The sequence below is a fragment of the Streptomyces sp. NEAU-YJ-81 genome (assembly GCF_017592595.1).
Lineage (GTDB): Bacteria > Actinomycetota > Actinomycetes > Streptomycetales > Streptomycetaceae > Streptomyces > Streptomyces hygroscopicus_B.
On record NZ_JAGFNO010000001.1, the window covers coordinates 1 to 57,671 of the forward strand.

At 70.3% G+C, this 57,671-nt stretch carries 41 protein-coding genes, 4 tRNA genes and 1 riboswitch (1 of these 46 running past the window's edge); of the genes, 26 read left to right on the forward strand and 19 right to left on the reverse strand.

Annotated features, from left to right (window positions below; all coding sequences use genetic code 11):
* The coding region (locus J5X86_RS00005; protein WP_208514809.1) for a hypothetical protein at positions 1-220 on the forward strand (220 nt) is incomplete at its 5' end.
* Positions 221-434: 214 nt separating this feature from the next.
* Here J5X86_RS00005 and J5X86_RS00010 read toward each other — a convergent pair.
* Entirely contained in the window at positions 435-986 is a 552-nt protein-coding gene (locus tag J5X86_RS00010; protein ID WP_208514810.1) for a MarR family winged helix-turn-helix transcriptional regulator, read from the reverse strand.
* Positions 987-1,146: 160 nt separating this feature from the next.
* Between J5X86_RS00010 and J5X86_RS00015 the strand changes: the two genes are divergently transcribed.
* A complete protein-coding gene (locus tag J5X86_RS00015; RefSeq protein WP_208515605.1) occupies positions 1,147-2,460 on the forward strand; it encodes an MFS transporter in 1,314 nt (437 codons plus the stop codon).
* A gap of 130 nt (positions 2,461-2,590) precedes the next feature.
* On the opposite strand, the gene J5X86_RS00020 is transcribed toward J5X86_RS00015, so the two are convergent.
* Both J5X86_RS00020 and J5X86_RS00025 read right to left on the reverse strand, forming a co-directional pair.
* Positions 2,591-4,540, reverse strand: coding sequence for an ATP-binding SpoIIE family protein phosphatase (locus J5X86_RS00020; RefSeq protein WP_208514811.1), 1,950 nt, complete (start codon positions 4,538-4,540; stop codon positions 2,591-2,593).
* Positions 4,541-4,775: 235 nt separating this feature from the next.
* The gene (locus J5X86_RS00025; protein WP_208514812.1) at positions 4,776-6,131 is read right to left on the reverse strand and encodes an NAD(P)/FAD-dependent oxidoreductase; all 1,356 of its coding nucleotides are present in this window, start codon (positions 6,129-6,131) and stop codon (positions 4,776-4,778) included.
* Between the two features lie 320 nt (positions 6,132-6,451).
* Between J5X86_RS00025 and J5X86_RS00030 the strand changes: the two genes are divergently transcribed.
* The gene (locus J5X86_RS00030) at positions 6,452-7,177 is read left to right on the forward strand and encodes a TetR/AcrR family transcriptional regulator (RefSeq protein ID WP_208514813.1); all 726 of its coding nucleotides are present in this window, start codon (positions 6,452-6,454) and stop codon (positions 7,175-7,177) included.
* Positions 7,178-7,556: 379 nt separating this feature from the next.
* On the opposite strand, the gene J5X86_RS00035 is transcribed toward J5X86_RS00030, so the two are convergent.
* Positions 7,557-11,516: a BTAD domain-containing putative transcriptional regulator gene (locus J5X86_RS00035; RefSeq protein WP_208515606.1), complete on the reverse strand. Its 3,960-nt coding sequence runs from the start codon at positions 11,514-11,516 to the stop codon at positions 7,557-7,559.
* 259 nt (positions 11,517-11,775) lie between these two features.
* The gene (locus J5X86_RS00040; RefSeq protein WP_208514814.1) at positions 11,776-13,863 is read right to left on the reverse strand and encodes an asparagine synthase-related protein; all 2,088 of its coding nucleotides are present in this window, start codon (positions 13,861-13,863) and stop codon (positions 11,776-11,778) included.
* 948 nt (positions 13,864-14,811) lie between these two features.
* Here J5X86_RS00040 and J5X86_RS00045 point away from each other — a divergent pair.
* The 7 genes from J5X86_RS00045 to J5X86_RS00075 all read left to right on the forward strand — a co-directional run bounded on the left by J5X86_RS00045 (position 14,812) and on the right by J5X86_RS00075 (position 23,592).
* Positions 14,812-16,275, forward strand: a complete 1,464-nt coding sequence (locus J5X86_RS00045) for an MFS transporter (RefSeq protein WP_208514815.1) — start codon at positions 14,812-14,814, stop codon at positions 16,273-16,275.
* 273 nt (positions 16,276-16,548) lie between these two features.
* The gene (gene lhgO, locus J5X86_RS00050) at positions 16,549-17,763 is read left to right on the forward strand and encodes an L-2-hydroxyglutarate oxidase (protein ID WP_208514816.1); all 1,215 of its coding nucleotides are present in this window, start codon (positions 16,549-16,551) and stop codon (positions 17,761-17,763) included.
* 334 nt (positions 17,764-18,097) lie between these two features.
* Positions 18,098-18,913, forward strand: coding sequence for a tRNA (guanosine(46)-N7)-methyltransferase TrmB (gene trmB / locus J5X86_RS00055; protein ID WP_208514817.1), 816 nt, complete (start codon positions 18,098-18,100; stop codon positions 18,911-18,913).
* Positions 18,914-19,291: 378 nt separating this feature from the next.
* On the forward strand, positions 19,292-20,857 hold the full coding sequence (locus J5X86_RS00060) for a PrsW family intramembrane metalloprotease (RefSeq protein WP_208515607.1): 1,566 nt from the start codon (positions 19,292-19,294) through the stop codon (positions 20,855-20,857).
* Positions 20,858-20,922: 65 nt separating this feature from the next.
* On the forward strand, positions 20,923-21,504 hold the full coding sequence (locus tag J5X86_RS00065) for a SigE family RNA polymerase sigma factor (RefSeq protein WP_208514818.1): 582 nt from the start codon (positions 20,923-20,925) through the stop codon (positions 21,502-21,504).
* Positions 21,497-22,339 carry a hypothetical protein gene (locus tag J5X86_RS00070; RefSeq protein ID WP_208514819.1) on the forward strand — a complete coding sequence of 281 codons (843 nt, stop codon included), beginning with the start codon at positions 21,497-21,499 and terminating at the stop codon, positions 22,337-22,339. Before J5X86_RS00065 ends, J5X86_RS00070 begins: the two co-directional genes overlap by 8 nt.
* 50 nt (positions 22,340-22,389) lie before the next feature.
* On the forward strand, positions 22,390-23,592 hold the full coding sequence (locus tag J5X86_RS00075) for an Ig-like domain-containing protein (RefSeq protein ID WP_208514820.1): 1,203 nt from the start codon (positions 22,390-22,392) through the stop codon (positions 23,590-23,592).
* Between the two features lie 71 nt (positions 23,593-23,663).
* Here J5X86_RS00075 and J5X86_RS00080 read toward each other — a convergent pair whose 3' ends face one another.
* Entirely contained in the window at positions 23,664-24,764 is a 1,101-nt protein-coding gene (locus J5X86_RS00080; protein ID WP_208514821.1) for an MrcB family domain-containing protein, read from the reverse strand.
* A 161-nt stretch (positions 24,765-24,925) separates the two neighbouring features.
* On the opposite strand from J5X86_RS00080, the gene J5X86_RS00085 reads away from it, so the two are divergent.
* On the forward strand, positions 24,926-28,066 hold the full coding sequence (locus tag J5X86_RS00085) for a DUF3427 domain-containing protein (protein WP_208514822.1): 3,141 nt from the start codon (positions 24,926-24,928) through the stop codon (positions 28,064-28,066).
* A gap of 10 nt (positions 28,067-28,076) precedes the next feature.
* Here the strand turns inward: J5X86_RS00085 and J5X86_RS00090 are convergent, their stop codons facing one another.
* Together J5X86_RS00090 and J5X86_RS00095 are read right to left on the reverse strand one after the other, a co-directional pair.
* On the reverse strand, positions 28,077-28,547 hold the full coding sequence (locus tag J5X86_RS00090; RefSeq protein ID WP_208514823.1) for an NUDIX domain-containing protein: 471 nt from the start codon (positions 28,545-28,547) through the stop codon (positions 28,077-28,079).
* A 4-nt stretch (positions 28,548-28,551) separates the two neighbouring features.
* Positions 28,552-29,295: a helix-turn-helix transcriptional regulator gene (locus J5X86_RS00095; RefSeq protein ID WP_308124405.1), complete on the reverse strand. Its 744-nt coding sequence runs from the start codon at positions 29,293-29,295 to the stop codon at positions 28,552-28,554.
* A 353-nt stretch (positions 29,296-29,648) separates the two neighbouring features.
* Here J5X86_RS00095 and J5X86_RS00100 point away from each other — a divergent pair, with 353 nt between their 5' ends.
* Both J5X86_RS00100 and J5X86_RS50275 read left to right on the forward strand, forming a co-directional pair.
* The gene (locus J5X86_RS00100) at positions 29,649-29,981 is read left to right on the forward strand and encodes a hypothetical protein (RefSeq protein ID WP_208514824.1); all 333 of its coding nucleotides are present in this window, start codon (positions 29,649-29,651) and stop codon (positions 29,979-29,981) included.
* 449 nt (positions 29,982-30,430) lie between these two features.
* Positions 30,431-30,739 (forward strand): hypothetical protein, encoded by a 309-nt coding sequence (locus tag J5X86_RS50275; protein ID WP_243979151.1) that lies wholly within the window; start codon positions 30,431-30,433, stop codon positions 30,737-30,739.
* 99 nt (positions 30,740-30,838) lie between these two features.
* On the opposite strand, the gene J5X86_RS00105 is transcribed toward J5X86_RS50275, so the two are convergent.
* From J5X86_RS00105 to J5X86_RS00120, 4 genes are all read right to left on the reverse strand, one after another.
* Entirely contained in the window at positions 30,839-31,783 is a 945-nt protein-coding gene (locus J5X86_RS00105; protein ID WP_208514825.1) for an aldo/keto reductase, read from the reverse strand.
* Positions 31,784-31,895: 112 nt separating this feature from the next.
* Entirely contained in the window at positions 31,896-33,086 is a 1,191-nt protein-coding gene (locus tag J5X86_RS00110; protein ID WP_208514826.1) for a M23 family metallopeptidase, read from the reverse strand.
* Between the two features lie 11 nt (positions 33,087-33,097).
* A riboswitch (cyclic di-AMP (ydaO/yuaA leader) is annotated at positions 33,098-33,267 on the reverse strand.
* A 247-nt stretch (positions 33,268-33,514) separates the two neighbouring features.
* Positions 33,515-34,936 carry a PP2C family protein-serine/threonine phosphatase gene (locus tag J5X86_RS00115; RefSeq protein ID WP_208514827.1) on the reverse strand — a complete coding sequence of 474 codons (1,422 nt, stop codon included), beginning with the start codon at positions 34,934-34,936 and terminating at the stop codon, positions 33,515-33,517.
* Positions 34,937-35,424: 488 nt separating this feature from the next.
* The gene (locus tag J5X86_RS00120; RefSeq protein ID WP_208514828.1) at positions 35,425-36,195 is read right to left on the reverse strand and encodes a DUF6227 family protein; all 771 of its coding nucleotides are present in this window, start codon (positions 36,193-36,195) and stop codon (positions 35,425-35,427) included.
* Between the two features lie 489 nt (positions 36,196-36,684).
* On the opposite strand from J5X86_RS00120, the gene J5X86_RS00125 reads away from it, so the two are divergent.
* The 3 genes from J5X86_RS00125 to J5X86_RS00135 all read left to right on the forward strand — a co-directional run bounded on the left by J5X86_RS00125 (position 36,685) and on the right by J5X86_RS00135 (position 38,569).
* The gene (locus J5X86_RS00125) at positions 36,685-37,044 is read left to right on the forward strand and encodes a hypothetical protein (protein ID WP_208514829.1); all 360 of its coding nucleotides are present in this window, start codon (positions 36,685-36,687) and stop codon (positions 37,042-37,044) included.
* Positions 37,045-37,218: 174 nt separating this feature from the next.
* Entirely contained in the window at positions 37,219-37,767 is a 549-nt protein-coding gene (locus tag J5X86_RS00130; RefSeq protein WP_243979153.1) for a hypothetical protein, read from the forward strand.
* A gap of 283 nt (positions 37,768-38,050) precedes the next feature.
* Entirely contained in the window at positions 38,051-38,569 is a 519-nt protein-coding gene (locus J5X86_RS00135; protein ID WP_208514831.1) for a hypothetical protein, read from the forward strand.
* Between the two features lie 92 nt (positions 38,570-38,661).
* Here the strand turns inward: J5X86_RS00135 and J5X86_RS50280 are convergent, their stop codons facing one another.
* From J5X86_RS50280 to J5X86_RS00160, 5 genes are all read right to left on the reverse strand, one after another.
* The gene (locus J5X86_RS50280; protein ID WP_243979155.1) at positions 38,662-39,357 is read right to left on the reverse strand and encodes a right-handed parallel beta-helix repeat-containing protein; all 696 of its coding nucleotides are present in this window, start codon (positions 39,355-39,357) and stop codon (positions 38,662-38,664) included.
* Positions 39,358-39,983: 626 nt separating this feature from the next.
* Positions 39,984-40,056 (reverse strand) — tRNA-Lys (locus J5X86_RS00145).
* A 108-nt stretch (positions 40,057-40,164) separates the two neighbouring features.
* Positions 40,165-42,516 carry a DEAD/DEAH box helicase gene (locus J5X86_RS00150; protein ID WP_208514833.1) on the reverse strand — a complete coding sequence of 784 codons (2,352 nt, stop codon included), beginning with the start codon at positions 42,514-42,516 and terminating at the stop codon, positions 40,165-40,167.
* A 277-nt stretch (positions 42,517-42,793) separates the two neighbouring features.
* Positions 42,794-43,372, reverse strand: a complete 579-nt coding sequence (locus J5X86_RS00155) for a hypothetical protein (protein WP_208514834.1) — start codon at positions 43,370-43,372, stop codon at positions 42,794-42,796.
* Positions 43,373-43,570: 198 nt separating this feature from the next.
* Positions 43,571-43,921: a metallopeptidase family protein gene (locus J5X86_RS00160; protein WP_043235238.1), complete on the reverse strand. Its 351-nt coding sequence runs from the start codon at positions 43,919-43,921 to the stop codon at positions 43,571-43,573.
* 218 nt (positions 43,922-44,139) lie between these two features.
* Here J5X86_RS00160 and J5X86_RS00165 point away from each other — a divergent pair, with 218 nt between their 5' ends.
* From J5X86_RS00165 to J5X86_RS00195, 7 genes are all read left to right on the forward strand, one after another.
* Entirely contained in the window at positions 44,140-45,747 is a 1,608-nt protein-coding gene (locus J5X86_RS00165; RefSeq protein WP_208514835.1) for a metallophosphoesterase, read from the forward strand.
* An 81-nt stretch (positions 45,748-45,828) separates the two neighbouring features.
* Positions 45,829-45,904: transfer RNA gene (locus tag J5X86_RS00170), tRNA-Glu, on the forward strand.
* A 185-nt stretch (positions 45,905-46,089) separates the two neighbouring features.
* Entirely contained in the window at positions 46,090-46,911 is an 822-nt protein-coding gene (locus J5X86_RS00175) for a DUF1684 domain-containing protein (RefSeq protein ID WP_208514836.1), read from the forward strand.
* 202 nt (positions 46,912-47,113) lie between these two features.
* Positions 47,114-47,188: transfer RNA gene (locus J5X86_RS00180), tRNA-Asp, on the forward strand.
* A gap of 4 nt (positions 47,189-47,192) precedes the next feature.
* Positions 47,193-47,266, forward strand: a tRNA-Phe gene (locus J5X86_RS00185).
* 335 nt (positions 47,267-47,601) lie between these two features.
* Positions 47,602-47,982: an SH3 domain-containing protein gene (locus J5X86_RS00190; RefSeq protein ID WP_208514837.1), complete on the forward strand. Its 381-nt coding sequence runs from the start codon at positions 47,602-47,604 to the stop codon at positions 47,980-47,982.
* 238 nt (positions 47,983-48,220) lie between these two features.
* Positions 48,221-48,895, forward strand: a complete 675-nt coding sequence (locus tag J5X86_RS00195) for a DUF4232 domain-containing protein (protein WP_208514838.1) — start codon at positions 48,221-48,223, stop codon at positions 48,893-48,895.
* Positions 48,896-48,998: 103 nt separating this feature from the next.
* Here the strand turns inward: J5X86_RS00195 and J5X86_RS50285 are convergent, their stop codons facing one another.
* Positions 48,999-49,580, reverse strand: coding sequence for a hypothetical protein (locus J5X86_RS50285; RefSeq protein ID WP_243979157.1), 582 nt, complete (start codon positions 49,578-49,580; stop codon positions 48,999-49,001).
* Positions 49,581-49,867: 287 nt separating this feature from the next.
* Here J5X86_RS50285 and J5X86_RS00205 point away from each other — a divergent pair, with 287 nt between their 5' ends.
* Positions 49,868-51,226 (forward strand): MFS transporter, encoded by a 1,359-nt coding sequence (locus J5X86_RS00205; RefSeq protein WP_208514839.1) that lies wholly within the window; start codon positions 49,868-49,870, stop codon positions 51,224-51,226.
* 133 nt (positions 51,227-51,359) lie between these two features.
* The gene (locus J5X86_RS00210; protein WP_208514840.1) at positions 51,360-52,451 is read left to right on the forward strand and encodes a DUF1152 domain-containing protein; all 1,092 of its coding nucleotides are present in this window, start codon (positions 51,360-51,362) and stop codon (positions 52,449-52,451) included.
* A 221-nt stretch (positions 52,452-52,672) separates the two neighbouring features.
* On the opposite strand, the gene J5X86_RS00215 is transcribed toward J5X86_RS00210, so the two are convergent.
* Positions 52,673-53,878 carry an ABC transporter permease gene (locus J5X86_RS00215; protein ID WP_208514841.1) on the reverse strand — a complete coding sequence of 402 codons (1,206 nt, stop codon included), beginning with the start codon at positions 53,876-53,878 and terminating at the stop codon, positions 52,673-52,675.
* 110 nt (positions 53,879-53,988) lie between these two features.
* On the opposite strand from J5X86_RS00215, the gene hrpA reads away from it, so the two are divergent.
* Positions 53,989-57,671, forward strand: partial view of an ATP-dependent RNA helicase HrpA gene (gene hrpA / locus J5X86_RS00220; protein ID WP_208514842.1) — the 5' portion only. It continues 244 nt past the right edge of the window; the window shows 3,683 of its 3,927 coding nt (coding positions 1-3,683); it begins with the start codon at positions 53,989-53,991; its stop codon lies off the right edge, out of view.

A 57,671-nucleotide genomic window follows, 5' to 3' on the forward strand; every position in this document is an offset into this window, starting at 1 on the left:
GTCCGAGATGGACGGGGTATCAACATATCTGGCGTTGACTTTTGGCACGCTGTTGAGTTCTCAAGGAACGGACGCTTCCTTTGAAACCGTTTCACCGGTCTCTCCGGGCGCTTCCCTTCGGTGTTTCCAACCTTACCAGATCCGTTTTCCGTTCCGTTTCCGGTCCGAATTCCGTTTCCGGCCCCTGCTGGAGCGGGGTCTTTCGCGCCTTCCGGCGTGATCACTACTTTAGCGGATTCCCCCGGAAGCTCATAATCGAGCTTCCCGATCCGAATTCCGGCATGCCGAAATCCATCCCGATGAGGGACCGTGCAGAAGTGGTTTGCCGCCGGTGCGGCTCAAGTGCCGACCAGAGAACCATTACGGCTCCGTGGCAGCTCGGAGTACATTACGGATCGCTCGGATCCGTGTCAACACGGCCTAGGCCGAATGCCTCAGTCGAGGTTACTCAGACGCCCCTCGGCGTCGGGCTGTGCCTCCTCCACCCGGCGCAGCACGCGGGTGAGCATCGCGCCGAGGGCTCCACGCTCCTCACTGGAGAGATCCTGGAGAAGGTCCTCCTCGAAGATCGTGGCCTGACGCATCGCCTCCAGCCACTTCTCCCGGCCGTCGGGGGTCAGCTCGACGATGACGCGGACCCGGTTGTCGGCATCACGCTCACGGGTGACCAGACCTTCGTTGACCATGCGGTCGATGCGGTGGGTCATCGCGGCGGGAGTGAGGCCCAGCCGCTTGGCCAGGTCTCCGGGGCCCAGGCGGTAGGGAGCCCCCGACAGGACGAGCGCCTTGAGGACTTCCCACTCGGAGTTACTGATCCCCAGCCTGGCCGACTGGCGGCCGTATGCGACATGCATGCGCCGGGTGAGTCGGCTGAGCGCGCTGACGACCTGCTCCACCTGGGGGTCCAGGTCCTGGAACTCGCGCTGATAGGCCGCGATCTGCGCCTCGAGGCTCAGCAGGTCGTCCGCGTCGGGGGTCTCCGCCATGGTGAACAGCATGACACGAAAGTCATTGGCGCTGAAGTCCTTCACTCTGTACTCTTAACCATTGAAGTTTAGGTTCGAAGTCTTCAGCTCTCGATCCTCCGGGCTGACCCGCAGGTCAGGCCCGTTCTCTCTTGACCCTTCTCGACCTAGGTAGGTGAGTGTGACCACCGCGATGGGCGCAGCGCTGCGCCGTATCCAGCTGGGCAACGCGCTGAGCGCGTTCGGCAACGGCTTCACGGTCCCGTTCCTCTTCGTCTATGTGGCGCAGGTGCGGGATCTCGGTTCGAACACCGCGGGCGTGGTGCTCGCGACGTTCGCCGTGGCCGCGCTTGCCGTGCTGCCCTTCATCGGTCGGGTGATCGACCGGCGAGGGCCGCTGTCCGTTGTCGTCGCGGGCGCGGTCGCCGCCGCTGTCGGATCGATGGGACTCGGGCTGGCGGCGAGCGAGCCGCTGGTCATCGCCGCGGCCGGAGTGCTGGGCGCGGGCATAGCGGCCATACAGCCCGCGCTGGCCACGCTGATCGTCTGGTGCTCGACGCCGATCACCCGGTCGCGGGCCTTCGCCACCCAGTTCTTCCTCGGCAATCTGGGCCTCGGCGTCGGCGGGCTGCTCGGCGGGCTGCTGGTGGACACCTCCGCAGCCTCGAGCTTTGTGCGGCTCTTCGCGATCGACGCGGTGATGTTCCTGGTGCTCGGCGCCGCGGTCGCGACCGTAAGGCTGGCGAAGACACCGGTGTTCGACGACCCGGTGCCGACCGCCGATGAGCACCTCGGCGGCACCGGCGGCGGCTGGCGTTCGCTGCTCGGCGACCGGGCCATGGTGCAGCTCTGTGTGCTGGGCTTCGTGATGTTCTTCGCCTGCTACGGCCAGTTCGAGTCCGGGCTGTCGGCGTTCGCGGTGGATGTCGCCCGGATATCGCCGTCGATGCTGGGCGTCGCTCTGGCCGCGAACACGGCGGCGATCGTGCTGGCGCAGTTCGTCGTGCTCAAGCTGGTCGAGCGGCGGCGGCGCAGCCGGGTGATCGCGCTGGTCGGGCTGGTCTGGACGGTGGCGTGGTGCGTCGCCGGGTCCGCCGGGCTGGTGCCCGGGAGCCAGGCCGTCGGCATCACGGCGATCGTCTCGGCGTACGCGCTGTTCGGGCTCGGTGAGGCGATGCTGTCGCCGACCGTCGCGCCGCTGGTCGCCGATCTGGCGCCGTCGTCGGCACTCGGTCAGTACAACTCGGCGTTTGCGCTGGTCAAGCAGCTGGCCCTGGCGGTGGGTCCGGCGGTCGGCGGGCTGATGGCCGGTGCCGGGCTTTACGGGACGTACATCGTGACGCTGATCGTCTGCTCGCTCGGCATCACCGCGCTCGCGCTGAGGCTCGGCAAGTGGCTCACGGCCGAGCAGGACAATCCGCTGCGGGCGGTCGCCGGTGCCGCGGTGCCCGCGCCGCGGGCGGCCGCCTCGGACGAGGTGACCACCGCGGCCTGACCCACCGGCCATTCCGCCATCGCCCTGGCGCGGCGAAGGAGCCAGTCGGCTCCGCCGTGCCAGGGCGATGTGTTTGTTCGGGGTCAGCCCCGCCCTCGTCGGACCAGTGCCGCCGGGACGCTCCGTGGAGCTAGCCCGTCGGCAGGGCGAATTCGCACCACACCGCTTTGCCGCCGCCCGGTGTGCGGCGTGAGCCCCAGGACGAGGCGATGGTCGCGATGATCGAGATGCCGCGTCCGGCCTCGTCCACCGGTTCGGCCCGGCGGCGGCGCGGCAGATGCTCATCGCCGTCCGTCACCTCGATGATCAGGCGGCGGTCGGTACGGCGCAGCCGCAGCCGCATGGGCGGTGTGCCGTGCTGGAGGGAGTTGGCGACGAGCTCGCTGGCGGCGAGCACGCCCAGATCGCGCAGCTCCATGGGGAAACGCCAGCTGGCGAGGACCCCGGAGGCGAAAGCCCGGGCGCGCGGTGCGGCTTCCACCCCGCCCAGGAGCTCCAGCGCGGCGTTGTGGAAGAGCTCGGCGTCATGCCCCGTACGGGCGGGGTGCTGGAGGACCAGCACCGCCACATCGTCGTCGTGCTCCGCGGTGATGCCCAGCGCCCTGATGAGTCGGTCGCACATCACCTGGGGCGAGCCGGTCGCGCCCGCGAAGACGCGCTCGAGCGCGGCCACACCGTCGTAGATGTCCTTGTCCCGGCGCTCCACCAGGCCGTCGGTGTAGAGGACCGCGCTGGCGCCGGGGCCGAGCGGGACCGAGCCGGTGGTGTGCAGCCAGCCGCCGGTGCCGAGCGGAGGCCCGGTGGGCTCGGAGGCGCGGCGCACGGTGCCGTCCGGGTCGCGGACCAGGATCGGCAGATGGCCCGCGGAGGCGTAGACGAGGCGGTTCTCGTTGGGGTCGTGGACGGCGTAGACGCAGGTGGCGATCTGGTGGGGGTCGATCTCGGCGGCCAGGCCGTCGAGGAGCTGCAGGACCTCGTGCGGCGGGAGGTCGAGCCGGGCGTAGGCGCGGACGGCGGTGCGCAGCTGGCCCATGACGGCGGCGGCCCGCACACCGCGGCCCATGACGTCGCCGATGACGAGGGCGGTGCGGCCGGCGCCCAGGGTGATGACGTCGTACCAGTCGCCGCCCACCGCCGCGTCCGTGCCGCCGGGCTGATAGGTGGCGGCGACCCGCAGATCGTCGGGCTGCTCCAGCTCCTGAGGGAGGAGGCTGCGCTGCAGGGTGACGGCGGCCTCGCGCTGGAGGCGCTCGCCGGCGCGCAGCCGCTCCGCGGATTCGACCTGGTCGGTGACGTCGGCGCCGAAGACGAGCACGCCGCGGACGGGCTCGGTGACCGTGCCGGTGGCGGTCGCGACGGCCTCGGTGGCGACCGCTTCCGGCATGACGTCCTTACGGAGGGCGGCTTCCCGGATCGAGCCGTCCACCGGCGAGCCATCCACCGGGGATCCGTCGACGGCCCCCTCCCCCGCCCGCTCGTCCGCCGGCTGCGCGGGGGCGACGACCCTGGGCGCGGCCATCTCGATCGGGGAGCAGGTGAAGGTGTAGTAGCCGTGGCGCGATCGGCCGGGGCCGGGAGCCGCGCCCTCCTGTCGCGGCCCGGGCGTGGTCGCCGGGCCGCCCGCGGGCACGCGCCGGGACTTGACCGTTCGGGGCTTGCCGCTGCGCAGGACCTGGTCCATGAGCGGCAGCAGCCCCAGCTCCGTCAGCTCGGGCAGTGCCTGGCGGGCGGGCGTGCCGGGGGCCCGGGAGCCGAAGAGCTCGACATAGGTGTCGTTGAGGTAGGCGATGCGGTGCTCGGGGCCGTAGACCACCGCGACCAGCGCCGGCACCTGACCGAGGAGGTCATGGACGGACAGCCCGTCGAGGGTCGGGACGGCGTCGGGCGGCGCGGCGTCGGAAGGGGCGGCAGCGGGAGGCTCGCCGCGCCCCGAGGGGTCGGCCCGCTCGCCCCGGGCCGCCGGGACGGAGCCGCCGCCCGCGGTGGCCGCCGGCTTCGGCCGCCGCGCACCGCGGTCTGCCCGGGCGGCGTTGCGTCGCTGGGTTCGGGGGAGCCGGGCGCTCCAGCGCGTGAAGTTCACTGCGGATTACCTCGTGGGGTGATGGCTGAGCTGCGCGCCGGAGCGGGATCGGGGAGATGGGTGCGGGTGCGGGGGACGGCCCCCAGGGGAATGCAGCAAACTTCCGAATCCTCGCGATTGTCACTCTTTGCAGATACGAGCCCACCCATGGTCACACGACCAGTGTGGCCGACCGGACTGACATCCGTGAGACGCCGATCGTGGGAGGGGAGTTCCCGGCTCCGCCCCGATCGGCTCAACTGGACTCGGGATGGCGACCGGTGTCCGCGGCGAGTTTGAACTCGGCGCGCGGGTTCTCCAGCGAGCCCAGCGAGACGATCTCGCGTTTGAACAGCCCCGACAGGATCCACTCGGCCAGCACGCGCGCCTTACGGTTGAACGTCGGCACCCGGCTGAGGTGGTAGGCACGGTGCATGAACCAGGCAGGGTAGCCCTTCAACTTGCGCCCGTAGATATGGGCGACGCCTCTGTGGAGTCCCAGGGAGGCCACGGAGCCCGCGTACTTGTGCGCGTAGTCGGTGAGCGGCCGGCCGGCGAGCGAGGCGGCCACGTTCTCGGCGAGGACCTTGGACTGGCGGACGGCGTGCTGTGCGTTGGGGGCGCACTCCGCACCGGGCCGGTCGGCCGTCAGATCGGGGACCGACGCGGCGTCCCCGGCCGACCAGGCGTGCTCCACGCCCTCCACCTGGAGCGCCGCGGTGCATTTGAGCCGGCCGCGCTCGTTCAGCGGCAGATCGGTGGCGGCGAGGATCGGGTGCGGTTTGACGCCCGCGGTCCACACGAGCGTGCGGGTGGGGAAGCGCGAGCCGTCACTCAGTGCGGCGATCCGGTCGGCGCAGGAGTCCAGGCGGGTCTCCAGCCGCACGTCGATATTGCGGCCGCGCAACTCCCGGACGGCGTACTTGCCCATCTCCTCGCCGACCTCCGGGAGGATCCGGTTGGTGGCCTCGACGAGGATCCACTTCAGATCCTCGGGGGCGATGTTGTGGTAGTAGCGGACGGCGTACCGGGCCATGTCCTCCAGCTCGCCGAGCGCCTCGACGCCCGCGTAACCGCCGCCGACGAAGACGAAGGTCAGCGCCGCGTCGCGGACCTCGGGGTCCCGGGTCGAGGAGGCGATGTCCAACTGTCCGAGGACATGGTTGCGCAGGCCGATGGCCTCCTCGACGGTCTTGAAGCCGATGCCGAACTCGGCGAGGCCGGGGACCGGGAGGGCGCGGGAGACGGATCCGGGGGCCAGCACCAGCTCGTCGTAGTGGATGTCGACCGTGCCGGTGCGCTCTTCCTCCGTGGCGAGGGTTCTCACGGTCGCGGTGCGTTTGCCGTGGTGGATCGCGGTGGCCTCGCCAATGATGACCGTGCAGTCGGGCAGGACCCGCCGCAACGGCACGACGACATGGCGCGGTGAGATCGATCCGGCCGCCGCCTCGGGCAGGAAAGGCTGATAGGTCATATACGGCTCTGGGTCGACCACGATGACCTGCACGCCGCCGTGTCTCAGCTCTCGCTTCAGCTTTCGCTGGAGGCGCAGCGCGGCGTACATCCCGACGTAGCCACCACCGACAACGAGAATGCGCGCGGGTTCCTTCACCCTCCCATGAGGCACGCGCGACCGCGGTTTGTCCACAGCCCCGACGAATTGTGTGACCGGACGGCTTGGCTCGCCCCGCGGCGCGGAATCGGTTACACGTACAAAATGTCCGCAGGTCAGCCCCTCGATGGTCGGTGACGGTCGGGGGGCGAGTCAGAAAAAGGCGGTTCTCTGCTCTGATCGGGGGCGTTCTGTCCCGAGCTACCCTCTTCTTTCTTGACCTGGGCTCAACTATGTTCGTACTTCGTCGGGGTTGTGACTGCCTCGACAGTCTGGGCGGGGAGTCTCCGGGGGGAGACGTCATTACCGGGGGATCACTTATGCACCTTCAGGGTTCGTCATGGTCCGCAGCCGTCGCATCGTCAGACGGAAACGGCGGACGGAACACACCGTTGCGCGTGGACGCGCAGCGCAATCTGGAGCACGTCCTGCGAGCGGCGCGCGAAGTCTTCGGTGAGCTCGGATACGGGGCTCCGATGGAAGACGTGGCGCGCCGGGCGCGAGTCGGGGTGGGCACCGTCTATCGGCGCTTCCCCAGCAAGGACGTGCTGGTGCGCCGCATAGCCGAGGAGGAGACGGCAAGGCTGACCGATCAGGCGCGGGCGGCGCTGGGTCAGGAGAACGAGCCGTGGTCCGCGCTGGCCCGGTTCCTGCGCACCTCGGTGGCGTCCGGCGCGGGCCGGCTGCTGCCGCCGCAGGTGCTGCGGGTCGGGGTCGACGCGGAGGCCGAGATCCGGCTGCCGCAGCAGCGGCAGGCGGCGTTAGCCGCACCCGGTCAGCCGGAGCTCCGGCTGGTCGAGCGGCCGACCGCACCTGAGGACGAGCCGGACGACGCGGGCGCCGCGGCGCTGCTGGAGGTCGTCGGGCAACTGGTGGAGCGGGCACGGGCAGCGGGCGAGCTGCGCCCGGATGTGGCGGTCGCCGACGTACTGCTGGTGATCGCCACGGCGGCGCCCTCGCTGCCGGACGCGGCGCAGCAGGCGGCGGCGTCGGCCCGGCTGCTGGACATCCTGCTGGACGGGCTGCGGTCGCGCCCCGTGGGGTGACGCCGTCTGCCCTGGAGCGATATCCACGCCCGGCGGGGTGACATCGGCGACGTCCGAGGAGCCGTGCCGGGCGGGGGTGCTTGCCGGCGGGGCCGTCCGCGACGGGGTTCGGCGATACGTCGGCCCGGTGGGCGGGGCCCGCAGGTGCTCGCGTTTCGTGCGCCGGGGCGGTCGGGGGTGCGTTGCGCCTCCTCCGTACGAGTGACGACACACGACTGTGGGGCCGGGGCGCTGCGCATGCGCGTGCGTGCGCCCGCGTCAGCGGGCGGGCGGGCGGCGGTGCGGCTCCCCGGTCGGCCGGCTCGGCTTGGGTGTCGGGCTTGGCTTGGATGCCGGGCTTGGCTTGGTCGTCGGTTTCGGCCCGCTCGACGGCCTCGGCCTAGGCCTCTGCCTGGGCCTCTGTCTGGGCCTCTGTCTGGGCCTCTGTCTGGGCCGCGGTGGCGTCGGTGGCGTTCGCGGCATCCGTAGCGTCGAGAGAGGTCAGCACCTCGTCGAGCAGGCAGATGGCCTGCTCAGGGGTGAGGCTCGTGTTCTCGGTGCGCAGCTTCTCCACCGCGTCCTGCCCCAGCGCCTCGCTCGCGCGGGCCGTGGTCGCGCCGACGTCCCCGGCCACCAGTGGTGAGCGGGGCAGCCGACCGCGCCAGCCGTCGGCGGCGCCCAGCAGCCGCACGGCGAGCCGCTCCTGTCCGCATCGCACCAGGAGCTCCGCCGCCGACTCCGCCTGATGGGCCAGCAGCAGCTCCATGGAGTTCGCCTCGAAGCCCTCGCGCAGAGTGTTCCGCAGCTTGCGCAGTCCACCGACCAGATCGCCCTCCAGGCCGGTGATACGGCCGTCCAGTCCGTTGGCCACGACCCAGAACTGCGGCGGAGGCGTGCCGCGGCCCGCACGATGCCAAGCGGCGTCGCAGTACGTCCTGGCTCGCGCCACATCACCACGAAGCAGCTCGGCCTCGCTGCGCACGATCTGGTTGAAGGCCCGCACGTCCTGGGTACCGCAGCGCTCCGCCTCCTCCTCGGAGCGCGCCACCAGCTTCAGCGCGCCCTCCAGGTCCCTCTCGTGAAGGGCGAGATCGGCGAGGCGGGTGCAGAGGAACGGCACCTCGGTGTGGGCGCCGAGCTCCTGCGCGAGCCGCAGTGCCTTCTCGTAGGCGGCCCTCGCCTCCGCGAACCGGCCGTGGTGGGTGTCGATCTCGCCGCGCGCGCCCTCCACCTGGGCGAGCAGCCAGCGATCGCCGACGCGGGTGGTCAGCTCGCGCAGCTCGGCCAGGTCGTCGTCGACGGTCTCGATGCCGCCCGGCATGTCGATGGCGAGGTGGGTGCGGTACATCAGCGTGATGCCGAGCGCCCAGTCGTCGCCGTACGTCCGGCAGCCGGCCACGGTCTGGTCCATGAGCGGCAGCATCCCACCGGCGAAGCCCTCGATGACGAAGGCCGTGAACGGCCACAGCAGACCGGGGAAGGACGCGCTGCGGGGCCCTGGGTGGCCCGCGTAGGCGTCGCGCATGCGTATGGCCACGTCCCGGATCGCGGGGTCACTCATATCCGGGCCGGTGCCCTGCTCCGCGAGCAGGACGAAGAACATCAGCCGCAGGTCCATCCGCTGCCAGTACCGGGTGGCTTCCTCGTCGACACCGTCCTCGCCGTCCGGAACCCGGGCCGGGATGTGCGGGAACTGGTCAAGGGGATCGTTGCCGCCCGGTATCCGGTCCGCCTCGGCGTCCGTGCCGTGGGAGCGGGCCAGGAGAGCCAGGGCACGGCCGACCCAGGCCGCGCCCTCGTCCCGGTAGTTGCGCAGCCACCAGAACCAGGCCAAGGCGCGGATGAGCGCGATGACGGTGTCCTCGTCCGCGATGGTCAGGGAGCGGTGCAGCGCTGCCCGGATGTTGTCGAGGTCGGTCTCGACGAGGAGGAGCCAGGGCAGTTGTTCGGCGGAGCGCAGGCGGGGCTCGGCGGTGCAGATGAAGTCCCTGAAGTGGGCGGTGTGACGGGCCACGGCGGCCTTATGGTCGGCACGGGCCGCCCGGTCCTCGGTGGCGCGCTTGCCGACGTACTCGTGGATCGTCTCCAGCATCCGGTAGCGGGGCTCCCCGAGCGGCGGCCCGGAGGACTCCGCCGCCGCACCGTGCGATGGATGATCGACGATCAGAAGCGACTTGTCGACCAGCGCCCCGAGCAGCTCCAGCACCTCGGCGGGCGCGATCCTGGCGTGGGGGCGCGTTTGAGAGCGCATGAGGGAGCGCGTCTCGTCGTACGCGACCGTGTCGCCCGGCTCCGGCGTGCTTGCCGCCGCGTCCGTAAAGGCGCCACGGGTGTCGATGGCGTCTTCGAAGACGGCATCCTCGAAGACGCCATCTTTGAAGACGCCATGCTCGTCCGTGTCGACCGTAAGGACGTTCTCACCGGGCGGGGCGTCCGCGCATACCGCCTCGGCCGCGGACAGGGTCCACCCGCCCGCGAAGACCGACGCACGGCGCAGCACGGTGCGCTCGCGCTCGTCGAGGAGGTCCCAGGACCACTCGACGACGGCCCGCAGGGTCTGCTGGCGCGGCAGCGCGGTTCTGCTGCCGCTGGTCAGCAGACGGAAACGGTCGTCCAGCCGGGCCGCGATCTGGCGTGGGGTCAGCAGCCGCAGCCGCGCCGCGGCCAGTTCGATCGCCAGCGGCAGACCGTCCAGGCGGCGGCAGATCTCCGCGACCGCGGCCTCCGTGTCCGGGTCCGCCACCGGGTCGAAGCCGGGCCTTACGGTGGCGGCGCGCTCGGCGAACAGCTGGTGGGCAGGGGCGGGCGCGAGCGGCTCCACCGGTCTGATGGTCTCGCCGGGCACCCCCAGCGGCTCCCTGCTGGTGGCGAGCACGGTCACACCGGGGCAGTGCGCGAGCAGGGTCTCGGTGAGCCGGGCCGCGGTGTCGATGACGTGCTCGCAGTTGTCGAGCAGGAGCAGCAGCCGGCGGTCGGCGCAGTACTCCACGAGCCGGCTGGTCGGATCCCCGCCGTCCGGGCCCGTGGTGCGGCTTTCGAGCCCGGAGGCGAGCAGCATGGTCGCGCGGCGGCCGACCGCGCTCAGGACGGCGCCGGGGACGGCGGAGGGGTGGTCGAGCGGGGCGAGTTCAGCTACCCAGACGCCGTCCGGATAGCCGGCCGTCACGGTCGCCGCGGCCTCCTCGGAGAGCCGGGTCTTGCCGGAGCCGCCGGGGCCGGTGAGGGTGACCAGCCGGGCGCCGTCCAGGTCCCGGAGGATGTCGCCGATCTCGTTCTGCCGGCCGACGAAGCTGTTGAGGCGGGCCCTGAGGTTGCCGTGCGGCAGAGGCGGCACGGCGGTGCGCGAGCCCGCCTCCCGGCCGTCTTCGTCCCGGCTTCGGGCCCCGCCGCCGGTTCCTCCGCCCCCAGCCGGGCTGTCGAACGCGCCCCTGGCCGCGCTGTCGCTCCGGCCGTCGGGCATCCCCCTGGGGGCGCTGTCGCCTCGGCCGTCCAAAGCCCACCCAGTCCCGCTCTCGGCCCGGGCTCCGCCCCCGCCGCTCCCCCCATGGCCGTCGGTCCTCGGCGCGACGGCCTGCGCGGTGGGCGCGCCGCCGCGCGCGGCGTCCGGCTCCCCGAGGGCCGGCTCGGCGTTCGTCGTCAGCAGCCGTCTGTGGAGCTCCTTCAGCTCCGCTCCCGGGTCGGTGCCGAGGCGGTCGGCGAGGATCCGGCGGACGTCCTCGTACGCGGCGAGGGCGTCGGCGGAGTGACCGGCCGCCCGCAGCGCGCGGATCAGCTGGGCATGGAACGTTTCGTCGAGCGGATGGTCCGCGACGAGCTGGCGCAGCTCCGGTATGACGCCCGTGGGGCGGTCGAGCGCGAGGTCGGCGTCGATCCGGCGGTGCAGCGCGGTCAGCCGGAGCGCCTCGGGGCGGGCGGCGGGCGCGTCCCGGTCCGGCAGGTCGGCGAGGGCCGGGCCGCGCCACAGGGCGAGCGCCTTACGGAGGGTGGCGGCGGCCGTCTCGGGGTCGTCGGCGTCCAGGGCGCGTATGCCTTCGTTCGTCAGCCGCTCGAAGCGCAGCAGGTCGACGTCGTCCTGGGGGGTGGTGGTCGCGAGGCGGTAGCCGCCGGGTGAGGAGATGACGGCGTCCCTGCCGATGGTCCGGCGCAGCCGGCCGACGAGCGCCTGGAGCGCGGCGGGCGCGTCATGCGGAGGGTCGTCGGCCCACACCTCGTCGATCAGGACGTCGACGGAGACCGGGGCGGAGCGTGCGGCCCGTACGGCGAGCGCCGCGAGCAGCGCGCGGATCCGGGGGCCGCCGAGGGGGAGCGGGTCGCCGTGGTCGTCGCGCGCTTCGGTGGTGCCGAGGATCAGATACCGCACAGGGGCCATTCTCCTAGCTTGCCGGTTGCCGCTGGGGAGCTCGTGCGGCGCGGCCCCTTCGTCTCGTCCGCCACAAGGACTCGCCCGCCGTAAGGACGACTCGTCGCAGAAGGACTCGCCCGCCGTCGTCCGCCGTAAGGACGCCGGCTTCGTGCGCGGGGGCCCGGCCCCGGCTCCCCGAGCGGCAGGGGCGATGCCCGCGGGGCACCCGGGGCGAGGTGTCACAGGGCGGCCTCGTGTCGCCTCGGTGCGGAAGCTGTCACAGGCTCGGGCGCGGCACCACTCCGCCTGCCACGGCCCGCTGCCGTGGCGCCGCCGTACCGGTCCAGCAGGTGCCCCGGCGGGCCAGCAGGCGCCGCAGCCAGACTTCGGTGGAGACGAGTTCGGCCAGGCCGTCCAGGGGCAGCCGCTCCCCCTGTGCGGCGGCGCGCAGGGCCTTACGGATGACGCGGGCCTCGATCAGGCCCGCGTCCGCCAGCAGCGGGGCGTCGAAGAGGGTCATCAACTCGCTCGTCCAGGTGCGCATGCCGGTCCGTACGGCGGCGGTGTGGGCGGCGTGGGAGGTGGCTCCCCAACCGGGAGGAAGCTCCCGGATGCCCGCTCCGGCGAGGACCGTCCGCAGCACCGCGGCGCGCGCCCCCGGTTGCACCCGAAGCGCTTCGGGGAGCGCGCGGCAGGCCCGTACGACCTGGTTGTCGAGGAAGGGCGCGTGCAGGCGCTGGCTGCGGATCTCGGCGGCCTGCTCGAAGACGCGGTGGTCCGCGGCGTAGCGGGCGAGGGCGGCGTCGGCGCGGCGCTCCCCGGGGCGGCGCACCAGCACGGGGCGCATGGCCGCCTCCTCCAGCCGGACGGACACCTCGGCGAGCGTCTCCCCGGTGAGCCAGCGGGCGGCGGGCCCCGGGCGGCACCACGTCAGGGCGGCGAGGGAGGCGGATACCGCGCCGGGGTCGCGTACCGCCTGGTCGTCGGCGAAGCGGCGCTCCAGGAGGCGCACCGCGGCTTCCTGGACGCCGTCGCGGTAGGAGGTGCGGGCCAGCCGTCGTGCGGCCCGGTAGACCGTGAAGGGCACGAAGAAGGACTGCGCGGAGGGGCCGTCGGCCTTCGCGAGCGCGGTGGCGGGGCGCAGCAGATGGCGTCTGCGCCGGTCGAGCAGCAGGTCGGCGAGGCGCGCGGGGTGGGCGTCGAGCACCTGGCGGGCGCCGTGCCCGATGAAGTGGTCCGCGCTGCCCGCGGCGAGCCGGCGCCGGTGGCGTTCGGCGATGACGAGGGAGGGGCCGGGCTCATCGGTAAGGGCGCCGGTGTCGAGGCCCGCGTACGGCAGGGCTTCCTCGCCCGCGGCGACGACCACATGGTGCAGCCGCGGATTGGCGGCGATGGCGCCGGCCCGTTCGAGTTCGGCCTCGCGGGTGCGGGCGCCGCCCGCCGTGGCGAGGTCGTTGAAGGTGACGGCCAGGAGCCGCTCGCCCGCCTCGGTGCCGTGCCCGAAGAGAGTGCCGGGCATTCCGGGGAGCCCGGCGGCGAGCAGGGCGAGGGTGGCGGAGGCGCTGCCTCCGGACAGATCGGCGCCGATGCCGGGGGCCGGGGCGCCGCGGGCCGCCCGCCGCTCGGCGGGCCCCATGCCGGGCACCGGGCCGGGGTCGAGGTCGTCGGTCTCGGGGGCGTGGCGCGGGGCGGTGAGCCGGGCCCGTACGGCCTCCACGAGGGCGTCCTGGACCGCGTCCACGGCCGTGCCCTGGTCGAGTGGGGGCGCGGCGACGGCGAGGGACGCGGTGGGCTCGTAGCCGGTGACGTCGCGGGCCCCGTCGCGCAGGATCAGCGCATGGCCCGGGGGCACGCGTCTGACGCCCATATAGGGCGTGCCGTCGCCCATGGCTTCCGGGGAGTCGGGGCAGGCGAGCAGCGCGCCGAGGTGGCCGACGTCGAGCTGCGCCTCGATGAGGTCGGCGAGCGGGAGCGCGGCCGTGGCGTAGGCGGTGCCGCCGGCCCAGTCGGTGTGGAAGACGGGCCGGGCACCCGCGAGGTCGCCGGCGATGGTGATGCGGCGGCCGACCTGGGCGACGGCGGTGTAGCTGCCGGACCAGGCGGTCAGATGGCGCAGGGCGCCGCCGCGGGCGGCGAACAGCCCCACCCGCAGCTCCTCATCGGTGGCGCCGCAGCAGCCGAAGACGGCGAGGCGGGTGAAGGGATCGGTCTGGACGACGCGCACCTCATCGGGCCGCCAGTCGCCGACCGCCCACAGTGGATCCGGGTCGGACCACAGGAGTTGGGCGCCGACCGGCTGGATCGCACGGCCCTCCGGGGGGACCGGGCCGGATGCGGTACTGCTCCACCCCACCAACCACCGCATCGCCGCCTCCACAGGCTGTGGGCATCCAGGGCAACCAAGAAGTAGGTGCCATCATGCACAGCATGTTGACGGTTTCGGCATCGAACCGGACAACAACATGGATCTCCTGGATGTCCTGTGACCACAGATGACCGCAGAAATCGCAGAGTTGATCCCAGTAGGTGATGCCTCCCTGGGAGGCATCCGTAAGGAGCCCACGAGGGAACCATCGCCGGTAGCGACCCACCGTTCCGCCGTGGCCCATGCTGCCACGACTGGGGCGCGCAAGAGCGCAAGGGCATCGACGCGTATGCGGAGCGGCGCACAAGGGGCGCACGAAGGGGGCGCACGGAAAATGCCCCAACCCGCAGACCAGAAGAGGGACTTACCGTCCGCGCCGCGACGTCCGCCGCGCACCGGGGCATCCGCGGCATGTGATACGTGGCGCACCGCTCTGGGCGGAATCCGTGCGCGATCCGAGCGGATGAGGGCTTCCCGCGTCGGGCCTCCCCCTCCCCGGCCCGACGCGGGAGCCCGGCCGTGATGGGCGTTATTCAGCCAAGTTGCCGTGGCGCTCTCGATGGTCTTGCGGACGCCCTGTACGTACTCAACTTCCGCCTCTCGCGCCCCCCGACACGACAGTCCGGGAGGCGGCATTCGCCTCCCGGACCGTTCCGCCACCCGCGGGGAATGAGGCGGCGGCGTCCCCCAGCCCACTGGATCCAGTACAGCGGGCCGACCCACGCAGGACCCATCGAAACGTCCCCGCCGCGACTGAGACAGAGCGCACACACGGGCGCACAGCCACACACACCGGGAGCACACGTCACGCCCCGCACGCCCGTTCGTACAAGAATCTCGCCATCCGGGACACCACCTCTTAACGGTCGGGATGCGGCGAACTACGCTGGGTTTACGAATGCCCCGCGCTTACGCAGGGGCGGCCGTCGGTGCTGTCGAGGGGTGCGCATGTCCAGGGAGCCACGCGGGCCGAACGAAAAGCTCGGCACCGTTCTCGCCCTCGCTGGGATCAGCAATGCCGGGCTCGCGCGCAGAGTCAACGACCTCGGCGCCCAGCGTGGCCTGACACTTCGCTACGACAAGACGTCCGTCGCGCGCTGGGTGTCCAAGGGCATGGTCCCCCAGGGCGCCGCGCCACACCTCATTGCGGCTGCGATCGGCAGCAAACTCGGCCGCCCCGTCCCCCTGCACGAAATCGGCCTGGCCGATGCCGATCCGGCCCCCGAGGTCGGTCTCGCCTTCCCGCGCGACATCGGCCAGGCCGTCCGCTCCGCGACCGAGCTCTACCGGCTGGATCTCGCGGGTCGGCGCGGCGGGGTGGGCATCTGGCAGAGCCTGGCCGGATCTTTCTCAGTAAGCGCGTACGCCACCCCGGCCTCACGCTGGCTCATATCTCCGGCCGACAGCTCGGTGGCCCGTGAACCCAAGGACGCCGAGGACGGGACCACCGCCGCGAGCACCACGGGCGGGGCGGCGGCGGACGCCTTACCGCTGCAGCGCGTCGGCCACAGCGACGTCACCAAGCTGCGCGAGGCCGCTGAGGACGCGCGCCGCTGGGACTCCAAGTACGGCGGCGGCGACTGGCGTTCGTCCATGGTTCCCGAGTGCCTCCGGGTGGACGCGGCACCCCTGCTGCTCGGCTCGTACAGCGACGAGGTCGGCCGCTCCCTCTTCGGCGCCACCGCCGAACTGACCAGGCTCGCCGGGTGGATGGCCTTCGACACCGGCCAACAGGAGGCCGCGCAGCGGTACTACATCCAGGCGCTGCGCCTGGCCCGCGCCGCGGCCGACGTCCCCCTGGGCGGCTATGTGCTGGCGTCGATGAGCCTGCAGGCCACCTACCGGGGCTTCGCCGACGAGGGCGTGGACCTGGCCCAGGCCGCCCTGGAGCGCAACCGCGGCCTGGCCACCGCCCGCACCATGAGCTTCTTCCGGCTCGTGGAGGCGCGCGCCCAGGCCAAGTCCGGGGACGGGCCCGCCTGCGGGGCGGCCCTGAAATCCTCCGAGGGCTGGCTGGAGCGCTCGCGGGCGGGTGACCCCGATCCGTCCTGGCTCGACTTCTACAGCCATGAGCGGTTCGCGGCCGACGCCGCCGAGTGCTATCGCGATCTCCGGCTGCCGCGCCAGGTGCGGCGCTTCACCGAGCAGGCGCTGGCCCGGCCGACGGAGGAGTTCGTACGGTCGCACGGGCTGCGGCTCGTGGTGTCCGCCGTCGCCGAACTGGAGTCCGGCAATCTGGACGCGGCCTGTGCGGCGGGCGCCCGCGCCGTGGAGGTCGCCAACCGGATCTCGTCCGCGCGCACCACGGAGTACGTGCGCGACCTGATGCGCCGCCTCGAGGCATACCGCGACGAGCCGCGCGTCGCCGAGCTGCGCGAGCAGGCCCGGCCGCTGCTGGTGGCCCCGGCATGAGCGGCCCTCGGCGCGGGAGGAGAGTGGCCGGCCCGGGATGAAAGGCGTGACCGGCCCGGGATGAGTGGTGAGGCGAGAGCTGCCCGGAATGCGCGATTCAGACGCGCTTCGCCCGGAATGAGCGACTCGTTATGAATCGATCCATATGGCCGGTGGACCTAGCCCGGACCCTAGTCATGGCATGGGTTTCGGGCCGTTGTCAGTGGTGCAGGTCATGATAGGGATCGACGGTCGGGCGACTGGACGGTGTGGCGCGTGGGGAGGTGACATGGCGTGACGGCGTTGGACTGCGATGTGCTGGTGATCGGGGGCGGGATCGTCGGCATGTCGACGGCGTATGCGATCACGCGCGCCGCGCCCGGCACCCGCGTGACCGTGCTCGAGAAGGAGGCGGGCCCGGCCCGCCACCAGACCGGGCGCAACAGCGGCGTGATCCACAGCGGTATCTACTACCGCCCGGGGTCGCTCAAGGCGCGGTTCGCGGTGCGCGGCGCCGCGGAGATGGTGAAGTTCTGCGCCGAATACGGCATTCCGCACGAGGTCACCGGCAAGCTCATCGTCGCCACGGAGCGCTCCGAGCTGCCGAGGCTCCACGGCCTCGTCCAGCGCGGCAGGGAGAACGGCATTCCCGTGCGCGAGCTGGGCCCCGCCCAGATCGCGGAGTACGAACCATGGGTGCGCGGCCTCGCCGCGATCCATGTCGGCACGACGGGCGTCTGCGACTTCGGCGCGGTGGCGGCCCGGCTGGCCCGGCTCGCCCAGGACGCGGGCGCCTCGGTGCGGTACGGGGCGCAGGTGCGCACCATCGGCCGCCGCCCCTCCGCGGTCGCGGTGCGCACGGCGGACGGCACGGTGCTGCGCGCGCGGGCCCTGGTCAACTGCGCGGGGCTGCACTGCGACCGCGTCGCCCGGCTGGCGGGCGACGACCCGGGCATGCGGATCGTGCCCTTCCGCGGTGAGTACTACGAGCTGGTCCCCTCCCGCGCCTCGCTGGTGAACGGTCTGGTGTACCCGGTGCCCGACCCGGCGTTCCCGTTCCTCGGCGTCCATCTGACCCGCGGCATCGACGGCGGCGTCCACATCGGGCCCAACGCGGTGCCGGCCCTCGCCCGCGAGGGGTACGCCTGGCATACGGTGCGCCCGCAGGAGCTGGCCGGCACGCTGGCGTATCCGGGCTCCTGGCGGATCGCCCGCCGCCACTGGCGGTACGGGGCGGGTGAGCTGCGGCGCTCCCTGTCCAAGCGCGCCTTCACCGACGCCGTGCGCCGTCTGCTGCCCGATGTGACGGCCGACGACCTGATAGCGGCCCCGGCGGGCGTGCGGGCCCAGGCGGTGCTGCCGGACGGCACTCTGGTGGACGACTTCCTGATCTCACAGTCGCCCCGGATCGTCCATGTGCTCAACGCCCCGTCGCCCGCGGCCACGGCCTCACTGCCGATCGGCCGGGAGGTCGCCCGCCGAGTGCTGGAGACCCTGCGGACGGGGTGAGGGGGCGGCTGGGGGCCAAGGTACGAGCCGGGCCCCCGCCGCCGAGATACGGGCGAGCCTCGGCGTGAGGTACGGGCCGATCTCTCGCAGCGAGGCACGGGCCCAGCCCGCAGGCCACCCTCACCGGGGCCGCACGACCGACCTGACCACCCAGGGCCCGGCTGCCCATGGATCCGACTGTCCAGGGCGCGGCTACCCATGGGCCCGGCTGCCCGTCCCGCCACCCCAACCGGCCGGCCGGCGGCCACCGGACCACCCCCCGGCGCCCCCGGCGCCCCACCTGCCGCACCGGCCCCGCCGCCCTCCCCGCCTCCGCCCGTAGAATCGAAGCACTGTGTCCGAGAACCCCACCGCCCCCGATTCCCACGTGGAGCGCGCTCTGCCCGCCCCCCGTGACCGCAGCGAGCCGATGTTCCCCGGCGGTCCCGTGGCCGATCCGGCGGGCTCGCACCACGAGCGCCGCATCCGCTCCTTCCGCCCCCGCCGCGGCCGGGTGACCCCGGGCCAGGGCGAGGCGCTGCGCCGCCTGTGGCCACAGTGGGGCCTGGATATCGACGGGCTGAGCCGTATCGACCTCGGTGAGCTGTTCGCCACAGAGGCAGGCCCGCGTCCCGGCCTCCCCGTCGTCCTGGAGATCGGCTTCGGCATGGGTGAGGCCACCGCGCAGATGGCCGCCGCCGACCCCGGCACGGGCATCCTCGCGGCCGACGTCCACACTCCCGGCCAGGGCAATCTGCTCGCGCTCGCGGAACGGAACGGCCTGGACACCATCCGGGTCGCCAACGGCGACGCGATCATCCTGCTCCGCGAGATGCTGGCCCCCGCCTCGCTCTCCGGGCTGCGGGTCTTCTTCCCCGACCCATGGCCCAAGAAGCGGCACCACAAGCGCCGCCTCATCCAGCCCGAGTTCATCGAGCTCGCCGCCACCCGGATGAAGCCCGGTGCGCTGCTGCACTGCGCGACCGACTGGGAGCCGTACGCGGAGCAGATGCTGGAGGTCCTCTCCGCGAGCCCCGCCTTCGACAACTCCCAGTCCGACGGCGGCTATGCCCCGCGCCCGGACTTCCGGCCGCTCACCAAGTTCGAGAGCCAGGGGCTGGACAAGGGGCACCTCGTCCATGACCTGATCTTCCGCCGCAACGACACATAGCGACCCCGAGGGGATGGGCATAAACCCTGAGTCCCCCTTCCCCCTTTCGTTAGGGTCGGTTGAGTGCATCAGTCCCCGCCCCCGCAAGAGCCGCCCGAACCACCGGTCACGCCGCCGCACGAGGCTCCGTACGGAGCGCCGCACCAGGCTCCGCGTGGCGCACCGCACGAGGCTCCGCACGGAGCGCCGTACGAGGCACCCCAGGGCGGCCCGAACGCGGCACCGCACAGCGGCCCGTACGAGGCGACGCACGGCACACCACAGGGCGCAGCACCGCACGGCGCTGGCACTCCCTACGGCGCTCCTTACGGTGACCAGCACCCGTGGTTCGGCACCGGCGCCGCACCGGCGGGCTGGCCGCATCCGCCCCGCCAGGGCCTGTGGGGGCCGGGGGGCCGTCTCGCCCGCGTCTGGCACAACAAGGCGCTGCGGGCCACCGCGCTCACCGGTCTGCTCTCGCTCTCCGGCCTGATCATCCTGGCGCTGGTGCGCGAACAGACGGGCACCAAGGGCTTCCTGGTGGGGCTCGGCCTCGCCGTGCTCCCCGTGCCGCTGATCATCGCGGTCTTCCGGTGGCTGGACCGCGTCGACCCCAAGCCCTGGCGAAACCTTGTGTTCGCCTTCGCCTGGGGAGCGTGCGCCGCGACGCTGGTCGCGCTGATCGCCAACGGCTTCGCCACCGAGTGGCTCATGACCACCGTGGACTCCTCGTCCCCGACCGGCCAGGCCGACGCCGACGCCTGGGGCGCCACCTTCATCGCGCCGTTCGTGGAGGAGAGCGCCAAGGCTGCCGCCGTCCTGCTGCTCTTCCTCTTCCGCCGCCGCGACTTCAACGGTCTGGTCGACGGGGTCGTCGTCGCCGGAATCACCGCCACCGGTTTCGCCTTCACCGAGAACATCCTCTATCTCGGCTCGGCCTTCGTCAGCGACCAGACGCTCGGCTACTCCGGCATCCGGTCGACCACGGCCGCGACCTTCTTCATCCGCGCCGTCATGTCCCCCTTCGCGCACCCCCTCTTCACCGCGATGACGGGGGTGGGCTTCGGCATAGCCGCCGCGGCGGCGCGGCACCAGCGCGTCCGCCGCGTCCTCATACCGATCGCGATGCTGCTGACCGCGATGGTCCTGCACGGCGTCTGGAACGGTTCGGCGACCCTCGGCGGCTACGGCTTCCTCATCGTCTACGCCCTGTTCATGGTCCCGATGTTCGGGCTGCTGACCTGGCTGACGCTCTGGTCCCGCGGCAAGGAGCTGCGCACCATACGGGAGCAGCTCGCGGCCTACCAGGCCGCCGGCTGGCTCACCCCGCCCGAGCCCCTCGCCCTGTCCTCGATGCGCGCCCGCGGTATCGCCCGCGACCTCGCCCGCCGCACCCATGGTGTGGCGGCCGCCCGTACGGTCGGCGAGTACACCGCCTTCGCGACCTCACTCGCCTTCCTCCGCCGCCGCGCGTACCGCGGCACGGCCGGCCCGGACTTCACCACCCACGAGAAGGAGCTGCTGGACCGTCTGTGGGAGCGGCGGGAGACCGCCCAGCCCGCCCTGGCCCACGCGGCGCTGTCCGTGCCGCTCCCCCGGCCCCGCCGGGCGCCCCGGCCGGCCCCGGGCACGATGCCCGCACCGTTCTGGCCCGCGGGGCCGCACGGCGGCGGGTACGCATACGACCACGGAAGCGGCCAGGGCTACGGCTACGGCGGCCCCGGGCCCGGTTACGGGTACGGCCCCGGGTCCGGGTCCGGTTACGGGTACGGCCCCGGGTCCGGTTACGGGTACGGCTCCGGGGCCCAGTCGCAGTACGGGGCCCAGCCCACGTACGCCCCGTGGGGCGCCCCTCCGCCGCACGGCCCGCAGCCGCCGCGGACCCCGCAGCCGCCCGCGAACTCGGCGACGCCCCACACCTCCCCCGTCCCGTACGGACCCGGCGGACCCGAAAGTCGTCTGTAACCTCCCGCCCCTTTCGGACGTGTTCCTACATAGAAGCGGGGAGCACGTGGGGGCGCGGGGGATTCATGTCAGAACCATCATCTTCATCCACACCATCCGATTTCGACCAGTTCTATACGGCTACGGCGAAGCGGCTCGTGGCCGCGGTCTATGCGGCGACGGGCGATCTCGCCGAGGCCGAGGACGCGGTGCAGGAGGCGTATGCCCGGGCGTGGCAGCGCTGGGACCGGCTGACCGCCGAGGGCGATCCCACGCCCTGGGTCCGCACCGTCGCCCTGCGCCTCGCCGTCAGCTCCTGGCGCCGCGCCCGTAACCGCATGCGGGCCCACTTCCGCCATGGCCCGCCCCCCGATCTGCCCGATCTCGCCCCGGATCGGGTGGCGCTGATCCATGCCCTGCGCGGGCTGAAGCCCGAGCAGCGTACGGCCGTGGTCCTGCACCACCTTCTCGATCTGCCCATTGAGCAGGTGGCCCGGGAGACGGGCGTCTCCTCCGGCGCCGTGCGCACCCGGCTGAGCCGTGCCCGCAAAGCCCTCGGCTCCCATCTCGCCGACGCGGATACCGGCGCCGTCGCCAACGCCAACGCCGAGGCACCGGCACCCCATCCGCCCACCTGCCGCCCGAAGGGGGTGCCCTCCCATGGCTGAGCTGGACGAGCGCCTGCGCGATATCGCCCGAGACGTCGAGCCCTCCATACGTCTGGCGGGCCCGGAAGCCGTGCGTGCGCGGGGCCGTCGGCGCCGCGCACGGCAGCGCACCGCGATCACCGCCGCGGCCGTCCTCGCGGTGGCCGCCGTGACCGCGGGCTCCTGGCGGTTGCTGCCGGGCGACGACTCCACCCGTACGCTCCCGGCGGCCCCGCCCGCCCCACGAACGGACCGCGTCCCGGGAGCGCAGATCCCCACGGGCGCCCTCCTTCGCCCCTCGGCGCTCCCCTTCGACGCGATGATGCGCTGGAAGACGGTCGACGCCACCATCGGCTCCGCCGACGATGGCCGGGCACCGTTGCTCGACCTCTCCCCCAGCTGCCGCCTCGACGGTCCGCCACCGCTCGCCCAGCGCACCCGGAACTACCAAAGCCGCGAGGCGGAGCAGGCGCGCCACACCATCAACGCCTATGCGAGCGAAGGCGAGGCCGCGAAGGTCTTCACCTCCCTCGAGGAGACGCTGAAGGACCACTGTGCCCGGCCCAAGACGATGGACGCGCCGTCGTCGAGCAAGACCGCGGTCGACCAGCCGACCACCATGACCTACGGCTGGCACTCGCCGCGCGCACCGCACGACGCCCACGTCGTCCTGATGCGCTCGGGCACCCGGGTCGGGGTGCTGCAGGCCGAGGGCATCGGCAGCCCGTCCGGCGACTACACCGACGGTCCCTCCACCTACTGCGTATCGGTCGCGCTCTGGCGCCTCGATCCCACCGCCACCGCCTCCCCCGGCCCGTACCGGGACAACCCCGAGGAGGCGAAGAGGCGTTGCTGACCCACTCCTCCCCTCCCACCGCCCCTCACGACTCCCGCAAGAGGTCCTCTGTGCTGCTCTCCGTCCGTTCCCTGCGCACCCTCAGCACCCTTACGGTGCCCGCCCTCGCCGTCGCCCTGCTCGCCGGCTGCCAGTCGGCGTCGAAAACCGCCTCGGTGGACCCGGCCGACGCCAAGCCCGCCCGGATCACGATCACCCCAAGCAGCGACACGGCGGCGATAGCTCCCGACGCCACGGTCAAGGTGACCGCCTCCCACGGCACCCTCACCAAGGTCCGCGTCGTCCCCGACGGCGCCGGCTCCCAGGCCGCCACGGTGACCGGCGCCCTCTCCCACTCCAAGAGCAGCTGGCGCTCCACCCGCACCATGACCCCGGGCACGACCTACACCGTCGAGGCCACGGCCACCAACGCCGCCGGCAAGTCCGCCGTCCAGCACTCCACCTTCCGCACCCGCGCCGCCCAGCAGACCAACGGCGTCACGGTCACCCCGACCAAGGGCTCCACCGTCGGCATAGGCCAGCCGGTCTCCCTCGCCTTCGACCACCCCGTCACCAACAAGGCAGCGGTGGAACGCACTCTCTCCATCTCCACCAGCCCCAAGACCGAAGGCGCTTGGGGCTGGACCAAGGACCCCCTCACCGGCATCGAGCGCGTCGACTGGCGCCCCAAGACCTACTGGCACAAGGACACCAAGGTCACCCTCCGAGCCCACCTCAGCGGCGTGAACACCGGCGACTCCCGCTACCTCCGCCGCGACGTCTCCACGACCTTCACCATCGGCACGCCCCGGATCTCCAAGGTCGACATCAAGAACCACACGATGACCGTCTACGAGGACGGCCAGAAGCAGAAGACCATCCCCATATCCGCCGGCCAGCCCTCCTACCCCACCTGGAACGGCACCATGGTGGTCCTCGACAAGGCCCCCATGGTCAATATGACCAGCGAGTCCGTCGGCATAGCCGACCCCTACAACAAAGACGTCCCCTGGGCCGTCCACCTCACCACCTCGGGCACCTACGCCCACGCCGCCCCCTGGAACGAGGGCCTCGGCTACTTCGGCCAGACCAACATGAGCCACGGCTGCGTCGGCATGTCCCTCGCCGACGGCAAGTGGTTCTACAACCGCGCCACCCGAGGCGACATCGTCGAAATCACCGGCTCCACCCGCGCCACGGTCTCCACTGGCAACGGCTTCGGCGACTGGAACCTCCCCTACCCGTCCTGGCAAAAGCTCAGCGCCCTGCGCTGAGTCTTCGTACCGATACGGTCACCCGCGCCGGTAGGGCGCGGGTGACCCCAAGCACGCACAGCGAAAGATCGTTACTGCTCGTCAACCAAACCCCAATCGACGGCCGTGGGTGACCCCGCCCACCCATCCACCGTCTTCCAGACGGATGCGATGCCCCGCTTCTCGAGATAGGGGGCATACGCCTTGATGTCCTCTGTAAAGAGCGCCAGAAGGAACGGCTCATCCTTCCCCCGCTCCTCGTACAAGAAGTGGCTGTACTCGTAGAGCTGCCCCAGTGCCTCACGCACTGCCTGGGTGGGGTTGCCCCGCTTCACCGTCTTGGCTTCCACCAGCCACTCCGCACCATCCCGCCGCAACACAATGTCCTTCGGGTGCATCTTCTTTGTGATCGGCACGAAGCCGCGCTGTTCGATGTACTCGCCGAACAAGCGGACCAGCACTTCGTGGCTCCGAGACTTCTTGATCTTCCGCTGAGGGATAAGCGCGTAGTAGTCGCTGCCATCCTTGGGGCGGAAGCCGTTCAGCCCTGCGTGTTCCTCTGGCTCATCCTCCACGCGCTTGGTGACCGGTATCCCGTTGGAGGCAATCTCGTCCCTGAGCCCCCGCTCCACGGCAGCCGCATGTTGAAGCACTTCAGCCATGTGCCAGAGGTCCTCACGCAAGCTGATCTCCGTGGGCATGGCACTGGTGTCGTAAGCGCGTGCTGCCACGCTCCCCGCCTCATAGGAGCGTGCTCTCAACACGTCGCACCTGAAGTCCGGCTGGGCATCCCAGCCCTCCACCAGGTCCTCGGCTAGCCCGCCTCGCAGATGCTTAGCCCTGTTCCTCAGATACCTGCGGCGCTTCTCGCCCTCACCCAACTTCGCTTGCAGTGACGTCACTCCTTGCTGGAGCGTCAGGGTCACCGTGCTGAGGTCGGCCGCGAAGATGTAGGCCAGGTAGAGCCCCTTCTTTGGGTCACTCGTGATGTCGGGGTCGTACACGCCGATCCACGGGGTCCGGCTGGCACCACCGCTTCCCCCATTGCCCTCGGCCTCAAAGCCCCCGGGTAGAAGGTGACTCCACTCCTCCCCTGCCCTGCGAAGAAGATCTTGCGCATGGACGCCCGACGACGTCCCCTTGTCTTCGTCGTAGGTCAGGGCGAGTTCAAGGAGCAGATCACGTATGTCCATGCTCAAAAACTATGCACGAACGGACCGACAAAGACGTGACTCGATCATGTTCGATCGCCCCTGGGCGGCGTGGTCCGCACCATCTCGGTGGATCCACCGGAGGACTGTCAGGGGCCGCTGGTACAACATCATGGGGACATTCGAGACGGGGAGGCGCTGCGATGGCCGATCACCTTGCGGACCAGACGGCCCCGGTGCCTGGGCTGTATGAGCGACTGATCACCTCGCGTATCGAGGAACAGCTCAGCGCCCTGGATGCCAGCGGGTGGAAGACCATCCGGCAGAAGATTGGCGAGCACTCCTCGCCTCACGTGCTCGCCCGCCACATCGGCGAGACCGTCCGGCAGATCTTCATCTCCCTGTCGACCGATGAGCAGGTCGTCGCGGCGAATCACATTCTCGAGTCGATGAGCACCCTGGACGGGGCCAAGCAGTGGGTGGACCTTGTCGCAGACGGGCCTCATCAGCTGACTGCCATTGCCGAGCAGGAAGCGCCGGGCGTCTACAGCATCCGTCCGGCCACACCGCTATCTGAGACCGCGCTCATCACCAACGCGCCCGAGGATCCCAACCTTGGCTTCGAGCTGAGGGCCGAGCTGGCCACGGCCGACCGCGTCGATCTGCTCTGTGCGTTTGTGAAGTGGCATGGTCTACGCGTCCTGGAAGAGTCACTCAAAGCGGCTCGCGATCGTGGAGTGCCGATCCGCGTCATCACGACCACGTACATCGGCGCTACGGAGCGGCGTGCGTTGGACCGGCTCGTGACGGAGTTCAGCGCCCAGGTCAAGGTCAACTACGAGTCGCGGTCCACGCGTCTCCATGCAAAGGCATGGCTGTTTCGGCGAAACAGCGGCTACGACACCGCCTACGTGGGGAGTTCCAACCTCTCCAAGGCGGCGCTTCTCGATGGCTTGGAGTGGAACGTCCGCTTGTCATCCGTAGCGACACCACCGGTGTTGCGGAAATTTGAGGCCACCTTCGACTCGTACTGGGCTGAGCCCGCCTTTGAGGCCTATGATCCCCAGCGCGATGCCACTCGGTTAGACGAGGCCCTCATTCTGGCCAGCGGTAAGCAGAAGACCGATACCCACGCCATCAGCCTGTCCGGCCTTGAAGTACGTCCGTATCCCCATCAGCAAGACATGCTCGAGCGACTCCGCATCGAGCGTGACATCCACAGCCGGCATAGGAACTTGCTCGTCGCAGCGACCGGGACCGGCAAGACGGTCATGGCGGCCCTCGACTACAAGGCACTGAAGCACGCCCATCAAGGACGTCCCCTCAGCATCCTCTTCGTGGCCCATCGCCAGGAGATCCTCAAGCAATCGCTGCGCACCTACCAAGAGGTGCTCGACGACGCGAACTTTGGTGAGCTGCTCGTCGGAGGAGAGGTACCGAAGGACTGGACGCATGTCTTCGCCAGCGTTCAGTCCCTCAACGCCCGGTCTCTTGAGGAGTTCACTCCCGACCACTTCGATGTCGTGGTCATCGATGAATTCCACCATGGCGTTTCCCCCACCTATCGGCGCATCATCGACCATTTTGAGCCCATCGAGCTTCTTGGGCTGACCGCCACACCTGAGCGGATGGACGGGAGGAACGTCCAAGATGAGTTCTTCGACGGACATATCGCAGCCGAGATGCGGCTGTGGGAAGCGCTGGAGAACGATCTCCTCAGTCCGTTCCACTACTTCGGCATCGCGGACAACACCGATCTGGAAGGGCTCACCTGGAAGCAAGGCTCATACGTCGCAAGTGAGCTCAGCCAGGTCTACACCGGCAACCACGCTCGAGCTCGGCTCATCGTCAAGGCCGTCCAGGAGAAGGTCAGCGACCCAGGAACCATGCGAGCATTGGGGTTCTGCGTCACCGTGGCACACGCCCACTTCATGGCTGACTTCTTCCGTCAGGCGGGTTTCAATGCCAGAGCCCTCGATGGTTCCACTCCTGCCGCTGAGCGCGCCCAGGCCCTGAGGGACCTCCGCGAAGGCAACGTACAGATCCTCTTCTCAGTCGACCTCTTCAACGAGGGGCTTGACGTGCCGGATGTGGACACCCTCCTCTTGCTCCGCCCCACCTCCAGCGCCACGGTCTTCCTCCAGCAGCTTGGCCGGGGGCTTCGGCGTACGCCAGACAAGCCCGTCCTCACCGTGCTCGACTTCATCGGCCAGCACCGCAAGGAGTTCCGATTCGAAGAGCAGTTCCGTGCGCTGACGAACTTCACCCGTCACCGGCTAACTGAGCACATGGAGCGAGACTTTCCTCAGCTCCCTTCTGGTTGCCAGATCATCCTGGACCGAAAGTCCAAGGAACGGATCCTGGACAACATCAAAAGCCAGATCAACGTCAACGTACGGCAGTTGGCGCAAGAGGTTGCTGCGTATGCCGAGCCGCGACTCGACGCCTACCTTCGCGAGAGCCGCCGCGAGCTCAAGGAGCTCTACCGGGCCAACAACTCATGGACGGGCCTGCTGAGGCGAGCCAATCTCCTCACCGGCGAGCCCCCCGAAGGGGAGGCCGCACTTCTCAAACGCGTCTCAGCTTTTCTTCATGTCGGTGACCCACAGCGCGTAAATGCCTACCGTCGGATGCTCGCCGACGACGCCCCCGGGTATGACTCACTCGACCCCTCAGGGCAGGGGTACGCACGGATGCTCTTCTTCTCCTTGTGGCCACTGGGCGGTGGGTTCAGCAACTATGCCGATGGCTTTGAGTCGTTGCGCCAGCAGAGCGCCTTCCGAAGCGAACTGAGCCAGGTGCTGGAGTACAACCTGGAGCACACCGACCACTACCCCATCCCACTCTTGGGTGAGCACGATGGCCTACCGCTGGCCATCCATGCTTCGTACAGCCGGGAGGAAATTCTCCCTGCTCTCGGACAGGCAGAGGTAGGCGCCTTCGTGCCAGGAAATTTCCGCGAGGGTGTGAAGTGGTGCGAAGGCATCCAGACGGATGCGCTCCTCATTACGCTCGAGAAGGACGATAAGGACTTCTCGCCGCAGACCCGGTACAAGGACTTCGCGATGAGCCCGGACCGCTTCCACTGGGAATCGCAGAACCAAACATCTGGCTCCTCCCCCACGGGGCAGCGCTACCAGCAGCACAGGGAACGAGGATCCCATGTGCTGCTCTTCGTCCGGCGCTACAAGAAGACGGACATTGGAGGGCCTCAGCCCTGGATGCTGCTCGGCCCTGCCGAATACGAATCCCACGAGGGCAGCAAGCCCATGGGCATTGTCTGGCGACTCCAGCATGAGCTGCCCGCCGATGTCTGGACCTACTCGGCCATTGCAGCGGGGTAGCGTTCGTGGGTCAGCCAAGGTATGGCCGGTCGCGGTGGGTCAGGAAGTGACGAAGCCGGAGCTGTTGTGTGTGGTGCATGGGGAGTTCGGCAAGTTCCTCCGGCGAGACAAACCGCAGTTCCGTGGACTCATCAGAGATCGCCAGTTGGCCGCCCACGATGCGGGCGGTGAAGCAGACGTTGAACTGTCGGCGGACCTCGCCGTCCGTGTAGGCGATGACGTGACGCGGGTCGGTGTACGTGCCGACGAGTCCCGTGATCTCCACGTCGAGTCCGGTCTCTTCCTTGACCTCACGGACAGCCGTGCCCGGTAGGGAGTCGGCCATCTCCATGCCACCGCCGGGCAGTGCCCAAAGATCATTGTCTTGGCGGCGCTGGAGCAGGATGCGGCCGCTCTCGTCGGTGACGACAGCGGATGCGGCGACAACCAAGCTGTTCGGCTCGGGGGCGTCCGGATCGTCGTAGTACTCGGTCCGCGCCACGAGGTCACACTCCCTGTACCGGCGTCGCCGTCGCCCATACGGCGTCGAAGCTCTGAGCGTAGGTGTCGAACATGCCGCCCTCGCCGTGTCGGCGCAGGTGCCAGACGGGCGCGCCGTACGCGTTCACGCCCCAGACGTGGGCGTTGACCATGACTTGATCATCCGCACGATAGAGCGAGTTGTAGAGGGTCGTTCCGTGCGTCCGCACTTCGACGCCCGGGGTGTCGATGAGGGGGCGATAGTGCAGGAGAGCGAGCCGACAGCGGGATTCGATGCCGTGGCCGAACTTCTCTTCCTGGCCCCGCTGCTGGACGTTGGGGCTGTCAGCGTCCCCGACCGCAACACGTATGGCGCAGCCTTGGGCGGCACGTTCCCGCAGAAGATCGTTGAGGCGGGGGTACGCCTCGTGCAGGAAGACGGCGGCATATACGAGCACGTCAATCTGTTCGCGGGCCTGCGTCAGCATCTCCACGAACGTGGACACGGGGATGTCCGCACGCTGGTCGTAGAGCGCCACAAGCTCGGGGCTGACCGCGCGGGCGGGGCGTGCTTGACGGAGCGCTGGCCATAGGGCGTGCACGTCTTCTCCTAACGTTTCTGCTGCCAGGATGGCCGTGCTGCGTCGCGGCGTACGGTTGAGGTTGACCCATCTTTCAACGGATTTGGGATCTACCTCGACCTTTTCCGCGAGGGTGGCGTATGTCCAGCCTCCGGACGTCATGACGGCACGTAGCCTCTCGTTCGGCACCTGAGTCTCTCCCCACATGTCGGGACGGCACTAGGGACGTTTTACCCGACGCGGGACGTCCCGAAGTGGGGTTTAAGGGAGGTTCCTACGTCCTGATCACAGCGCGATGATCGCGAAAAGACTCCCGCGACCGTTGCAGGCGGCCCGGGAGCGTGGTCAACGCTGTGAAGGAGCGTCAACGTGCAGGAGAATATCGCCCGACCCGTGGAATGGCTGCTGTGGCTGGTAGTGCCCGCACCAGCCCGTCATCGCGCCGTTGGGGCCCGGCCCGCCATGGCATGTGTGGATGCGGATACACCGACGGTTCGCACGGCACGTGTGTCTGTGGTGGCGGTGGCGGTGGCGGTGACGCTGTGAGCGTACGTCCCCGTCTGCTGCCGTGGCCCGGCCCCGCAGGGCAGCGGTGTTATCTGGTCTCCGATGCGGACAGCACGGGCTACCTCTCGAAGCTGGCTGACGAAATGGAAGCCGTCCAGCTCCAGATGGGCACTGAACTCATCGGCCACGCCCGCCTGATGCTCAGCGACCGGAAAGCGGACGCCCGAGAGCTCCGCTACCTCTCGAACCGTCTGATCGAAGCGCTGCAAGACGCTCTCCGGATCTCGGAGAGTCGCGGCGGGCGTATCCCAGCGCCCGACGAGGCCGAGAGTGACGGAGCGGCTCGCACGGATGAGGGGGCGCAATGAGTGAGGTGCCAGGAGGCTGGCAGGTCGGTCCGGCCCCGGGGCGCGGTCTGCTTCCTGCGAAGGGCGGTCTGCTTGAGCTGCCGCTTCACGTGCTCCGGCCCGGTCGCGCGTCTTTGGCATCGCTGGTGCTGACGGTGGTGGAAGCGGAGCAGTTGCACGCCGCCTTGTGTTACGCGCTTGGCGACGAGCCTGCGCCCGAAGACGCGCCGGAGTGCCGTCAGCCGGTCCGTTATCCAGGTGGCCGACAGAAGTACTGAGGCCGCGTGGCGGAATCCCACTCGAGTCGCGCGTGGCGGGACTTGTTGTGGCAGTGCGGATGCGGTCGGCGGGGGTGAGCCGGGGCTGGGTCAACTCGGGTCACCCGCGTCCGTTTGGGGCTTGCGAGTCCGTTCGGAGCGCCTGCTGCGTAGGGTCAGGGCGAGGAGATCCTTGGAGTGGGAGGTATGGGGATGGCTGGAATGCCGGCGGGGGTTGTGGCTGCGGGTGGGTTGGTTGGGGGGTATTCGGTGGCTCGGTGGACCAAGAGGCGGCCCTTGGGTGGGGTTGCCCTCGCGGCTGCGGGGGCAGTGGCTGCTCGGGGGTGGCGGGAGAAGGCAGGGACCGGAACCGCCGCCGCGCTCAGTGCGGCGTATGTCACCGCATTCGCCGGGTCGCATCCGCTGGCGAAGAAGATCGGGGCCTGGCCGTCCGTCTTCGCCGTCGCCGGTGGCGTTGCCCTCGCGTCCTGGGCCCTCGCCGATCGGCGGTCGGGGTCGTAGGCCGTACGTAGGGGTCCTCAGGCGTATCCCTGACTGGGGCAGCGGGCGGGTCCTATTGCCCGCCCGCTGTCCTACGGCGCCCGCCCCGCCGTCTTCCGCTCAGTCCGACGCCGAGGTCAGCAGGTCCAGTTCCGGTTGGGTCAGCTTGAGGTCGACCGACGCCAGCAGGGGCGGGAGCTGGTCGACGGAGCGGGCGCTGGCGAGGGGGGCCGCGACCGAGGGCTGGGCGAGGAGCCAGGCGAGGGCGACCGTGGTGGGCTCGGTGGCGTGGTTGGCCGCGACGTCGTCCAGGGCGGCGAGGACCTTCTGGCCGCGCTCGGTCTCCAGGTACTTGGCCGCGCCGGTGGAGCGGGGGCTGTCGACCGCCGTGCCGGGGCGGTACTTGCCGGTGAGGAAGCCGGACGCCAGGGAGTAGTACGGGATGGTCGCCAGGTGGTGGCGGGCGGCGACGTCGGCCAAGTCGCCCTCGAAGGTGTCGCGCGAGACCAGGTTGTAGTGCGGCTGGAGGGCGACGTAGCGGGCCAGGCTCTCCTGGGTGGAGAAGGCCAGCTGGGCCTCCAGGCGCTCCGCGCTGACGTTGGACGCGGCGACCTCGCGGACCTTGCCCTCTCTGACCAGCTCGTCCAGGGTGGTGATGATCTCCTCCACCGGCACCGACGGATCGTCGTAGTGGGTGTAGTAGAGGTCGATGTAGTCGGTGCGCAGCCGCTGGAGGGATTCCTCGACGCCCGTTTTGATGGCGGACGAGGTCAGACCGCGGGGCTCCGGGGAGCCGGCGCCCACCTTGGTGGCGAGTACGACGTAGGAGCGGTTGCCCCGGGAGGCGAACCAGTTGCCGAGGATGGTCTCGGACTCGCCGCCCTCGTTGCCCGGCACCCACGCGGAGTAGACATCGGCGGTGTCGATGAAATTGCCGCCCGCCGCCACGAAGGCGTCGAGCACCCGGAAGGACTCGGCCTCGTTGGCGGTCCAGCCGAAGACGTTCCCGCCCAGGGCAAACGGGAAAACGGACAGATCACCGATCTTCTGTGTGTTGTCAGCCATACGTTTTTACAACGGGTGGCTGGGCGGGGTTGTTCCTGGGGGCGGCCCCGTCGGGACGTAAACCGGCGGCCCTGGCGTCAAGGGGGGAGAGAGCGCCAGAGCCGCCGGAGTATCAGGGGTTCATCCCGTGCTGGCGCAGCCAGGGCATCGGGTCGATCGGCGAGCCGCCGCCGGGCCGGACCTCGAGGTGGAGGTGCGGGCCGGTCACATTGCCGGTGGCGCCGACGCGGCCGATGACATCGCCCGCCGTCACCTTGCCCGAGGTGACGACCATCGACGACAGGTGGCAGTACCAGATCTCGGTGCCGTCGCTGAGGGTCAGCACGATGCGGTAGCCGTACGAACCGGCCCAGCCCGCCTGGGTGATGGTGCCGCCGTGCACCGCCTTGGCCGGGGTGCCGGTCGGGGCGGCGAAGTCCTGGCCGGTGTGGTCGGCCGACCAGATGTCGCCCGCCTGGCCGAAGCTCGCGGTCAGGGTGTACGAGCCGACGGGGAGGGTGTACGCGGCGGCGAGTCTGGCCTGGCGCTCGGCCGCGGCCTTCTTCTCCGCCGCCTCCTTCGCCCGCTGCTCGGCGGCCTTCTTCTCCGCCTCGGCCTTGGCCTTCCGCTGGGCGGCCACCTCCGCGGCCTGGTCGGACGCCTTGTCCGCGGCGGCCTTCGCCGCGGCGGTGCGGCTGTCCTCGTCCGCCGCGTTCTGCTGGTTCTCGGCCTGCTGGAGGATGCGGGCGCGGAGCGCCTCGCCCGCGTCGGTGGTGCCGCGCTGCTCGTCCTCGCTGGTGAGGCCGGCCTGGGAGAGGGGGGCGGCGGCCGTCTGCGGGCCGCTGCTGTCGTCCGACGTCCAGGAGCCGATGCCGGGCAGGTCCTTGGCGGCGGGCAGGCTGGCTTTGACCTCATCGGCGACGTGGCCGAGATCCGGCATGGAAATGGGCGGCTTGGGACGGTCCTTGGCGCTGGCCATACCGCCCGCACCGACCGCGGCGATCACGCCGACGCCGAGGACGGCGCCGCTGCGCGCCATGGTCCCGCCGCGCTGCTTGGCCACGCGGTGCCGGCCGCGTACGGGAGCGATGGACTCCTCGGTGGGGTTCCACTCCTCCCAGGGCTCGGTCTCGAATCCGGCACCCGGGCCCTCGAACGCGTCCCCATGCGCGTCCAGGTACCGATCGTCGGGGGCGAAGTGGCCGTCCCCGGAGCTCATCCCGCCGCCGGCGTCAAAGCCGGGGCCGTAGGCGGTGGCGGTCCCCAAACCGCCTCCCCGTGTGCGATACGGGGCCTCGTCCAGGGCAGACCTGTTGGACGCCACGGAGGCGCACTCCTTTCCTTCCTTCTCGCCTACCGGGTTAGCTGACGGGTTCGGAGCAGGAAGGTCTCCTACGGGTCAGGTTCGACCCGATTCACCCCAAGGTGTTGGTTCCCCGGTTCCCTTGGTGCTGCTGGTGGTGCGGTACTGCCGGTGTGCGTACGGGATTCGGCGACGGCGCACGGTGCCGCCCTTGCGACGGTTGTGACGACCGCGCTGCGTTATCGAACGTTAATAGAGAGCGCGATGTGATTCCAAGCTGTTCTGAGGAATCCGCGCACCTTTGGCATGAACTTAGCGCCCAAGAGGGGACAGATGGGGGCAAGTCGACGCATTGGCCAAAGGTTCGCAAAAACGCGTGCGGACCGATCGTGCAGCAATTGTTATGCGGAGGGGGCTCGGTCGACTACGCACGGTATGGACCCGGTCGGCTACGGACGGTGTGGGACGCCGCTGTCCCTCGTATGGCCGCCGCGGCTCGCACCGCCGTCGCCGTCGTGCCCGTTCCCTCGGCCGTCCCGCTGCCCATTGCCCCCATTGCCCTGCCCATTGCCCTGCCCGTTCCCCCGTCCGTTCCCGCGGGCCGGGGTCCGGCGGACCGCCAGCAGCGCCATGTCGTCCGATGTCCCGCCGTCCGTATGGCGCTCGACATCGGCCACCAGCGCGTCCAGCAGCTCCTGCGGATCGGCGAAGCGGCGGCCGCGCAGCTGCTTCTCCGGGTCGTAGAACTCGCCATTGCGGTCCCGGGCCTCCGTCACCCCGTCCGTGAACAGCAGCAGCGTCTCCCCCTCCTCGAACCCCAGCTCCATCACCCGGTCCGGCCACCCGGCCAACTCCCCCATCCCCACCGGCAGCGCCGACATCTCCGGCTCCAGGGCACGCACCGCACCGTCCTCCGCCATGAGCAGCGGCGCCGGATGGCCGCGGTTGATCAGCCGCAGGGTGGAGTCGCCGCGCGGAATTTCGGCCACCACGGCCGTCGTGAACCCCTCGAACACCTCCAGGTCGGCCCGCCGGGCACCCTCACGCTGCAGGGCCCGCTCCAGACGGCCCACGAGCGCCTCCAGGGTCGTCTCCTGCTCCGCCGCCTCCCGGAAGCAGCCGAGGAGGATCGCCACGACCTCCACCGCCTGCAGCCCCTTGCCGCGTACGTCCCCGACGGTCAGCCGTACGCCGTGCGGGGTGTCCTGGACCGCGTACAGGTCACCGCCGATCGCCGCGTACTTCTCCGCCGGTACATAGCGAGCGGCGATCTCCAGCCCGGCGAGACGGGCGGGCGGCGCGGGCAGGACGGCGCGCTGGGCAGCCTCCGCGACACCTCGCGCCGAGGCGAGCCGGTGGTAGCTGCGGCGTACGACACGGTTGATCGCCACCGCCAGCACGGTCACGGTGGCGACCGTGACGATCTCGGTGGCCGCCTGGGTCGGGTCCCGCACACCGTGCAACTCCGCCAGCAGACAGGTCGCGAGGACGGCGATGACGGCCATGATGACGGTCTGACGCAGCGGTAAGAGCGCCGCGGCGACCAGAGGGGCGGCGGCGAAGAAGGGCGAGGCGGTGTAACCGGACGGGGTGGCCAGGTCGAAGCTGACGCCGCCGAGGATGAGGATGGCGGGAAGCCAGCGGGCCACCCGGCGGCCCGGCAGCCCCTTGCCCTCATCCTCCGCCGGGCCAGGTCCCGCGGTGGGCCCGGTGAGCCCGTCGGCGGAGGCGCCACCGGCCGCGGCGCCGGTGTCGATGAGCGTGTGCAGGCGGGTGTGGCGGCGGTGGGTGTACGGGCGGCTCAGCCGGGGCCAGGCCGTACGCCACTCCGTACGGGCGCCCGTACCAGCCCTGCTCCCTCGCACCCGCACCGGCTTCTCTCGCTTCCCTGGTCCGCGTCCCGCCGCCGTCACAGCGTCGCCGTCGTCACAGCGTCGCCTTCGCCACCCTGGCCACCTTCGCCGCCCTCGTCACCTTCATCACCTTCGTCACCAGGCTTCCGGCTGACGGGCTGCCAGGCGAATCGGTGTCGGCCAAGCGGGTGCTGGACGGGCGCCGTGAGCGGGCCCGGCTCCCGCGCGTGCGCTGCGGGCACGCGACGGGCACGCGGCGGGGGCACTGCGGGCACGTGAGGGGACACTGCGGGCACGTGGTGGGCACACGGTGGCGCATCAGGGGCTGTGGGCGCGTCAGAGCCACGAGGGCGTCAGAGGTTACGCGGCGGGCGCCCTGCCGGCCCGTCAGAGGCCACGAGAGCGTCAGCGGCTACGGGCGGGCGCATCAGAGGTTACGGATGCAGCAGAAGTTGCGGATGCGCCAGAGCTTACGAACGCGTCAGAGGCACCGATGCGACGCGACGTCAGAGGTCGACGCCGAGCGCGCGGGCGTGACGGTCCGCCGCGAGCTCCGCCGAGACCTCGTCGAGGTACACCTCGCACACCAGCCGTCCGTCCCGGGTGAGATTGTGCTCCAGCTCCCACAGCACGACCTCGTCCCCTCCCGCGAGCAGGAAGGCGTGCTCATAGAAGCGGCACCAGGTCGCGTCGGGACCGCCGGAGCGGCGCCGGGGCTTGGGCGCGAGGGCGATGTCATGGGCGAACGCGGTCGTCAGCAGCCGCTCGGTCTCCTCGCCCGGGCGGTCGGCGTTCTCCGCGCGGCGCAGGACGCGACGGGCGTGGTCGGCCGAATTGTCGGCCACATACGCACGGGAGCTCTCCAGGGGCTCGGCCGTGTGCAGTAGCTGGTCGGGAAGCCACAGCGGTAACCCGTCGAGCTCCTCCCAGCGGGCGCCGCCGAGGCGATCATGGACGCGGCGCTCGGCCAGCGTCAGGGCGTCCTCGTCCGCGTAGAGCTCGTACAGCGGGCGACCGCCCTCGCCGGTGTTGTGCTCCAGTTCCCACAGCAGCAGGCTGCTGCCGTCGGGGAGCAGGAAGACATGCCGGTAGGTGCTGTAGCCAAGCTGGCCGCACCGCTCATTGCACTGTCGGCAGGACCGCAGCTCGGACTGGTGCATCAGGGCGCTCCGCGCCCGGGCCTGCACCGCCTCGCCGATCTCGAAGCCGTTCTGCGCACGGGCCAGCAGCCCGTCCATCAGCTCGGCCGGGGTCCCGTCCGCTCGTGAGTGCCCCATGTCTCTCCTCCCGCCTCCCGGCGTTGATTCGCCGCGCCCCCCGGGCGACCACCTCGCGCACTTAGCGTAGCGGCGTGAACACGCGCCGCGCTGCGGTTCCGCGAAGCTGTCGGTGTGACTGTGCCTCACTCACTCCTGCGTCGTAGGGCTTGGATGTATCACTCGTCCGACCGGTCGAACAAGTACGCGAGCGGGGCAGGGTAGGTCGGTCGGCCACCGTGGGCGCCGGGTCCCAGCGCATCCGAGCCCCCTGCGCCGGGCAGCCGCTTCCCCTTATTCAATTAAAGGGATTCAGGTGCCCGCCGGGCCGAGCTGGGCCAAATGGTCCTTGCGTTGGTCCCCCTTAGCGGGATTCTTGGAGAACACGCGCCGGAAGAGCCGCACTATGCCGGACGGGTGAAGCTGACTGGCGGCCCGAAGCCTTAACTGATGAGCTTCGTTGTGTCATGCGTCCGTGAATTCGCGGAGCAACCCAGACGGAGGAATTAAGTGAACATCGGCACGAAGGCAATTCTCCTGACCGCGGCCGCCGGCGCTCTGGTCATCGGTGGCGCGGGTGGCGCCCTGGCCAACAACAACGACGACTTCATCGTGCAGCTCAACAGCTGCAACACGTCGACCGGCGCCACCACCAACACTGGCGGTCTCGCTCCGACCGGCGACCTCGACATCGGCTCGGACTGCATCAACTTCACCAACAGCAGCGGTTCGGTCGTCCAGGCCAACGACTGCGACACGGCCACCGGCACCACCATCATCACCGGCGCCGCCGCCCCGACGGGCGACACCAGCATCGGCTCCAACTGCGCGAACATCGCTGTGGACGACGACAGCGTCAACCATCGCTGAGTCGCCGTCCCTTTCATGGTGTTCCCGCCCGCGGTAACACCATGAGGCATCCCCCCCGTTGGGAATCGCGGCCCTGGAAGCCTCCCTTCCAGGGCCGCTGCCATGAAAAAGGCTTTCGGTGATGGCGATGAGCGCGTGCCGCACCGAAAGCCCGATTGGAGGCTCGTTATGCACATGCGCAAAAGATCGGCGCTTCTTGTGGCGGCCGTGGGTGCGCTGCTCATCGGCGGTGCGGGCGGAGCCGACGCCGCCGATTCCGGTCCCAGCCGCGCGGCCGGCGCCAATGGCGGGACGCAGAGCAATCGCTGCACCACCAGTTCCGTCGTCGGCACCGTCACCGTGGCCGCCGGCCCGACCGAGCTCAGCAATCAGACCGACTGCGTCAACACCGCCGAGTCGGGTGTGTCGGAGCAGGAGAACCGCTGCCGTACCCACTCCGTCGTCGGTCCGATCACCGTCGCGCTGGCTCCCGGATCCGAAATCAAGAACGGGACCAACTGCGTCAACGTCAGCAAGTCGGGTGGTGTGACGAAGCAGACCAATGACTGCCGCACCACCTCCGTGCTGGGCCCGATCACGATCGGCCCCGGCTCCGACGTCACCACCGAGACCAACTGTGCCAATGTCGCCGGCTCCGACCCTCAGAACGGAAGTCAGGGGACGAAGGCGAACGGCACGAAGAGCGGCAAGAGCGGTGGCCAGGGAAACCGTCAGCGGTCCTGAAACACCGAGCTCCCCGAAACTCGCCACCGAGCTCCGGGCACACCCGCTCGACCTGAACGCGACCTTGGGGAAATTTCCCCTGGGTCGTGTTCTTTTTTCGTTTCCACGAACATCACACGACTCGGCACAAAGAACTCCACCGACTTCCGCACCGGCTGAATATACCTTTACTGTGGCGGATGGGTGATGCTTCCGGTACTCCCGGATCCTGACTTGCGGAAATCTCGTTTAGGAGGTGTCTGCGGATCATTCGCGGAGAACCCGATATGGAGGCACCAGAACAATGCAGATCGGTAAGAAGGCAGCTCTCATCGCCGCGGCGGCCGCGGGCACAATGGTGGTCGGCGGCGCCGCTGGCGCGAGTGCCCAGGGCCTCTTCCCGCAGTCCAGCGGGGCTCAGCGAAACCTCTGCGAGACGGCGACCGGCGCCACCACCAACACCGGCGGCGCCGCCCTCACCGGCGACCTCAACATCGGCTCGGACTGCGTCAACTTCGCCAACAACGCTGGTTCGGTCAGCCAGTCGAACGAATGCGACACGGCCACCGGCACCACCATCATCACCGGCGTCGCCGCCCCGACAGGCGACACCAACATCGGCTCCGACTGCACGAACATCGCGATCAACGACGCCCCGGTCGTGGTCGTGCACAAGGACCCGCCGAAGAAGCACAAGGCCAAGGACCCGCACAAGGCCAAGGACCCGCACAAGGTCAAGAAGGTCCACAAGGCCAAGGCCGACCCGCACAAGGCCAAGAAGCATCACAAGGCTAAGGCCAAGAAGAAGGACTGCAAGCACTGACGGCCGATCTCGCGATCGAGCACGCGGCGCCCCCGGAAGCAACGACTTCCGGGGGCGCCGCGGCATTCAGCCGGGTGGTTCAGCGGCGTGTGTCAGCATCCCGCAAGAGCCGGCACGCATTGGTTCGGGTTGTTCCCGGAGACCGTGGTCGCGGTGAGCGAGATCGTGCCGCCGTCGGTGAAGATGCCGCCGCCTTGGCCGCCATTGGCCGTATTACCGGTGACGGTGTCGCCGATCATTTGTGTCGTGCCCGCGTGCTGGAACAGACCACCGCCGTTCAGCGTGGCGGTATTTTCGGACACGGTGGTGGCCACCACGCGCAGTGCGCTGCCCATATTGGCGATACCGCCACCGAAACTGCCGGCGGTGTTCCCGGCGACCCGGCCGCCGTTGATCGTGAGGTCTCCGACCGCGGTGGCGATACCGCCGCCCTCGAAGTCGGTGGTCCTGTTCCGCGCGACCGTGACGGCGGCCAGCAGCGTCGTTCCGAAGTTACTGACGCCGCCGCCCGAGCTGGAGGCGGTATTGTCGGAAATGTTGCCGCCCGAGACGCTGAGGGTGGCCGACGTATTGATGTGGATGCCAGCGCCGTCCCCCGCGAAATTGTGCGTCACATCCGTGGCCGAAAGCACCGCTGAGCCGCCCGAGGCGACCTCGATACCACCGCCGACGTTGCTCGCGGTGTTGCCCGTGACCTTGGCGTTGATCAGCCTCAGTGAGCCCGCGTCGAAGATGCCACCGCCGTCGGTGCCCGCCCCCGAAGTCGCCCGGCCGTCCGAGAAGGTCACGCCGTTGACCGTAAGGCTTCCACCGGGCGCGATCTCCGCGAGCCGGAAGTCGCCTGCGGACGCACTGCGTCTGATGGTCGCTTGGGTCCCACTGATGGTCACGTCACCGGTGATGAGCGGCAGTCCGTCGGGGCCGTTGGGGCCACCGGTGTACGCCGCGGTACCCAGCGTGTACACACACCCCGTGGCCAGGACGACGGGCCCTCCCGATGGGGAGTTGTTGGCCTCGCTCACCGCGGTGATCAGCGCAGCCACGTCCCCGCAGGGCACCGGGGCCGCCTTCTCGCCTGCCCCTCCCCCGCCTCCCTTCCCTTCGGCGAACGCCGGAGCGGAAACCGCCCATGCCGATACCGCCAGCGCCATGACGGGGATCAATCCGCGGATCGTTGTCGCGAGTCGCACGAGGAGTCTCCTTAAGCGTTTCCGAGCAGCGGGTCAGACGCAGCAGGTTCAGACTCTGCGGTCGAGTACCGTTCGGCATCTGCTCAAGCGCCGGTCGAGTGAGACTCGACCTTCTGTACGACGGGGGTGTGAACACCCCGCTCCCAGGCCGCGGAAGACCGCGCGACGGGACCTTCAGAAACGATGAAACCGCAGGTCACCGATGGCGCCTGCGGTTTCCGAGGTGGGTCATCAGGGGCTCGAACCCTGAACCAATGGATTAAAAGTCCACTGCTCTGCCAATTGAGCTAATGACCCGCACCCCCGCAGCATAGCTCGGCCAGGGGCCAACGCCCGAGCCAATACCCTCCGGGAGCGAAAGGCCGTGCAACAGCGCGGTGTTGCACGGCCCTCTTGACGGCCCGATCAGCCGTTGCGCTTCCAGCGCGGCTTGTCGGCGCGCCGGTCGATGGACGAGCCGCCGGAGCGCTCGTACGAACGGCCGCCGGTGGAGCCGCCCCGGTGGTCGTCACGGCGGGCCGGGCGGTCGTCGCGACGGTCGCGGTTGAACGGACGGTCCCCGCCACGGTGGTTGTGGTCGCGGCGCTCGAAGGAACGGCCGCCACGGTCGTTCTCCCGGCGGTCGCGGCTGAAGCCGCCACGGTCGTCACGGCGCTCGTACGGACGGCCGCCACGGTCGTCCCGCCGTTCGAAGTTGCCACGGTCGTCACGGCGGTCGCGGTTGAAGCCGCCACGGTCGCGGTCGTTGTTGTCCCGACGGTCGAAGGAACGGCCGCCACGGTCGTTGTCCCGACGGTCGCGGTTGAAACCGCCACGGTCGTCACGGCGGTCGTCACGGCGGTCGTCGCGACGGTCGCGGTTGAAGCCGCCACGGTCGCGGTCGTTGTTGTCCCGACGGTCGAAGGAACGGCCGCCACGGTCGTTGTCCCGACGGTCGCGGTTGAAACCGCCACGGTCGTCGCGACGGTCGTCACGGCGGTCGCGGTTGAAGCCGCCACGGTCGCGGTCGTTGTTGTCCCGACGGTCGAAGGAACGGCCGCCACGGTCGTTGTCCCGACGGTCGTACGAGGAGCGGCGCGGCGCCTCGTCGCCACCCGCGCCCTCGGCGGCGTCCGCGGCCTTCACCGCGGGCACGGTCGCGGGCTCCGCCGTACGCTGCGCCGGCAGCGTCACAGCGGCCTCGGCCACCGTCTCCGCCCCGGCCTCGGCCGCGGGCTCCGCCGGTGCCACGGTCTCGCCGCGCTCGCGCGCCGCCCGCGCGGACAGCCGGTCGGCCTCCTCGCGGAGCTCGACCGCGCGCCGCTGCACCCGCTCCAGCTCCCGGCTGAGGTCCTGCGCCTCGCGCTCGGCCTGCTTGGCGGCGTTCGAGGCCGCCTCCGCCTGCACCTCGGTGAGCGAACGCGCGCCCGTGATCTGGGCCACGTCCTCGTCGAACGCACCGCCGCCGCCGACGATGTGACGGGAGGCGTCGACGCCCGCGTCCTCCATCAGCCGGAAGATCTGGCGGCGCTGGTGCGGCAGGGCCAGCGAGACGACGGTGCCGCTCTGGCCCGCCCGGGCCGTACGGCCGGAGCGGTGCAGATAGTCCTTGTGGTCGCCGGCCGGGTCCACGTTCAGCACCAGGTCGATGCCGTCGACGTGGATACCGCGCGCGGCGACGTCCGTGGCGACGAGCACATTGACGTACCCGTCCTTGAAGTCGGCCAGCGTGCGGGTACGCGCGCCCTGCGTCATGCCACCGTGCAGCGCGTCGGCGCGTACGCCCGCGTCGCAGAGCTGCTCGGCGACGCGGTCGGCGCCCAGCTGGGTCCGTACGAAGATGATGGTGCGGCCCTTGCGCGCCGCGATGGCGGCGGTGACCGGGGCCTTGTCCTTCGGCTTCACGACGAGCACGTGGTGGGTCATCGTGGTGACCGCGCCCTGTGCCGAGTCGACCTCGTGGGTGACCGGGGCGACCAGGTAGCGCTTGACCAGGCTGTCGATCTCGTTCTCCAGCGTCGCGGAGAACAGCAGCCGCTGGCCGCCCTGCGGCACCAGGTCCAGAATCTCGGTGACCTCGGGCAGGAAGCCCATGTCGGCCATCTGGTCGGCCTCGTCGAGAACGGCGACCTGGACCTTGTCGAGGGACGCGGCGCCGCGGTCGATGATGTCGCGCAGCCGGCCCGGGGTGGCGACGAGGATGTCGACACCGCGCTCCAGCGCGTAGATCTGATTGCCCATCGAGGTGCCGCCGCAGACGACCTTGAGCTTGAGGCCGAGGACATCGCCGTAAGGCTGCAGCGCGTCGCTCACCTGCATCGCCAGCTCGCGGGTCGGGGTCAGGATGAGGCCCCGGGGGCGCTTCTTCTCGGTGTGTCCGCCGGCCAGCGTGGTCAGCAGCGGAAGACCGAACGAGAGGGTCTTGCCGGAGCCGGTACGGCCGCGGCCGAGGATGTCCTTCCCGGCCATGGCGTCGGGGATGGTCGCCGCCTGGATCGGGAAGGGCGTGGTCACGCCGTTCTGCGCCAGCTTGCGGACGATCTGTTCGGGGAGGCCGAGGTCGGCGAAAGTGATGTCGGGTGCCTTAGGGGTCTCGGGGGCTTCCGTGGCGGCTTGCTCAGAGGGCGCCGTTGACTCAGCGGGCGCCGCTGACGCCGTCTGGTCGGCAGGCTCGGCCTGCTCGTCGCGCTCGTCCCGTTCGAACGGCTCGGCCGGAACGGTCAGGTCGCTCGGCTCGTCGACAGCGGGCATGACGGCGTGATCAGTGGAAACGGACATGCGAAATGCGAAACCTTCCGGAGTCTCGGCACGCGCCCAAACTCCGTGTTGTCGCAAACGACCGCCTCTATGCGGTCAGCCACGGGATGGCAAGGAACGCGCCTCACGGCGCACTTTTTACGAGGCGCCGGGCAAATGGGATCAAACGATCTACCACCATACGCACCTTCACCCCTCAAGAGCAAATTAGCTCCGTCGGTGGTGGACAGCGGTGCCAGGCGTGGGGGTCTTCTGGGTCCGGGTCGTCGCGGGGTCGGCCCGTGGCGTCCGGTGCGGCTCAGCCCGCCGGCTGGGCCGACGGGGAGGCGGGCGCGGTCGGGGGCTCGGCATCGGTCGGCTTCGGGTCCGGCGCGCTCGGCGGCGGGCTCGTCGGCCGGGGCGCGGGTGGCGCGTCGGACGGGGTGGCGCCGCCCGGCTGCGGCAGGGCGGTGGGGGCCGGGCCATGGTGCGGGGCCCCGTGCTTACCGGGCGGGGCCGAGGGCTCGGTCTCGGGGTCGGTCGCGGAGGCCGAGGCCGACCGGTCCTCGCCGTCCTTCCGCTTCTCGCCCTTCTTCCCCTTCCCGTCCTTCTTGTCCCGGTCGGAGTCCTCGTACGCACGCCCCCTGCCGTCCGACCGCACCACCGCGCCGCCCGTGTCCGCCGCGTCGCCCTTCTGGTGGGAGCCGCGGTGTTTGTCCGGCCGCTCGGGGTCGTCGGCGATGCTCATGCAGCCGCCCAGCGCCATCGTGACGGCCACGAGCGCCGCGAGCGCCGCCCCGCGCGCCGCGGGACGGGGCGCGCGCCGGGAGGGCCGGGACGTCCGGGGGGAACGGGCGGTGCGAGGAGCGGGGGATCCGGGCACGGGGAATCCAGGCATGCGCGGGACACCTCCAGACGGCAGGGATGTGACGCCCTGCCCAACTGGCCCCGCCCCGCCCAGGACACGCATACGGCGCGGACCCGGCCCATCGCGTAGACCGCGCGTCCCACGTCGGTCGTAGGCGGGGGCGGCCGGAGGCCGAATACCGGCCGCGGGCCGGGGTCGGCAGAAGCCGGGGTCGGCAGAGTGCAGGGATCAGCCGTAGCCGAGCGCGTGCAGCCGGGCGTCGTCGATCCCGAAGTGGTGCGCGATCTCATGGACCACGGTCACCTCGGTCTCCTGGACGACGTCCTCCCGCGTCTCGCTCATCCGCAGCGTCGGACCCCGGTAGACCGTGATCCGGTCCGGCAGGACGCCCGCGTACCACTCACCCCGGTCGGTGAGCGGCGTCCCCTCGTAGAGCCCGAGCAGCTCGGGATCCTCCGCCGACGGCTCGTCCTCCACGAACACGGCGACGTTGTCCATGAGGCGTGTCAGCTCCGGCGGAATCCGGTCCAGCGCCTCGGCGACCAGTTCCTCGAACTCCTCGCGCGTCATCTCCAGCACGAGGCCATTGTCAGGCAGCCGGGCCCGGAAAAGGAGCGGTCCGCGCCAAGGCATCCGCGCCGGACGCAGGACAGGCACCTGGCGCGCCGCCACCGCACGGGCATCGGACGCGCCGCCACCTCCCCCGGCACCAGGCGCACCGCACCGCACCGCCCGCACAAGGCCCGCCCCCGCCCCACCCAGGCATACGCCCCCGTACGGCCGGGCATACGGGAGCAATGGCCCGCGAACCGCTCCGGCTGGTCCGTGCCACCGCTCAGCGCGCACGTACCGCGGCCGTCTCCCCCATTCGCCGCTTCCGCCGCCCCTCGCAGACGCCCTCCCCCGCCGCCTCCCCCGACGCCGCAGCGTTCGATCCCTCGGCGCTCAACCCCACCGCGCGCCCCCGCCCCCTCGTCCGCGCCGCCGGGCTGGCCGCCGTGACCGTCCTCGGCGCCTGGATCGGACTGCTGGTGGTCGGCAGCGTCCATATCTCCGTGGGCCCCATGGACACCCGGATGGCGCTGCGGCCGTCCCTCACCGGCGGCACCAAGATCAACGTGGCCCCGCTCGGCGCACTCGAGCTGGACAGCCACCACGCCCCCCTCCGCCTGGACGTGGATGTGGACCGGCTCGACCCCATACGGTCCCAGGCCCTCGTCGACCACCCCGAGCGGCTCTCCGGCCTGCAGGACGAGGTCGCGAGCGATGTCACCCGCGGCACCCTCGGCCTCGCGTTCCGCTCCTGCGTCGCCGTCGTCTTCGGCGCCACCGCGCTGGGTCTGGCGGTCTACGGCCGCCCGCGCCGGGCGCTGGCCGCCGGGGGGCTCGCGCTCACGCTGCTGACCGCCTCCGGGGGCGCCGTATACGCGACCTGGAACCCCAATTCCGTCCTGGAGCCGCGCTACTCCGGGCTGCTCTCCAGCGCCCCCTCGGTGGTCGGCAACGCGCGCAGCATCGTGAGCGATTTCGACGTGTATCAGCGGGAGTTGGCCCGGCTGGTGACGAATGTCACCCAGCTCTACGAGGCGACCTCGACGCTCCCCGCGTATCAACCCGATCCGACCACCATGCGGGTGCTGCACATCTCGGACGTCCATCTCAATCCGGCCGCGTGGCACATCGTGGAATCGCTGGTGCGGCAGTACAAGATCAGCGTGATCATCGACACGGGCGACACGATGGACCACGGCACCGCCGCCGAGAACGGCTTCCTCGACCCCGTCTCCGACCTCGGCGCCCCCTATGTCTGGGTGCGCGGCAACCACGACTCGGCGTCGACCCAGCGCTACCTCGCCCAGCGCAAGGGGGCGCATGTGGTGGACCACGGCGAGGTGATCAACGTCGCCGGGCTGCGGATCGCGGGCATCGGCGATCCGCAGTTCACCCCCGACCGTTCCAGCGCGGCCGCCGGTGACGCGGCCGAGCACAGCGCCGGGCGACGACTGGCCGAGGCGATCCGGGACCGTAAGGCCACCGACCGTAAGGCCACCGGCGCCCCGGTCGACATCGCCCTCGCCCACAACCCGATCGCCGCCCGGGAGACCGACGGCACGGTGCCGCTCGCCCTCACCGGCCATGTCCATCACCGCCGTACGGAGGTGCTCCCCGGCGGCACCCGGCTGATGACTGAGGGGTCGACGGGCGGCAGCGGGCTGCGCGCGGTGGACGACGGCACACCGGACACGGTGCAGGCTTCGGTCCTCTATCTGGACCGGGACACGCGACGGCTCCAGGCGTGGGACGAGATCGATCTGGGCGGTCTGGGCCTGGCGAAGGCCGAGGTCAGCCGTCATCTGCCCGCCGAGAACCGCCCAGGGGCGACGCCGACACCCACCACTCCGTAAACCGTTTTGGCGAACCTCACCGGCATCCCATATGCTTCTCGCGTCCCCGAAAGCGCCGCAAGGCGCCCAGGTGGGCCATCGGCCCTCATCGTCTAGTGGCCCAGGACGCCGCCCTTTCAAGGCGGTAGCACGGGTTCGAATCCCGTTGGGGGCACCACCTTCTTTTAGTCACCGCAGGTCAGAACGTACCTGTCGGTGACTTTTTTTATGCGCACACGCACTCCGGAAACCCCGGAACTCCCAGAACGCCCAGAACTCCCGGAACTCCCGGAATGACTTCCTCCCCCACGGGGTTGTACGCGACGGACCCGCCGCAGACCCCACGCACGCGAGGGAGCGCAGATGACCGTCCAGGACGTCGACCGGATGAGCTTCGCCGAGGAGTGGGAGCGGTGGCACCGCACCCATGAGCAGGCACTCGCCGACCCCCACGGCTTTCTCGCGATCACCAGCCTGCACTGGCTGAGCCCGGAGCCGGCCCGCTTCGAGGACGCCCCCGGGGCCTGGTCCAGCGGCCCGGAGGGCGTGGTCGTGGAGCTGGCCGACGGCGAGAAGCTGACGATCGACGGCACGCCGGTGCACGGACGGTACGTCTTCGGGGCGATCGCCGAGCGGGACAGCCTGTACGCGGGGTACGGCGACGCGGTGATCGAGGTCGCCAAGCGCGGCGGCCACGACATCGTCCGCCCCCGCCACCCCGGCAACCACCTCCGCACCGCGTTCACCCACACCCCCGCCTTCGCCCCCGGCCCCCGCTGGGTCCGCGGCGGCCGTTACCTCCCCTTCGACGAGCCGCGCGCGATCACCGTGGGCGCCGTGGCGGAGGGGCTGGAGCACGTCTACGACGCGCCCGGCCAGGTCGAGTTCGAGCTGAACGGCGAGACCTTCCGGCTCACCGCCTTCAACGGCAAGCGGCCCGGCAGCCTGATGGTGCTCCTCACCGACGCGACCTCGGGCGTGACCACCTACGCCGCGAACCGCTCCCTCCAGATCGACGCCCCCGACGACGCCGGCCGGGTCACCCTCGACTTCAACCGCGCCACCAACCTCCCCTGCGCCTACACCGACCTCGCGACCTGCCCCCTGCCGCCCACCGAGAACCGGCTGCCGGTCGCGATCGAGGCGGGCGAGCGGATCCCCCTGGAGCGCGGCGGCCGCCCCTGACCCGGGCCGCCGCCAGCCGTGTCCTGACCCCTCGGTGAGCGGTCAGGACACGGTCAGAGGTCTGATACGCTGATCCAGCGACAACGACGCGGCGGAGAAAAATCAAGGCCCCGGTTCGAAATCGCAAGGAGTGCGAATCCACGGCGGGAAATCCCGTTCGGACCGCACCCCACATGTGCGAGACTCGTGCTCGTACACGCAAGGTCCTGTGGAGCAGTTTGGAGTGCTCGCCACCCTGTCAAGGTGGAGGCCGCGGGTTCAAATCCCGTCAGGACCGCTGCGGCTGGGTAGCTCAGTTGGTACGAGCGTCCGCCTGAAAAGCGGAAGGTCGCCGGTTCGACCCCGGCCCCAGCCACCGCAGCCCTCGCCAGGGCACACGCCCTCTCCGAAGATCATCGGAGAGGGCGTTTTCGTGCTCGTGACATCACCTGGTGAACTGGCAGCACTTCACGGCGGCGCAGCACTCCGGGCTTTTGCGCTGCGCGTCGCATTCGAGTACGTCAGCTACACCCCTGCCGCCTGACGTCTACAGACGACCATTTCCAAGATCCTCTGCACCGCTTCCCCGCGCTGAACAGGCAATTCAAGACTTTGCCAAGGTTCCCTCCAAGGCCTGGCTGCCACAGTCGTGCCTGACCGAGCCCCTCGCCGGGACAGACACAGCCGTCTCCGCGACCAATGGAGGTAACCATGCAGACACGCCGTCTTCTGGCCGGTGCCGGCGCCGCCGCAGCCGTCGCACTCGGCCTCGTGGGCACGCCGAGCGCCCAGGCCGCCACCACCGGCGCAGCCGCTGTCACGTGCGGCAACGCGTACTGGCCGCACACCAACGACGATCCCTTCGGCGGCAGAGTGAGCAAGTCCTCCCCCGCCGCCATCCACACCGGACCGTACGGCGACTGCACCACAGTGGGCTATGTCTCTCCGGACGCCTGGGTCGAGTACGACTGCTACGTCACGAACGACCTCGGCCACACCTGGACGTGGGTCAGAGACGAGAACAACAGGAGCCTCGGCTGGATCTACGACAAGTACTTGGAGGACGGGGGCTCCAACTTCCGCTGCGGCTGAACGTCCGAGGGCGGCCAGCTACGGCCAACAACGACGGACGGGCCCCCTCCCGGTGCATCCGGAGGGGGCTTCTTCGTGTCCGTGAGGGATCACCGCGTTCAGTGCCACAGCGGCGCGTTAGCCGTGGGTTAGCCGATCAGCAGCGGCGGGGAGCAGGGTTGTTCCCAGGACGCAGAACGCACGGTGGACAACGCATCGCGTCCTCGGCCCACGCCTCAACCATCCCTGGGGGGATCCCATGTCGCGCACGACCGTTCTCCGCCGCACCCGCACCGTCGCCATCGCCTCGCTGATCGCCGCTGCCGCGTTCTCGCTCACGGCCTGTGGAGGCGGCGAATCCGACAGCGACGCCAAGGGGGGCTCGCCTTCGGCGACCGCGCAGGGCACGTCGGGGGGCTCGGGCGGTGGTTCGGACTCGACCGGCGGTTCCGGTGAGGACATCGACACCCAGGCGGGCAGCGCCTCGGGCGGCTCCTCTTCGGCGAGCCGCTGCACCAGCGACCACCTGGAGGCCGCGTGGTCGAACTTCGAGGGCGGTCCGGACATGGAGTACGACGGGCAGCAGACCGCCCGGGTGGTGCTGAAGAACACCGGCAGCACCGACTGCACCATGGTCGGCTTCCCGGGCGTCCAGCTCCAGGCCGAGCACGGCGAGACCTGGGACCTGCGGCGCACCGACGACAAGCCGAAGCCGGTCCGGGTCGACGCCGGCGGGCGGGTCACCTTCGACATCACCTTCCTGGCGTCGACCCGCGACGACGACAAGAAGTTCGCCCCGGACCAGGTCGTGATCACCCCGCCGAACGAGGAGACGAACCTCTCGCTGGACTGGCCGTACGGCGGCGCGCTGCTGGACCAGTCGGGCGCCACCCACCCGGGGACCTTCGTCGGCCCGGTCAGCGCGCCGGAGTGAGCCGGCCACCGCTGCCAGGGCACAGCCCCCTCCCGGGTCATCCGGAGGGGGCTTCTTCGTTGCCCGTGACACCTACGGGGGAACGCGTGTCTTGCATGAACGATCAGACGTTGGCGCAGATCGCGAAGACGCTGATGCCCACGTTGTCGGTGGAGGTCTGGCGGCCCAGCCCGATCCAGCCCCGTGCGTCATTGGTGGGGAAGCTGCCGACGAGGATGGCGGTGTCGCCCCGGGCCTCGGCACCGCCGCCGATGACCTTCTTCCCCGGCGGGCAGTACACCGTGCGCCGCTGGAAGTTCGGGACGTTCTCATTGGGCAGGGTGACCACCTCGTAGCCGGGCACGCCCTCGCCGGGGCGGGGTGCTTCTTGGGAAGCGGTCGCGTCCGACTGGGAACCGGCGGCCCCGGAGTTCTGGGAACCGGTCGCCTCGGAGCCCTGGGAGTCTGTCGCCTCGGAGCTCTGAGACTCGGTCGCCTCGGAGCCTTGGGACTCGGTCCCCTCCGAGCTCTGGGCCATGGTCCCCTCGGCGCTCTGCGACATGGTCGCCTCGGAGCCTTGTGACATGGTCGCCTCGGCGCTGTAAGAGCCGGTCGTCTGGTCGTCGCCGTCCTGTGTCGCCGACGCGACGCCTGGCGTCAGCGCCATGGTCAATGCCGCGGCAGCGATGACGAGCCTTCCACGCATGTGTGTCTTCTCCTTCGTCACGGGCCCCTGGACGGGACCGACACCGTGAAAGCGTGACCAGGCGAAGCAGAGAGTAAGGCATGAAAGTATGCAAATCCCACGAACGTGGGACGCGTAAGAGGCGTACGGGTGCAGCTCTCCCGAGCGGCCGAAGACCGCCGGTTCGCGCAGTGTCCCGGTGAGCGGAACGTCGCCATTCCCGCCACGAGAACCAGCGGCGAACAATCCCCGAACACAACCGAGCCGCAGGTCTTGATCCCATCCGAAGCGGCCATTGGAGAGCCGACATGGCAGACGTGAAGGGCAACCCGAGCGAAGTACGCAAGGCAGCGATCGCAAGTTTGTTCGGTAGCGCATTGGAGTGGTACGACTTCTTCCTCTATGGCACGGCCGCCGCGCTCGTGTTCAACACCCTGTTCTTCCCCACCTTCAATCCGCTGGTGGGGACGATCGCCGCCTTCGGCACCAACGCGGTGGGGTTCCTCGCCCGGCCGTTGGGCGGCATCATCTTCGGGCACTTCGGGGACCGGATCGGCCGAAAGTCGATGCTGGTGACCACCCTGGTGATCATGGGCGTCGCGACCTGTCTGATCGGCCTGCTGCCCACCTACGCCACCGTCGGGGTCTGGGCGCCGGTGCTGCTGGTGACGCTGCGGGTCGTGCAGGGCATCGCCGTCGGTGGCGAGTGGGGCGGCGGGGTGCTGATCGTCAGCGAACACGCGCCGAGCCACCGCCGCGGCTTCTACTCGGCCTGGAGCCAGACCGGCGTGGGGCTCGGGTTCGTCCTCTCCGCCGCCGCCTACGCGCTGGCCCAGGAGGTGACCACCAAGGAGTCCTTCCTCGCCTGGGGATGGCGCATTCCGTTCGTGGTCGGCATCCTGCTCACCGCCGTCGGACTGCTGATCCGGCTCCGGATCATGGAGACACCCGCGTTCAAGGAGAAGGAGTCGGAGCCGAAGAAGTCCACTCCGCCGCTTCTCGACGTCATCCGCACCCACCCCAAGTCCATCCTGATCGCCTTCGGCGCGCGGGTCGCCGAAACCGGTGCGAGTTACCTCTTCCTCACCTTCAGCCTCTCCTACGCGTCCGAGATCGGAGTGGGCAAGGGCGTGGTGCTGGCCGCGCTCGTGGTGGGGATGCTGTTCGAGTCGTTCGCGATGCCCGTGTTCGGGGCGCTCTCCGACCGCATCGGACGCCGACCGGTGTATATCGGGGGCGCGATCGCGGTGATCGTCTGGGCGTATCCGTTCTTCGCGTTGTTCGACTCGCGCAATCCGGTGCTGATCTTCGTGGCGATCTTCGTGGCGGTCGTGATCGGTCACGGGGCGATGATCGGCACCCAGCCGGCGTTCTTCACCGAACTCTTCGCCAGCCGGGTGGCCTACAGCGGGCTCGCCCTGGGGCATGAGCTGGCGTCGATGATCGTCGGCGGGTTCTCCCCCATCGTCGCCACCGCGCTGCTCGCCTGGTCGGGCGCGTCCTGGCCGATCGCACTGTTCCTCATCGGCATGGGCCTGGTCACCGTGTTCGCCGTGGCGGCCGCTCCCGAGACCAACCCGAACGTCCTCGGGGACGGCAAGGCCCGGCAGGAGGCCGAGGCGGAAGAGAAACCCAAGCCGTCCGATTCATCGCCGATTCATTCATAACCGGCCTCCATAACCGGCCTCCATAACCGGCCTCCATAACCGGCCTCGCCCTGCCCCTCCGGGGCGGGGCGACGGTCGGCGGGGCATGCCCGAAGTACGACGGTATCCGCCGTTCCGGCCGTACGCTGGGCTGATGACGCGGCTGATCGTGGCGGGGGGAGGTGGCGGGGACGCCGTTGCCGCCGCGGTGATCGACCGGGCTCTGTACGGGCACGGGACGGCCGACGACCGGGCGGTGGTCCTGACCTACGCCTGGGACCGGCTGCTCGTCGACCCCGTCCCCGGGCCCCGGGGAGCGGCCGACTTCACCGGGCTGCGGGCGCTCACGCCGAGCGTGTACGCCGTGCCCAAGGACGCGAGGCCGGTGGCGCCGGCCGGGTCCACACTGCCCCGGCTGGCCGCCGAGCTGCCGCACACCTTCGCGCTGCTCGACCCCCACCACGGGGTGGAGGGCATGGTCCGGCAGCTGGAAGAGCTGATCGAGCACCTGGCCCCGGCCTCCATCGACCTGCTGGACGTGGGCGGCGACATCCTCGCGCGAGGGGATGAGCCCACGCTGCGCAGCCCGCTCGGGGACGCGCTGTCGCTTGCCGCGTGTGCGCAGGTGACCGCGGAGATCCGGCTGCTGGTCGCCGGGCCGGGGCTGGACGGGGAGATCCCGGTGGAGGTGCTGCGCGAACGGCTGGGGTCGGTGGTCCATACGCTGACCGCCGAGGACGTCGCGCCCGTCGGCCCCGTCATGGAGTGGCATCCGTCGGAGGCCACCGGCATGCTCACGGCCACGGCGCGGGGGGTGCGCGGGCTGTGCGAGGTACGGGACGCGGGGCTCACCATTCCCCTGACGGACGACGGGCCCGTGGTCCATGAGGCGGATCTCGACGCCGCGTTCCGCCGGAACCGGCTCGCCGGGGCCATCGCCGACACGACCGGTCTCGCCGAGGCCGAGCGGCACTGCCGGGACAGCTGCGGATACTCGGAGATCGACTACGAGCGGGAGAAGGCCGCGCGGTCCGGGTCGGCGCCCGAGGGCCCGTTCCGGCCCAGGGCCGTACTGGCCGGGGTCGCCCGCTTCGCGGAGGAGGCCCGCGCCCGCGGGGTCAGTCACACCACCTTCCGCCACCTCACCGAGGCCCTCGGCCTGAGCGGTGTCCAACGCGCCGATCTGCGGGCCCTGCTGATCGGGACTCAGCCGGAGCGGTACGACGCCCCGCTGTGGCGGCTGTGATCACTCGGATGGGCTATAGTTGATCTCGCAACGCCGCCCCCGCGGGGCGGGAGTTGATGCGTCGGTCGTCTAAGGAAAGATACTCGTCTCCAAACGAGGGATGTAGGTGCAAGGCCTGCTCGGCGCTCCTTAGAGAAGTCCCTCCCCTGATCTCAAGGGGAGGGACTTTTTCGTGTGCCCGCACCGCACCGCACCGCGCCGCACCCCACCGCTCTCCCCCCTCAGCACCGCGTCGGCGTCGCCCTCGGCGGCCGCCCTCCCGGGTGGCGATGGCGCCAGGTCCAGAAGACCACGGCGGACAACAGACACCAGCCCCCCAGCACCAGGAAGGGGAAGGGGTGCTGGTGGCGGGGGAAGTAGATCGCGGTGTGCTGGGCGTTGACCGAGGCACCCGGCGGGAGCCAGCGGCCGACGGTGCCCAGGAGGGAGGGGAGCAGGGGCCAGGAGACGGCGCCGCCGGAGGAGGGATTTCCGAGGATCACCATCAAACCCCAGGTGGGGAGGAGCGCCCAGCGCCCGAAGAGGACGTTGAACATGGAGAACACCAGCCCCGAGGTGAACATCGTCAACGCCAGGATCGCCCACGACTCCGCGAAGGGGAGCCGGAGCGATTTCAGCCCCCAGTCGACGATCGCCGCGATCGAGAAGGCGCCGAGCAGGGCGTACGCGAGGTTGAAGGCGATCCGCTCGGCCGGGTTGAGCTCGGCGGCGTTGACACTGAGCTGGATGGCGCCGAGGAAGCCGATGATCGTGGCGGCCAGGGAGATGTAGAAGACCGCGAGTCCACGCGGATCGCCGGGCTGCAGCGGTTTCAGATCCCTCACCGTGACGGGCACCCCGGAGGCCCGGCCCACCTTGCCACCCGCCTGGCTGAGCACCTGGGCCACGGTCGCCCCCGCCGCGCCCGCGACATCCAGCTCGAGGCCATGGTCGCGCGCCCGCAGGATCGCGAAGACCCGCTGCTCCTCCAGGGACCAGCGGGCCTTCGCAAAGCTGGGGTAGGGGTGCAGCCGGAGGGACGCGTTCAGGGCCTTCTCCATCCCGGTGAGGAACCGGTTCCGCAGGGCGGCGTCGTCATCGGTGATCACGACGGCGGTGGGGATGTTCCGGGGGGTGGGGTTGGCGAAGGCGAAGGTGTACGAGCCCGCGAAGAGTCCCGCGCCCGCGGAGATGAGCAGCACGATGACGGTCGCGGGGAAGAAGGCGGTGTGCTTGAAACGGGCCCACGGGGAGAGCCGCTCCGCCCCGCCCCCGCCCGCGTCCGCCCCGCCCCCGCCCGCGCCGTTCGCGCCCCTGCCCCCACTCGCATCGCCCCTGCCCCCACTCGCATCGCCGCTGCCCCCACTCACATCGCCCCTGCCCCCACTCGCGTCGCCCCCGCCCGCGTCGCCCCCGCCCGCGCCTGCGCCGCTTTCGTCGTCCGCCATGCGCCCACGCTAGAACGGACAATCCCGGCATACCGCACGACGTGGCCCGGGCAACACCCGGCGGAAATGGTTCGCCAGTCGTTTTGCCGAGGTGAGATCCTGGGATCCGTATGTCCACCACGCCTGCCCCCGCCCTGCCCGCCCTGCTGGAGCGGCTGCCCGAGCTGATGCTGCGCGACCAGCAGCGGCTGGGCCGCCGGCTCGACGGTGCGCGCCGGATCCGTAAACCCGAGGCCCGAGCGGCCGTGCTCGGTGAGATCACCGAGGAGATCACGCGTGCCGAGCTGCGGGTCGCGGACCGCCGCGCCGCCGTGCCGGCCATCACCTATCCGCAAGAGCTGCCGGTCAGCCAGAAGAAGGACGCGATCCTCGAGGCCGTCCGGGATCACCAGGTGGTGATCGTCGCAGGTGAGACCGGCTCCGGAAAGACCACCCAGATTCCGAAGATCTGTCTGGAGCTGGGGCGCGGCGTCAAGGGGCTTATCGGCCATACGCAGCCACGCCGTATCGCCGCCCGCACCGTGGCCGAGCGCATCGCCGAGGAGCTGCGGTCACCGCTGGGCGAGTCCGTCGGCTGGAAGGTCCGCTTCACCGATCAGGTGGGGCAGGACACCCACGTCAAGCTGATGACCGACGGCATTCTGCTCGCCGAGATCCAGACCGACCGCGAGCTGCGCCAGTACGACACGATCATCATCGACGAGGCTCATGAGCGCAGCCTCAACATCGACTTCCTGCTGGGCTATCTGGCCCAGCTCCTGCCCCGCCGCCCCGACCTCAAGGTCGTGATCACCTCCGCCACCATCGACCCGGAGCGCTTTTCCCGCCATTTCGGCGACGCGCCGATCGTCGAGGTCAGCGGGCGTACGTATCCGGTCGAGGTGCGCTACCGCCCGCTGCTCGAGGAGGGCGGCGAGGACACCGACCGCGACCAGATCACCGCGATCTGCGACGCGGTCGACGAGCTCCAGGCCGAGGGGCCCGGCGACATCCTGGTCTTCCTCTCCGGTGAGCGGGAGATCCGCGACACCGCCGACGCGCTGAACAAGAAGCAGCTCCCGGTCACCGAGGTCCTTCCGCTGTACGCCCGGCTGTCGCACGCCGAGCAGCACCGGGTCTTCCAGAGACACACCGGCCGCCGGATCGTGCTGGCGACCAACGTCGCCGAGACCTCGCTGACCGTCCCCGGTATCCGCTATGTGATCGATCCGGGCGCCGCCCGGATCTCCCGCTACAGCCATCGCACCAAGGTCCAGCGGCTGCCCATCGAGCCGATCTCCCAGGCCAGCGCCAATCAGCGCAAGGGCCGCTGCGGCCGGACCAGCGACGGCATCTGCATCCGGCTGTACTCCGAGGACGACTTCCTCACCCGCCCGGAGTTCACCGATGCCGAGATCCTCCGGACCAATCTGGCCTCCGTCATCCTCCAGATGACCGCCGCCGGCCTCGGCGACATCGAGAAGTTCCCCTTCATCGACCCGCCGGACCGCCGGAACGTCAAGGACGGCGTCCAGCTCCTGGAGGAGCTGCACGCCCTGGACAGCAAGCAGAAGGACCCGCGCAAGCGGCTCACCCAGGTCGGCCGGAAGCTGGCCCAGTTGCCGGTGGACCCGCGGCTGGCCCGGATGGTGCTGGAGGCGGACCGCAACGGCTGTGTCCGCGAGGTCATGGTGATCGCGGCTGCGCTGTCCATCCAGGACCCGCGCGAGCGCCCCTCGGACAAGCAGCAGCAGGCGGATCAGCAGCACGCCCGGTTCAAGGACGAGTCCAGCGACTTCCTGGCCTTCCTCAATCTGTGGAAGTACATCCGGGAGCGGCAGAAGGAGCTGTCCTCCTCCGCCTTCCGCCGGATGTGCCGCAATGAGTTCCTCAACTACCTGCGCATACGCGAATGGCAGGACATCTACAGCCAGCTCCGCACGGTCGCCAAGACCATGGACATCCAAATGTCCGAACAGGACGCGGCGCCCGATCACGTCCATACGTCGCTGCTGGCGGGGCTGCTGTCCCATGTGGGCTTGAAGGACACCGATAAGAACGAGTATCTGGGCGCGCGCAGCGCCAAGTTCGCGGTGTTCCCCGGCTCGGCGCTGTTCAAGAAGCCGCCGCGCTGGGTGATGTCGGCGGAGCTGGTGGAGACGTCCCGGCTGTGGGCGCGGGTCAACGCGAAGATCGAGCCGGAGTGGATCGAGCCGCTCGCCCAGCACCTGGTCAAACGCACCTACAGCGAGCCGCACTGGGAGCAGAAGCAGGCCGCGGTGATGGCGTATGAGCGGGTCACGCTCTACGGGGTGCCGATCGTCGCCCAGCGGAAGGTCAACTACGGCCGGATCGACCCGGAGACCAGCCGCGATCTGTTCATCCGCAACGCCCTGGTGGAGGGCGACTGGCGCACCCACCATCAGTTCTTCCACGACAACCGCAAGCTGCTGGGCGAGGTCGAGGAGCTGGAGCACCGGGCCCGGCGCCGCGACATCCTCGTGGACGACGAGACGCTCTTCGACTTCTACGACCAGCGGATCCCCGAGCATGTGGTCTCCGGGGCCCACTTCGACTCGTGGTGGAAGCACAAGCGTCGCGAAGAGCCGGAGCTTCTCAACTTCGAGAAGTCGATGCTCATCAACGAGCGGGCGCAGGACATCACCAAGGACGCCTACCCGGACTCCTGGCGCCAGGGGAAGCTCAAGTTCAAGGTGACCTATCAATTCGAGCCGGGGGCGGACGCGGACGGTGTGACCGTCCACATCCCGCTGCAGGTGCTCAATCAGGTCACCGCGGACGGTTTCGACTGGCAGATTCCGGGGCTGCGGGAGGATCTGGTCACCGAGCTGATCCGCTCGCTGCCCAAACCGGTGCGCCGTCACTACGTCCCGGCGCCGAACTACGCCAAGCGCTTCCTGGAAAGCGCTGTCCCCCTCCAGGAGCCGCTGACCGCGGCGCTCGGGCGTGAGCTCCAGCGGATGGTGGGCGTACGGATCGAGCCGGAGGACTGGGACCTGGCGAAGGTCCCCGACCACCTCAAGGTCACCTTCCGGGTGGTGGACGAGCGGCGCCGCAAGCTGGCCGAGGACAAGGACGTGGAGGTGCTGCGGCAGCGGCTGCGGCCGAAGACGCGGGCCGCGATCTCCAAGGCGTTCGAGTCCTCCAAGGAGGGCGTGGGGATCGAGCAGCGCGGCGGGCTGACCCGGTGGACGGTCGGGACGCTGCCGCGCACCTTCGAGACGCGCCGCGGCGGCCAGCCGGTCAAGGCGTATCCGGCGCTCGTCGACGAGGGCGCCTCGGTGGCCGTACGGCTCTTCGACACCGAGGCCGAGCAGCGGGAGGCGATGTGGCGGGGGACGCGCCGGCTGATCCTGCTCCAGCTCCCGTCCAGCCCCGCCAAGTTCGTCCAGGGCAAGCTCTCCAACCAGGCCAAGCTGGCGCTCTCCAGCAGCCCGCACGGCGGTGTGCAGGCGCTCTTCGACGACTGCGTGGCCGCGGCGGCCGACCGGCTGATCGCGTCCCGTGGCGGCCCGGCCTGGGACGAGGAGTCGTTCCGCAAGCTCTTCGACGCGGTGCGCAGCGACATCACGGACGCCACGCTGGACACCGTGCGCAAGGTCCAGGAGGTGCTGGCGGCCTGGCAGTCGTGCGAGCGGCGGCTCAAGGACACCAGGAGCCCGGTGCTGCTGCCGTCCCTCACGGACATCAGGGAGCAGCTCTCGGAGCTCATCGCACCGGGCTTCGTGACCGCCCACGGCGTACGGCGGCTTCCGGACCTCATGCGCTATCTGGTGGCCGTGGACCGGCGGCT

Excerpts from the sequence above, each read along its gene's own strand:
- J5X86_RS00030 (WP_208514813.1), top strand. The coding sequence starts at position 6,452 with ATGCACCTTCAGGGTTCGTCATGGTCCGCAGCCGTCGCATCGTCAGAC.
- J5X86_RS00135 (WP_208514831.1), top strand. The coding sequence starts at position 38,051 with ATGCAGATCGGTAAGAAGGCAGCTCTCATCGCCGCGGCGGCCGCGGGC.
- J5X86_RS00010 (WP_208514810.1), bottom strand. The coding sequence starts at position 986 with ATGGCGGAGACCCCCGACGCGGACGACCTGCTGAGCCTCGAGGCGCAG.
- J5X86_RS50275 (WP_243979151.1), top strand. The coding sequence starts at position 30,431 with ATGGCTGGAATGCCGGCGGGGGTTGTGGCTGCGGGTGGGTTGGTTGGG.
- J5X86_RS00065 (WP_208514818.1), top strand. The coding sequence starts at position 20,923 with ATGTCAGAACCATCATCTTCATCCACACCATCCGATTTCGACCAGTTC.
- J5X86_RS00085 (WP_208514822.1), top strand. The coding sequence starts at position 24,926 with ATGGCCGATCACCTTGCGGACCAGACGGCCCCGGTGCCTGGGCTGTAT.
- J5X86_RS00175 (WP_208514836.1), top strand. The coding sequence starts at position 46,090 with ATGACCGTCCAGGACGTCGACCGGATGAGCTTCGCCGAGGAGTGGGAG.
- J5X86_RS00190 (WP_208514837.1), top strand. The coding sequence starts at position 47,602 with ATGCAGACACGCCGTCTTCTGGCCGGTGCCGGCGCCGCCGCAGCCGTC.
- J5X86_RS00040 (WP_208514814.1), bottom strand. The coding sequence starts at position 13,863 with ATGCGGTGGTTGGTGGGGTGGAGCAGTACCGCATCCGGCCCGGTCCCC.
- J5X86_RS00215 (WP_208514841.1), bottom strand. The coding sequence starts at position 53,878 with ATGGCGGACGACGAAAGCGGCGCAGGCGCGGGCGGGGGCGACGCGGGC.
- J5X86_RS00080 (WP_208514821.1), bottom strand. The coding sequence starts at position 24,764 with ATGGACATACGTGATCTGCTCCTTGAACTCGCCCTGACCTACGACGAA.
- J5X86_RS00105 (WP_208514825.1), bottom strand. The coding sequence starts at position 31,783 with ATGGCTGACAACACACAGAAGATCGGTGATCTGTCCGTTTTCCCGTTT.
- J5X86_RS00045 (WP_208514815.1), top strand. The coding sequence starts at position 14,812 with ATGTCCAGGGAGCCACGCGGGCCGAACGAAAAGCTCGGCACCGTTCTC.
- J5X86_RS00205 (WP_208514839.1), top strand. The coding sequence starts at position 49,868 with ATGGCAGACGTGAAGGGCAACCCGAGCGAAGTACGCAAGGCAGCGATC.
- J5X86_RS00165 (WP_208514835.1), top strand. The coding sequence starts at position 44,140 with ATGGCCCGCGAACCGCTCCGGCTGGTCCGTGCCACCGCTCAGCGCGCA.
- J5X86_RS00155 (WP_208514834.1), bottom strand. The coding sequence starts at position 43,372 with ATGCCTGGATTCCCCGTGCCCGGATCCCCCGCTCCTCGCACCGCCCGT.
- J5X86_RS50285 (WP_243979157.1), bottom strand. The coding sequence starts at position 49,580 with ATGCGTGGAAGGCTCGTCATCGCTGCCGCGGCATTGACCATGGCGCTG.
- J5X86_RS00120 (WP_208514828.1), bottom strand. The coding sequence starts at position 36,195 with ATGGGGCACTCACGAGCGGACGGGACCCCGGCCGAGCTGATGGACGGG.
- J5X86_RS00195 (WP_208514838.1), top strand. The coding sequence starts at position 48,221 with ATGTCGCGCACGACCGTTCTCCGCCGCACCCGCACCGTCGCCATCGCC.
- J5X86_RS00150 (WP_208514833.1), bottom strand. The coding sequence starts at position 42,516 with ATGTCCGTTTCCACTGATCACGCCGTCATGCCCGCTGTCGACGAGCCG.
- J5X86_RS00130 (WP_243979153.1), top strand. The coding sequence starts at position 37,219 with ATGCGCAAAAGATCGGCGCTTCTTGTGGCGGCCGTGGGTGCGCTGCTC.
- J5X86_RS00070 (WP_208514819.1), top strand. The coding sequence starts at position 21,497 with ATGGCTGAGCTGGACGAGCGCCTGCGCGATATCGCCCGAGACGTCGAG.
- J5X86_RS00210 (WP_208514840.1), top strand. The coding sequence starts at position 51,360 with ATGACGCGGCTGATCGTGGCGGGGGGAGGTGGCGGGGACGCCGTTGCC.